General features: G+C 59.9%; 46 protein-coding genes, 3 tRNA genes and 8 pseudogenes (2 of these 57 cut by a window edge). 50 read left to right on the forward strand and 7 right to left on the reverse strand.

All coding sequences use genetic code 11. The features are described 5' to 3' along the window. The 3 genes from JN403_RS12285 to JN403_RS12295 form a co-directional block, all read left to right on the forward strand. A protein-coding gene (locus tag JN403_RS12285; RefSeq protein ID WP_205487128.1) for a hypothetical protein crosses the window boundary here: on the forward strand, positions 1-153 show its 3' end. Its footprint begins 462 nt before the window's first position; the window shows 153 of its 615 coding nt (coding positions 463-615); the start codon falls outside the window, past its left edge; it ends in the stop codon at positions 151-153. A 101-nt stretch (positions 154-254) separates the two neighbouring features. Continuing rightward, entirely contained in the window at positions 255-1,319 is a 1,065-nt protein-coding gene (locus JN403_RS12290; RefSeq protein WP_205487129.1) for a hypothetical protein, read from the forward strand. 680 nt (positions 1,320-1,999) lie between these two features. After that, a complete protein-coding gene (locus JN403_RS12295; RefSeq protein WP_205487130.1) occupies positions 2,000-2,602 on the forward strand; it encodes a hypothetical protein in 603 nt (200 codons plus the stop codon). A gap of 469 nt (positions 2,603-3,071) precedes the next feature. On the opposite strand, the gene JN403_RS12300 is transcribed toward JN403_RS12295, so the two are convergent. Continuing rightward, complete coding sequence (locus JN403_RS12300) at positions 3,072-3,830, reverse strand: hypothetical protein (protein WP_205487131.1); 759 nt, start codon at positions 3,828-3,830, stop codon at positions 3,072-3,074. 335 nt (positions 3,831-4,165) lie between these two features. Beyond that, positions 4,166-4,684, reverse strand: a complete 519-nt coding sequence (locus tag JN403_RS12305) for a cysteine hydrolase family protein (protein ID WP_205487132.1) — start codon at positions 4,682-4,684, stop codon at positions 4,166-4,168. 712 nt (positions 4,685-5,396) lie between these two features. On the opposite strand from JN403_RS12305, the gene JN403_RS12310 reads away from it, so the two are divergent. From JN403_RS12310 to JN403_RS12325, 4 genes are all read left to right on the forward strand, one after another. Then, a complete protein-coding gene (locus JN403_RS12310; RefSeq protein WP_205487133.1) occupies positions 5,397-6,440 on the forward strand; it encodes an MsnO8 family LLM class oxidoreductase in 1,044 nt (347 codons plus the stop codon). A 2-nt stretch (positions 6,441-6,442) separates the two neighbouring features. Then, on the forward strand, positions 6,443-7,564 hold the full coding sequence (locus JN403_RS12315) for an alkene reductase (protein ID WP_205487134.1): 1,122 nt from the start codon (positions 6,443-6,445) through the stop codon (positions 7,562-7,564). Positions 7,565-7,931: 367 nt separating this feature from the next. Then, positions 7,932-8,795: an alpha/beta hydrolase gene (locus JN403_RS12320; protein WP_240356912.1), complete on the forward strand. Its 864-nt coding sequence runs from the start codon at positions 7,932-7,934 to the stop codon at positions 8,793-8,795. Between the two features lie 272 nt (positions 8,796-9,067). Next, positions 9,068-9,886, forward strand: a complete 819-nt coding sequence (locus tag JN403_RS12325) for a class II aldolase/adducin family protein (RefSeq protein WP_205487135.1) — start codon at positions 9,068-9,070, stop codon at positions 9,884-9,886. 438 nt (positions 9,887-10,324) lie between these two features. On the opposite strand, the gene JN403_RS12330 is transcribed toward JN403_RS12325, so the two are convergent. Together JN403_RS12330 and JN403_RS12335 are read right to left on the reverse strand one after the other, a co-directional pair. Further along, positions 10,325-10,735 carry a PA2817 family protein gene (locus JN403_RS12330; RefSeq protein WP_205487299.1) on the reverse strand — a complete coding sequence of 137 codons (411 nt, stop codon included), beginning with the start codon at positions 10,733-10,735 and terminating at the stop codon, positions 10,325-10,327. 465 nt (positions 10,736-11,200) lie between these two features. After that, the gene (locus JN403_RS12335) at positions 11,201-13,645 is read right to left on the reverse strand and encodes an acyl-CoA dehydrogenase (protein ID WP_205487136.1); all 2,445 of its coding nucleotides are present in this window, start codon (positions 13,643-13,645) and stop codon (positions 11,201-11,203) included. 213 nt (positions 13,646-13,858) lie between these two features. Here JN403_RS12335 and JN403_RS12340 point away from each other — a divergent pair, with 213 nt between their 5' ends. The 3 genes from JN403_RS12340 to JN403_RS12350 all read left to right on the forward strand — a co-directional run bounded on the left by JN403_RS12340 (position 13,859) and on the right by JN403_RS12350 (position 16,410). After that, the gene (locus JN403_RS12340) at positions 13,859-14,482 is read left to right on the forward strand and encodes a glutathione S-transferase (protein WP_122535757.1); all 624 of its coding nucleotides are present in this window, start codon (positions 13,859-13,861) and stop codon (positions 14,480-14,482) included. 219 nt (positions 14,483-14,701) lie between these two features. After that, positions 14,702-15,634: an ABC transporter ATP-binding protein gene (locus JN403_RS12345; RefSeq protein ID WP_122535564.1), complete on the forward strand. Its 933-nt coding sequence runs from the start codon at positions 14,702-14,704 to the stop codon at positions 15,632-15,634. Next, positions 15,631-16,410, forward strand: a complete 780-nt coding sequence (locus tag JN403_RS12350) for an ABC transporter permease (protein WP_065993104.1) — start codon at positions 15,631-15,633, stop codon at positions 16,408-16,410. The genes JN403_RS12345 and JN403_RS12350 overlap by 4 nt, the downstream gene beginning before the upstream one ends. Before the next feature lie 196 nt (positions 16,411-16,606). Here the strand turns inward: JN403_RS12350 and JN403_RS12355 are convergent, their stop codons facing one another. Continuing rightward, the gene (locus JN403_RS12355) at positions 16,607-17,122 is read right to left on the reverse strand and encodes a DUF2062 domain-containing protein (RefSeq protein WP_122535563.1); all 516 of its coding nucleotides are present in this window, start codon (positions 17,120-17,122) and stop codon (positions 16,607-16,609) included. A 153-nt stretch (positions 17,123-17,275) separates the two neighbouring features. On the opposite strand from JN403_RS12355, the pseudogene JN403_RS12360 reads away from it, so the two are divergent. From JN403_RS12360 to JN403_RS12395, 8 genes and pseudogenes are all read left to right on the forward strand, one after another. Further along, a pseudogene (locus JN403_RS12360) lies at positions 17,276-19,491 on the forward strand (DNA internalization-related competence protein ComEC/Rec2). Positions 19,492-19,574: 83 nt separating this feature from the next. Next, complete coding sequence (locus tag JN403_RS12365) at positions 19,575-20,249, forward strand: MotA/TolQ/ExbB proton channel family protein (protein WP_172609193.1); 675 nt, start codon at positions 19,575-19,577, stop codon at positions 20,247-20,249. Continuing rightward, positions 20,246-20,676 (forward strand): annotated as a pseudogene (locus JN403_RS12370) (biopolymer transporter ExbD). The gene JN403_RS12365 and the pseudogene JN403_RS12370 overlap by 4 nt, the downstream one beginning before the upstream one ends. Then, positions 20,676-21,669: pseudogene (lpxK, locus tag JN403_RS12375) on the forward strand (tetraacyldisaccharide 4'-kinase). The pseudogenes JN403_RS12370 and lpxK overlap by 1 nt, the downstream one beginning before the upstream one ends. A gap of 17 nt (positions 21,670-21,686) precedes the next feature. Then, on the forward strand, positions 21,687-21,872 hold the full coding sequence (locus JN403_RS12380) for a Trm112 family protein (RefSeq protein WP_003174668.1): 186 nt from the start codon (positions 21,687-21,689) through the stop codon (positions 21,870-21,872). Further along, entirely contained in the window at positions 21,869-22,633 is a 765-nt protein-coding gene (kdsB, locus tag JN403_RS12385) for a 3-deoxy-manno-octulosonate cytidylyltransferase (RefSeq protein ID WP_205487137.1), read from the forward strand. Before JN403_RS12380 ends, kdsB begins: the two co-directional genes overlap by 4 nt. 46 nt (positions 22,634-22,679) lie before the next feature. After that, complete coding sequence (gene murB, locus JN403_RS12390; RefSeq protein ID WP_205487138.1) at positions 22,680-23,699, forward strand: UDP-N-acetylmuramate dehydrogenase; 1,020 nt, start codon at positions 22,680-22,682, stop codon at positions 23,697-23,699. Between the two features lie 59 nt (positions 23,700-23,758). Next, positions 23,759-24,354 (forward strand): annotated as a pseudogene (locus JN403_RS12395) (nucleotidyltransferase family protein). Between the two features lie 92 nt (positions 24,355-24,446). Here JN403_RS12395 and rne read toward each other — a convergent pair. Then, on the reverse strand, positions 24,447-27,767 hold the full coding sequence (gene rne, locus JN403_RS12400; RefSeq protein WP_205487139.1) for a ribonuclease E: 3,321 nt from the start codon (positions 27,765-27,767) through the stop codon (positions 24,447-24,449). Positions 27,768-28,482: 715 nt separating this feature from the next. Between rne and rluC the strand changes: the two genes are divergently transcribed. Genes rluC through JN403_RS12415 form a run of 3 tightly spaced genes read left to right on the forward strand, consistent with a single transcriptional unit; the run spans position 28,483 to position 31,118 of the window. Next, on the forward strand, positions 28,483-29,448 hold the full coding sequence (gene rluC, locus JN403_RS12405; protein ID WP_205487140.1) for a 23S rRNA pseudouridine(955/2504/2580) synthase RluC: 966 nt from the start codon (positions 28,483-28,485) through the stop codon (positions 29,446-29,448). Next, complete coding sequence (locus JN403_RS12410; protein WP_205487141.1) at positions 29,438-30,118, forward strand: HAD-IA family hydrolase; 681 nt, start codon at positions 29,438-29,440, stop codon at positions 30,116-30,118. The genes rluC and JN403_RS12410 overlap by 11 nt, the downstream gene beginning before the upstream one ends. A gap of 7 nt (positions 30,119-30,125) precedes the next feature. Further along, the gene (locus JN403_RS12415; RefSeq protein ID WP_205487142.1) at positions 30,126-31,118 is read left to right on the forward strand and encodes a S49 family peptidase; all 993 of its coding nucleotides are present in this window, start codon (positions 30,126-30,128) and stop codon (positions 31,116-31,118) included. Positions 31,119-31,189: 71 nt separating this feature from the next. Here the strand turns inward: JN403_RS12415 and JN403_RS12420 are convergent, their stop codons facing one another. After that, positions 31,190-31,768 carry a nucleoside triphosphate pyrophosphatase gene (locus JN403_RS12420; protein WP_205487143.1) on the reverse strand — a complete coding sequence of 193 codons (579 nt, stop codon included), beginning with the start codon at positions 31,766-31,768 and terminating at the stop codon, positions 31,190-31,192. Between the two features lie 106 nt (positions 31,769-31,874). Between JN403_RS12420 and JN403_RS12425 the strand changes: the two genes are divergently transcribed. From JN403_RS12425 to JN403_RS12565, 29 genes and pseudogenes are all read left to right on the forward strand, one after another. Next, a complete protein-coding gene (locus JN403_RS12425) occupies positions 31,875-32,402 on the forward strand; it encodes a YceD family protein (RefSeq protein ID WP_065993122.1) in 528 nt (175 codons plus the stop codon). A gap of 13 nt (positions 32,403-32,415) precedes the next feature. Next, positions 32,416-32,598, forward strand: a complete 183-nt coding sequence (gene rpmF / locus JN403_RS12430) for a 50S ribosomal protein L32 (protein ID WP_003179396.1) — start codon at positions 32,416-32,418, stop codon at positions 32,596-32,598. Between the two features lie 4 nt (positions 32,599-32,602). Next, on the forward strand, positions 32,603-33,610 hold the full coding sequence (gene plsX, locus JN403_RS12435; protein WP_205487144.1) for a phosphate acyltransferase PlsX: 1,008 nt from the start codon (positions 32,603-32,605) through the stop codon (positions 33,608-33,610). Between the two features lie 138 nt (positions 33,611-33,748). Then, positions 33,749-34,686: pseudogene (gene fabD / locus JN403_RS12440) on the forward strand (ACP S-malonyltransferase). Positions 34,687-34,701: 15 nt separating this feature from the next. Further along, entirely contained in the window at positions 34,702-35,439 is a 738-nt protein-coding gene (fabG, locus tag JN403_RS12445; protein WP_037011760.1) for a 3-oxoacyl-ACP reductase FabG, read from the forward strand. A 186-nt stretch (positions 35,440-35,625) separates the two neighbouring features. Beyond that, on the forward strand, positions 35,626-35,862 hold the full coding sequence (acpP, locus tag JN403_RS12450; RefSeq protein ID WP_016973676.1) for an acyl carrier protein: 237 nt from the start codon (positions 35,626-35,628) through the stop codon (positions 35,860-35,862). Between the two features lie 107 nt (positions 35,863-35,969). Beyond that, positions 35,970-37,214, forward strand: coding sequence for a beta-ketoacyl-ACP synthase II (gene fabF / locus JN403_RS12455; protein ID WP_205487145.1), 1,245 nt, complete (start codon positions 35,970-35,972; stop codon positions 37,212-37,214). Continuing rightward, positions 37,214-38,029: an aminodeoxychorismate lyase gene (gene pabC, locus JN403_RS12460; RefSeq protein WP_205487300.1), complete on the forward strand. Its 816-nt coding sequence runs from the start codon at positions 37,214-37,216 to the stop codon at positions 38,027-38,029. Before fabF ends, pabC begins: the two co-directional genes overlap by 1 nt. 3 nt (positions 38,030-38,032) lie before the next feature. Next, positions 38,033-39,286 carry an endolytic transglycosylase MltG gene (gene mltG / locus JN403_RS12465; protein ID WP_205487146.1) on the forward strand — a complete coding sequence of 418 codons (1,254 nt, stop codon included), beginning with the start codon at positions 38,033-38,035 and terminating at the stop codon, positions 39,284-39,286. Positions 39,287-39,329: 43 nt separating this feature from the next. Beyond that, entirely contained in the window at positions 39,330-39,974 is a 645-nt protein-coding gene (tmk, locus tag JN403_RS12470) for a dTMP kinase (protein WP_205487147.1), read from the forward strand. Beyond that, the gene (locus JN403_RS12475) at positions 39,967-40,953 is read left to right on the forward strand and encodes a DNA polymerase III subunit delta' (protein ID WP_205487148.1); all 987 of its coding nucleotides are present in this window, start codon (positions 39,967-39,969) and stop codon (positions 40,951-40,953) included. Before tmk ends, JN403_RS12475 begins: the two co-directional genes overlap by 8 nt. Positions 40,954-40,996: 43 nt before the next feature. After that, positions 40,997-41,353, forward strand: a complete 357-nt coding sequence (locus JN403_RS12480; protein ID WP_037011754.1) for a PilZ domain-containing protein — start codon at positions 40,997-40,999, stop codon at positions 41,351-41,353. A 15-nt stretch (positions 41,354-41,368) separates the two neighbouring features. Further along, entirely contained in the window at positions 41,369-42,154 is a 786-nt protein-coding gene (locus JN403_RS12485) for a TatD family hydrolase (RefSeq protein WP_205487149.1), read from the forward strand. 480 nt (positions 42,155-42,634) lie between these two features. Further along, the gene (locus JN403_RS12490; protein WP_122623755.1) at positions 42,635-43,321 is read left to right on the forward strand and encodes a TetR/AcrR family transcriptional regulator; all 687 of its coding nucleotides are present in this window, start codon (positions 42,635-42,637) and stop codon (positions 43,319-43,321) included. A gap of 117 nt (positions 43,322-43,438) precedes the next feature. Then, positions 43,439-44,044, forward strand: coding sequence for a DUF4823 domain-containing protein (locus tag JN403_RS12495; protein WP_122535542.1), 606 nt, complete (start codon positions 43,439-43,441; stop codon positions 44,042-44,044). 10 nt (positions 44,045-44,054) lie between these two features. Then, a pseudogene (locus tag JN403_RS12500) lies at positions 44,055-44,617 on the forward strand (DUF1285 domain-containing protein). A 98-nt stretch (positions 44,618-44,715) separates the two neighbouring features. Then, positions 44,716-45,726 carry an aspartate-semialdehyde dehydrogenase gene (locus JN403_RS12505; protein WP_205487150.1) on the forward strand — a complete coding sequence of 337 codons (1,011 nt, stop codon included), beginning with the start codon at positions 44,716-44,718 and terminating at the stop codon, positions 45,724-45,726. A gap of 116 nt (positions 45,727-45,842) precedes the next feature. Then, positions 45,843-48,658, forward strand: a pseudogene (locus JN403_RS12510) (FimV/HubP family polar landmark protein). A 210-nt stretch (positions 48,659-48,868) separates the two neighbouring features. Continuing rightward, entirely contained in the window at positions 48,869-49,693 is an 825-nt protein-coding gene (gene truA / locus JN403_RS12515) for a tRNA pseudouridine(38-40) synthase TruA (RefSeq protein WP_172612940.1), read from the forward strand. A gap of 59 nt (positions 49,694-49,752) precedes the next feature. After that, on the forward strand, positions 49,753-50,373 hold the full coding sequence (locus tag JN403_RS12520) for a phosphoribosylanthranilate isomerase (RefSeq protein WP_205487151.1): 621 nt from the start codon (positions 49,753-49,755) through the stop codon (positions 50,371-50,373). A gap of 283 nt (positions 50,374-50,656) precedes the next feature. Beyond that, positions 50,657-51,577, forward strand: a complete 921-nt coding sequence (accD, locus tag JN403_RS12525; protein WP_122535753.1) for an acetyl-CoA carboxylase, carboxyltransferase subunit beta — start codon at positions 50,657-50,659, stop codon at positions 51,575-51,577. Then, a pseudogene (gene folC, locus JN403_RS12530) lies at positions 51,574-52,880 on the forward strand (bifunctional tetrahydrofolate synthase/dihydrofolate synthase). The gene accD and the pseudogene folC overlap by 4 nt, the downstream one beginning before the upstream one ends. Further along, positions 52,864-53,568 carry an SPOR domain-containing protein gene (locus JN403_RS12535; RefSeq protein WP_205487153.1) on the forward strand — a complete coding sequence of 235 codons (705 nt, stop codon included), beginning with the start codon at positions 52,864-52,866 and terminating at the stop codon, positions 53,566-53,568. The pseudogene folC and the gene JN403_RS12535 overlap by 17 nt, the downstream one beginning before the upstream one ends. 202 nt (positions 53,569-53,770) lie before the next feature. Continuing rightward, positions 53,771-54,358, forward strand: a complete 588-nt coding sequence (locus JN403_RS12540) for a CvpA family protein (RefSeq protein ID WP_037011737.1) — start codon at positions 53,771-53,773, stop codon at positions 54,356-54,358. Positions 54,359-54,370: 12 nt separating this feature from the next. Beyond that, positions 54,371-55,879, forward strand: a complete 1,509-nt coding sequence (gene purF, locus JN403_RS12545; RefSeq protein ID WP_172609169.1) for an amidophosphoribosyltransferase — start codon at positions 54,371-54,373, stop codon at positions 55,877-55,879. A 21-nt stretch (positions 55,880-55,900) separates the two neighbouring features. Next, complete coding sequence (locus JN403_RS12550) at positions 55,901-57,112, forward strand: O-succinylhomoserine sulfhydrylase (protein ID WP_205487154.1); 1,212 nt, start codon at positions 55,901-55,903, stop codon at positions 57,110-57,112. Positions 57,113-57,274: 162 nt separating this feature from the next. Further along, positions 57,275-57,350 (forward strand) — tRNA-Val (locus tag JN403_RS12555). Between the two features lie 83 nt (positions 57,351-57,433). Beyond that, a tRNA-Asp gene (locus JN403_RS12560) sits at positions 57,434-57,510 on the forward strand. 121 nt (positions 57,511-57,631) lie between these two features. Next, positions 57,632-57,671 (forward strand) — tRNA-Asp (locus tag JN403_RS12565); it runs 37 nt beyond the window's last position.

The following is a 57,671-nucleotide window of genomic DNA, read 5'->3' on the forward strand; positions in this document are numbered from 1 at the left end:
TTCACCGCCCAAATTCAAGAGGTAAATTACGAAATAGTTGAGATTGGAATCTCCGGGGCCACCCCCATGCGCGAAAAAAACATTCGACAGAGGAGGTTTATCCTAATCATGCTGGCTGCCAAAAAAAACATGGAAAAAAGATCCAGCTGGTAGAAAAAGAATCCGTTTTTAGCAACCTTCTCTCGCAGCATTTGGAGGGTGCGGAATATGACGTCGTTTTTTACCATCCTTACACTTGGATTGGGTCTGAGAAGGTGTTTGATGGAAATTTCATACCTCTTCTAACAAATAAAAATGGCGAGATAGTCGGTTATGCCACAATTGTAAATAAAGGCTGGTTTTTTGTTCTACCTCAGATAAAGGACAAGCCGAACTTTCTTGACGGGATGTTTGAGGTCTTGGCGGAAATATTTCCTGCGCTATTTCCTGAGCATGGCCGATTTGCTTGGCTTGATGATGGCAGCTACCCGCTCCCAGGTGAGGAAGATCTTAACCAAGATAGAGTTCGTATTGAAAAACAATATGCTTCGGATATTTCAGCCAACGAGGCGGGAGTCGCTCGGCTCAAGGATGAGTATCAATTCTTGAGAACGATGCTGACTGCCACCGGGGACGACCTGGTAAGGGCAGTATGTCATTTTCTAAACTGGTTAGAGTTTTCTGGTGTCACTAGCATGGATGACCATGTAACAGATCTTTTTGAGGAGGATATTCAAGTTGAACTGGGCAGTGGTCTCTTGGTGGTGGAAGTCAAGGGCATTGGAGGTACATCGAAGGATAAGGAATGCGCCCAGATTTCCAAGATTAAGCACCGGAGACAGGAGGAGCGGCAAGCATTCGATGTTTATGCGCTATATGTAGTTAATCATCAGCGTCATATGCCGCCAAGAAGCAGAGCTAATCCTCCTTTCACCGCTCATCAAATGAATGATGCCCAGCTTGATAAGCGGGGTCTAGTAACAACTTGGCAGCTGTATAATGTATACTTTGATGTCGAGGGTGGCCTCTTGGATAAGTCGGATGTTCGTCAAAGTTTGCTAATGTATGGTGTTGTGGAATTTTCTCCGCCCAGCCTTAGCGAGATTGGCACAGTAAGCGAAGTCTTTAAGAAGGGCCGTGTCATAATACTTCAGCTAAGCGACAAGAGTTTGAAAAAAGGAATGGAGTTATTTTCTGTCAAGGGAGGGGTCTATTCTAGAATTACTGTGTTAGGGCTTCAGGTCGATGGTCAGGATGTTGACCAGGCTGAAGCGTGTGAGGTTGGTATCTCAATTGATACGGAGGTCAAACGGGGCGCAAAGATATTTATGTCGGTATGATTTAGTTGAGCTTGCGTCATATTCTAATAATGTGGTGTCCCAAGCCTGCATGTGCTACCGGGTTATGCGCCGGTAGCTAGCTCCATCTCTTTCGAAGCCTGCGAGATCTATCGCCTGAAGCAAAGTGAGTCAAAAAGTGCTAGCCAGCGACGAAAGGCTCAGGTTTTTATTGTTCGAACCGTAGGCTTTGGCCGACTCCCGTTGGCTGCAAAATATGATGCTAGAAGAGCTCCCCCTATACTTGGCTGTTTCCTTCGAGCGGTCCATACCGTCGAACCTGCTACGCAGACTTTACCCTCATCAGGTATCGACCCAAAGCTGCCCGATCCTGATTACAACAAACGGAGCAAAAACCAAAGCTAGGAAAAGAAGCTTACTCATTGGTCGAATCAGCTAGCGTGGGCGACCATGCGCTAGGGCGGAGCTCATTTTGTCCGTCGTGCTATCCTGCCCTTACCATCGGAGGGCGCGGATAGGCTCGAGCGCTGACTTTTACCAGCGCGGCCCATACTCGCAGCGCAGCAGAGTGCCGAAATCGTCACAGCCCTTCCAACGCAGCATCGGAGTCCGCAGACTGGCTAGCCATTTTGTATCTGTGGTCCAATACAGCCACGCTCAAATTGCATTTGCGCCAACGCGTCGCTAACTAATAAAATATTAGCTATACGAGTCCATTGAGCATGTTTTCAACAGATACTGAAAGAGCAATATTACTTTCCCTGATAACCGCTATTGGCGGGGCATACCTAGCCGGGTTGAAGCAAACGGAGTGGATAATTGAACGCAGTGATTCCAAGATACTGCCAAAAGGAAGTTATGTAGCTAACGAAGAGCTAAAAGAACGATACCTCAGTAAGGAGGTTGTGGGTGATCAGTACACATCTAAGCAAGAAATTGATAGGCTATATGTGCCCATTGCGAAGTTTCAGGAGCTTCAGGCTGACAATGCTAAGTTAAAAGTGAAAACAGACCTTGTGGACTCCGCCCTGAACCATATCACAAAAGAGCTCATACCCGGTCAGCTATGGCATCCGAATAATCCAGAGTTCTATCTCAGGTTCGAAAATTACGTGGAGGGTGAATTTGGCCCTAGCGCTCGACTTCAGGTGAGTTTCGCAGACTCTTCACCGTATTCTTTTTCGTTGAACAAATTTAACACTCCCAAGACGTCAACTTTTGTGTATAACGGGCGCCCGTACGAATTAACGACTACTCTCAAGAATAAAAAGGACGACATTTATGTCGAGGCAAATCTGCGCCTTGCTACTCAGGGCAGAAATTAGGCCTCCATCGTCGTGTGGCCAAGCAGGAGTATGAAATCCGCAGGTTGTAATCCGGCGGTAATTTAGCGGAGCTTGATCAAGTTAGCTTTGCCCCACGCTACGATGAAGCAGAGAATGAGAAGCGTAGGTAAAGTTGGTGAATCGATCCTCACTGAAGTTTCCTCATGCCTGTTACAACGGCATTCTCGGCTAGAAGCTTTATAATCAGCTATCGTTAGATTGATAATTCTTTAACGGTAGCTAGGCCAAGCACTTCACCCTCCAGCAAAAAAAGAGGATCCTCGCTTCATATTTTGCTTGGCAGGCGATTATCCGCCCCCTAAACACCAGACCGGGCACGGCCGCCATCCCTCGGCCAGAGCCAGCTAGTCGCATCGAGCGACCGGATTTCGGAGTTAAGAAAGTTGAGTCGTTATACTCAGTTCATCTGGTACTCGGCGATGGGAGTGGCACTGGCTCCTGGTAGTGCTTAGTTCACAGCTGTTAGGCGACTCCGCATTTCGTCTGGAGATGGGAGCCCGCAGGTCGAGTCTGAGGGGGATCTCATGTAAGTTGGAAGATCTGTAAAATAGGGATAGAAATGTTGTATTTCTGACGCTGAGCAATTCGTTGTTTTAGGCGTATGACCTTGAGTGAATGCCCAATCGGCAAGGAGTTTTATTTTTTCTGCATCCTCAAGATTCAGTTCGAAACCTTCGATATCGTCCTTGAGAACTGGTAAGTCACTGGGTACAGCTTTGCCGTCACTATCTCTCGACGCATGGAAGCCCAATAGCAGGCGATCATCCATCAGGAATCGGTGCCTTCCTCCAAGAATCACCCAAGTGCATGACGACTGACAATAGCCAGAAATCTGGGTCGCATGCTCATCATCTAGCTGGTAATTAAGCGCAAGACAAGTATCCATTCTTAAAACACTAATGAGCCAAGCTATGTTTAGTGCATCTGCAAATACACCTCCAGATGACTGCATGCATACCATGTTTATTTTCATAATTTTCGCCCAGGCCAAGGTCAAGCTAGCCCTAACTGTCGAGTTTCTAGGAATGTCGCCTCGAAGGAGCAACACTCTCTCCTGGCATTCATATCTTTTATTGCAGGCGTATGCCACCTCACTATTGACAGCATTGCGAGCATAAAGAGAATAGAGCAAAAACACCAACACCAATACTACGACCGGAATGCAAGCCACAACCAAGGTCGCTCGTGAAAACGTCTTATATTTCAACTATTCAACCTGCTTTCAAATTTATAGAAACTTAAATCAATATCAATATCAACAACAACGTGGAATTAACATGCTAACACATGCCCTCGTCACTCCGGCACACCACAAGCTCGCCTTCAGACGTTACGGGCCCTGACGAACACCAAAATCCTTGGCATGCAAATGGGATTAGCCAACCGTGACTGGCAGCTATGGGTCGAAAGCTGCCGGTAACGGCTGTCTGCTTTCGATCCTAAGCGGACAGCTCTGAGGGACGGCTCCTTGCCGCTAATGATTTTTGGCAAGGAAAGCGCCAAGGGCTGATCGACCCGGGCCGGGTCGATCAGGTGAGTTCACTAGAAAGTCCATTCCTCGGCCTGGATGACTCGGCAGAATGGCCCAGCTAACGTTGCGTTGTGGTGGGCAACGATGGCCTCTGCTTTGAGTTCTTGAGTATCGGAGCAAGTATGTACGTTTGCGATGAGCACAGCATCAAATCCACAATCGCGGGCGGCGCGGCAAGTACTGTCCACGCAGTATTGGGTTTTCATGCCTGTAACGACGACGCCTTCACAGCCGCGCTCGCTTAGCAGAGTTGCCAAGTCAGTCTGAGCGAAAGCATTGGGCCGTTTTTTATCGAAAATCACTTCGTTACCCAGTAGCTCTAACTCCTGGACAAGCTCGGTGAGCGGGCTACCCGGCTCAATCGGAGACCCTGCCGGACCTATATGGCGGGCAAGAAAGATGGGAGCCCCTTTTTCCCGCGCACTCCCCATGAGCCCATTCAAGGTATCGATAAGCGCTGGACCTCTCCAAGGTTTGTCCGGCCCGTGAACAAGCCCTACCTGCATGTCGAGAATCAGAAGTGCGTACATGTGCGTTTCCTTACGTGGGTGCCAGCAGAACCGGGGCAAAAAAGACCCGGTCCATTACTGGCGGGTCTTTAGGGATTGTGTGCTGGTTTAACTCACATGACCTCCCACGACCCGCGCGTGGCGGTCGTGAAGGTTGTATTCGATTCAAAGCGTGGCGTACTCATGAGACCGACCTTAACTTTGGCGGGACGGTCTTGCAAGTGAACATGCCGAGAAAGAAAGTCATTTGCGAGAGGACGCTTTTGCCCCAAAAGCGGACATTCAAAGTTTTAAGGCAGTCATAATCGCTTGGCACCTCGCCAAAAACGATCATGACCCCATAGCCCTGTACTCATACCTAGCTCCCCACCCGGCGATTCGCTGAGACAACCAGATTAGTGAATATAATTCACATCACTCGGTAACAACGAGCCGAGATCCCGCTCCATTTCTCCAATAGGCTGTCTCGAAACCTTCAAGGAATCGACATCATGCCATCCTCTTCAGCCGGCATAGCGGCAACTGGCTTCGCCGCAGGATTCCGAACGACTGTTGAGAGGCGATGCGGTCGTGCTCTCCGTCGCTTTCGGGGCCTGACACGAACCCGGTCTCATCGAGACACCCATCACCGCGCAAGCGCTTGTCATTCGCCCACTGACGCAGTGCAGGAAATAATCGCTCCTGAAACGATTGGCGAGGCAGTGACCTGCTTCAACGCTTACGGGAGCGCGCCATGAGATTGAGCATTCTTGACCATTCCCCCGTGGACAGTGGCTGCACAGCCGCTGATGCGCTTTGGGCGACCACGCGACTGGCGCAAACCGCTGAATCTTTGGGTTTCGAACGGTACTGGGTGGCGGAACACCACCAATCCAACGTTCAGGCAGGGAGCAGCCCTGAGCTGCTGATGATGCAGATTGCCGCCCATACGCAGGCGATCAGGGTGGGTTCGGGTGGCATCATGCTGCCCCATTACAGCGCGTACAAAGTTGCCGAGACAGCGCGTGTGCTGGAGGCGTTGTACCCGGGGCGGATAGACCTGGGAGTAGGGCGGGCGCCCGGAGCGGATCAACGCGTCACCCGTGCCCTCAATGATGAGAAGACACACCAGATCCCTTTTCCGGCCAAGCTCAAGGACCTCAAGGCGCTGCTGCTTGATGACAAAGAGGGGGCAGGCGATCAGCCGCAGCCGATCTACGCTGCACCTCGGATCACTACTCTCCCTGAATTGCACATACTGGGTGCCAGCGGCAGTACCGCTGAACTGGCCGCTCTGGAAGGGATGGGCTTCACGTTTGCGCACTTCATCAATCCCCATCATCAGCAAGGTGTGCTGGCCGCCGAGCATTATCGAGCCAATTTTCGTCCGTCAAAACTGCATGCCGCGCCCAGTGTCATCGTTGCTGTATTCGCAGTAGTGGCCGACACCGTCGAGCAGGCCGAGCGGCTGGCGACCAGCTTTGATGACTGGTTGCTGCGGGCAGAGTCTGTTGCCCCAGCCGAGGCGTTGGCGCTGCCCGACGCGGTCGACCCTACGCAGTACAGCGCTGAAGCGCGCGATCGAGTCGCGCTCAACCGCATGCGGGTGGTTGTTGGCGACGGTCCGTTGGCGATTCAGCAACTGCAGCGCATCGCGTCGCAGTATCAGACCGATCAGATGATGGTCATCCCCATGATCCCCGGCGAAGCAAACCGACAGCGTGCTATCGAGCTGCTCGCTCGCGCCAACCACGAATCCAACCTTCGCGCCCCACAGCGGGCACTTCAGGAGAACTAATCATGACCTTATTTGAAGCATACGAACTCGGCGCCACAACGCTGGACAACCGCATCGTTATGGCACCGATGACCCGCTCGCGCGCCCCTGACGACATTGCGACGGAGCAAATCGCGCTGCACTACACCCAACGCGGCACCGCCGGTTTGATTGTTTCGGAAGGCACGCCGATCTCTCGTGAGGGCCAGGGTTATCTCTTCAATCCGGGCATCTATACCGAAGAGCAGATCAAGGGATGGAAGCTGGTCACCGACTCGGTCCACAGCGTCGGCGGGAAGATGTTCGCCCAGCTGTGGCACGTTGGCCGCGTGTCCCACACTTCCATTCAGATCGACGGCAAAGCGCCGGTCAGCGCTACCAGCAAACAAGCGCAAGGTGCAGTCGCGTTTGCCTACACGGACGACGGGGAGCCGGGTTTCGTGCCCACCTCCACGCCACGCCCGCTGACCACCGAAGAGGTAGCACGCGTGGTTGAAGATTTCGCCCAGGCTGCGGAAAACGCTATCGCTGCCGGATTCGACGGGGTGGAAATTCATGGCGCCAACGGCTATTTGCTTGAGCAGTTCCTGAATCCGCTGGTGAATGACCGAACCGATCGCTACTCAGCCGACACGCTGGAAAATCGTCTGCGGTTCGTATTTGAGGTCGTCGATGCGGCAGCCGCCAGAGTCGGCGCTGATCGAGTGGGTATCCGCATTTCGCCGTACGGCCAGTTGTTCGATATGCCGCTGTATTCGCAGATCGACGAAACCTACTCAGCGCTCTGTGCAGGCATGAGCCAGCGCGGCATCGCTTACGTTCACGTAATGGATCAGACCCACTTCTTCATGGCAGAGGAAGGCTCGGCTGCGCAGGAGCAAGCGCTTCGCGACCTGCTCAAAGACTGCAAAACACAGCTGGGCAAGACCGCATTGATTCTCGCCGGGGACATGACCCGTGAACGCGCTCAAGAGCTGCTGCACGCCGGCCTGATCGACCTTGCAGCATTCGGGCAGCCCTTCATCGCAAATCCTGACCTGGTGGCTCGGCTGAAAAACGGCTGGTCACTGACCGAGCCGGATCGCGACACCTACTACGGCGGCGATGCAAAAGGGTATGTCGACTATCCGCCCTACAGCGGCTGATTCTGCAGCCCACGCCAGCCGGCGTAATGACTGTTCGTTGAGCACGGTGACCGTTGCATCCAGGGCAGAGGGCCCTGGATGCCGGGTTTGCACCGCGGCCGATGATCCAAGGGAACACATCGAGATTCCGAAGGCCTATACCCGTTACGGTGCACTGTGGGCTGATACCAACGTCTGATTCCGATTGGTTGGCGACGCTCAGTCCTTCAGGAATTGCCCCTGCTTCACAGTTACGGCAGGAAGGACTCCGTTTACGCACGATATAGGTCGCGTTTCACTGCACAGTCGGACGTTGGGTTGGTTAAGGACCGTTTGATCGCTGATGGTTGAGTTGAATCACAGCTCCACATCTCTAACAGGTGTTCTTATGTCCACGTTGAAAAGCTATTCGGTTAACGCCAACGGTATCCGTCAACACATCGTTGAGGCCGGCGAAGGTCCGCCGGTGATCCTGCTTCACGGCTTCCCGGAAACCGGCTATGCCTGGCGGTTCCAGATCCCGGTACTCGCCGAGCGCTACCGGGTCATCGTTCCGGACCTGCGCGGCTATGGCGAAACCGAGAAACCGTCTACCGGTTACGACAAACGCAACATGGCTCTGGACATCCGGGAGCTGATGCGCGAGCTCGACGTTCCCAAAATCGCGCTGGTGGGCCACGACCGTGGTGCTCGCGTGGCCACACGGTTCGCCAAGGACTTTCCGGATTTGCTGGACCGTCTGGTGGTGATGGACAACGTGCCAACCCGTATTGTCGCTCGTGAGATGGACGCCAAGATCGCCAAGGCGTACTGGTTTTTCATGTTCCACCTGGTGCCGGATTTGCCAGAGGCGCTGATTGCCGGACGTGAGCACATTTGGCTACGGCATTTCTTCTCTGATTGGTGCCACGACCCACAGGCAATTACCGGAGAAGCCTTCGACACGTATGTCAGGGCTTATCAGGCACCGGGCGCTGTGCGAGGCGCGATGTCTGACTACCGTGCCAACGCCACCGACACTGCCCAGGATCAGGAGGACGCAGACACCAAAATCTCGGTGCCGACAATGTCGTTGTGGGGCGCGAATTTCCCTGCCGTCGCCGAACTGTTCGACATGCCCAAGGTTTGGGCCGAGATGGCCGACGACCTTGAAGCCCATGCCATTAGCCACTGCGGCCACCTCCCTCACGAAGAGCAACCCGATGAGGTCAATAGATTGCTTCTGAAGTTTCTTGAGCCGTGGGAAGGCTGATCGGAGCTTGGGGTTACCTTGAAATCGCGGCCGATGTTTTCAACGAAATCGGGGAGTAGCCGCCGTTCATTACGTGGCAGCTTCCCATGCCTGCCAGGAGACCATAGAGCATCCAAGGAAGATGCACGCACCTGATCAACGAAGAGCCGGACGCCATGGCATGAATAAAAAATAATGATAATGAGCTTAGAAGATAATGTGATTTTCAACTGGCTCCCATAGCGCATAGGCTGCCCTGATTACGTCTGAATCAAATCATCAGGGAGTCATCCATGAGCAACGTCAGCGCTTTGTCCGCTCAGTCCAGTGTCAGCCTTGCAGCCAATGCCAGCAGCGTACGCGATCGGGTCAGCCCCCAAGAGTGGGAAGTACGGGTGAAGCTGGCGGCGGCCTACCGGATCGCCGCCCTGAAACGCTGGACCGATCACATCTACACGCACTTTTCCGCGCGCGTACCGGGTCCGGACGAGCACTTCCTGATCAATGCGTTTGGTCTGCTGTTTGACGAGATCACTGCCTCCAACCTCGTCAAGGTCGACATTGACGGCACGATTGTCGATGACCCCACCGGCTTAGGCATCAACAACGCCGGCTATGTAATTCACAGCGCGATCCATGCAGCGCGCCCTGACTTGCAGGCGGTGCTGCACACCCACACCCGCGATGGCATTGCCGTCTCGGCGCAGAAAAACGGGCTATTGCTCATCTCCCAGCATTCCCTCGGGTTCTCCGGGCGAGTGGCGTATCACGGCTATGAAGGTATCGCGCAGGACCTCGGCGAGCGCGAGCGGTTAGTGGCGGACCTGGGGGACAAGAGCGTGATGATTCTGCGTAACCATGGTCTGCTCACGGCAGGGCTGAGTGTTGAGCACGCCTTTCAACAGCTCCACAACCTCGAATACGCCTGCAACATCCAGATTGCCGCGCAGGCCGCCGGCAATGCCGAATTGATCTTCCCGCCTGAAGAGGTGGTGAAGCGGGTGGAAGAGCAGGCCAAAGTCCTGAAAAGCGGCACCGGGCCTGGCGTGACACGGCATTGGAATGCGCTGATCCGCGAACTGGATCGGCATGGGACGGATTATCAGGATTGATGTCGACGACAAGTACGGGATGACGCAGAGCGTCGCGGGCGGCGTTCCCACGCGGAGCGGGGAACGATCAATTGCGACGTCCGAACCGGCCTCTTCCCGGCTTTAGCCGGGAAGCCGTTGATCTGCTCTACGCTTTTGATCTTCGTACACAAATAGCCCGGACACCGCAGAACGCGACTTTGGTGCAGGCTGAACGCAGGTCTCGCGAAGTGGGCCGAGCCGCATGGATGCGGCGAGAGCGCCGTCAGGACATGGATGTCCGTTCGGCGCGGGCCCACGGAGCGAGGCCGGAGTGAAGGAACCCTGACGAAGGAAGGGCCCAACCAGGAGCACAAGCCCTTGGTTACTTGGGGCTTTATCGAGTAACTCGCCGAAGGCGAAACAGTCCGCCCCCAGGCGGACGCTCTTGATGGTGATCTTGATCCGGATAACCTCAGATCAATGCTTCGACTCAGACTGCGACATCGCCAGCAACTGCTTCTCCTGATTCCAGTCGAACGGCTCATCGTTCTCCATCGCCTCAAAGCGACGCTCCTCCAGCGCCGTATACAAATCAATCTCATCGTCCGGCATGAAATGCAGACAATCGCCCGCGAAAAACCAAAGCAAATCCCGCGGCACCAAATGAGCAATCTGCGGATAACGCTGAATCACCTGACACAACAAATCCTGCCCCAGATACTGACTCTCGATCGGATCCGCCGGCAACAGCGTCAGCAACTCATCGTAACGCTCCAGAAACAGCGCATGACTTTCCTCGGGGACCTGCTCGACCTCTCCCAGCGCGACCAGGATGCCGCGCAAGTGCAACAGCAGATTCATGATGTGGTCGAGATTGGCGTCGGCCATGATGAAGCCCTCAGAGACAAAAACAGGCGCGGGAGTATAGAGGCCCCCGCCGCCTGCGGCTATCTCAATGCCACAACCCCGCCAGATACCGATGGCCTGCTTCAGTGAGGGCGAGGTGCGCATAGGTGCGATCAGGACTGGGCAGTCGGGTGACAAAACCCATCATCAGAAGAGTTTGCAGCGTTTGTGTCGGCTTGCCTCTGTAGAGATCCTCCCCGAGGCGATTTCAGAGAGCAGGCAGCGATGAGTCAGGCGTTGATTAATCATGATGCGTCCCCTTGGGTTTTTCTTGTTGTTACCAGGGAGTGTAGGACAATTCGCTAGAGCGGTGTATGTAGACGTAAGTCGTGGGCAGCAACTGCTGGAGCGATTCCCTTGCTCGCGGATGACGGCGTGTCAGCTAACGTGCATGTTGCTGACCCACCGCAATCGCGAGCAAGCTCAGTCCTACAGGGTACGTCGTTGTTAGCGGGTTTTGCCTTCGGTGGCGACCAGCTCTTCCTTATCAAAATCATCCACGTCGATCACCTTGCGTCGCGCCGCTTCCGCAGCGCGCAAGGTTTGCGCTTCCGCCGCCTGCAGCACGCCTGCATTGAGCGCGGCGTCGATCAGATGCTCGCCACCCGCTGGCTTGACCTGACCGCTTTTCACCCCGTGATGCAGTTTGCTGCGGATAGCCTTGGCGCCGCTGAGCAGGTCGCTGGCGTGCTGCAATGCGCCGACCGGATCCTCTGCGTCGGTCGGGCGATAGCAACCGGCAAGCACCGATTCCAGCGCCGGGTCGCCTTTGGCGCGGCCGAGGATCTCCGCGACCTGCGCATCCAGCCTATCCGAAGGCCCCTTATGACGACGGCCGAACGGGAACACGATCACCCGAAGCATCCCGCCAAGAATGCGGTTCGGGAAATTACTCAGCAATTCGTCCAGCGCGCGCTCCGACTCGCCCAATGCTTCTTCCATGGACCAGCAGAACAGCGGCGCCAGCGCTTCGGGATAATCCAGATCGTGATAGCGCTTGAGTGCGGCAGACGCCAGGTACATGTGGCTCAGCACATCGCCCAGTCGCGCCGACAGGCGCTCCCGGCGTTTCAGCTCGCCGCCCAGCAGCATCATGCTCAGGTCCGCCAGCATCGCGAACGCTGCCGCCTGACGGTTCAGCGCGCGGAAATAACCCTGACTCAGGCGATCACCCGGCACGCTTTCGAAATGCCCCAGACCCAGATTCAGCACCAGCGTGCTGGCCGCGTTGCGAAAGGCAAAACCAATGTGCTGCATCAGCAGGCCGTCGAATTCCACCACCGCCCGGTCATGATCCTGACGACCGGCGAGGGCCATTTCCTTCAGCACGAACGGATGGCAGCGAATGGCACCCTGACCGAAGATCATCAGGTTGCGCGACAGAATGTTTGCGCCTTCAACGGTGATGAAGATCGGCGCGCCTTGCCACGAGCGACCGAGGTAGTTGTTCGGGCCCATGATGATGCCCTTGCCGCCGTGCACATCCATCGCATGGGTGATGCATTCGCGTCCACGCTCGGTCAGGTGGTACTTCAGAATCGCCGACAGCACCGAAGGCTTCTCGCCCAGGTCCACCGCGTTGGCGGTCAGGATGCGCGCGCTGTCCATCAGCCAGGCATTGCCGCCGATACGTGCCAGAGACTCCTGAATGCCCTCAAACGCCGCCAGTGGCACATTGAATTGTTCGCGAACCTGGGTGTACTGCCCGGTAACCAGGCTGGTGAACTTCGCCGCGCCAGTGCCGACCGCCGGCAGGGAAATCGAACGCCCGACCGACAGACAATTCATCAGCATCATCCAGCCTTTGCCGAGCATGTCCTGGCCGCCGATCAGGTATTCCAGTGGAATGAACACGTCCTTGCCAGAGTTCGGACCGTTCATGAACGCCGCGCCCAGTGGCACATGGCGACGACCAATCTCCACACCCGCGGTGTCGGTGGGTATCAGTGCCAGGCTGATGCCCAGGTCTGTCTCCTCACCCAGCAAATGCTCAGGGTCGTAGGCCTTAAAGGCCAGGCCCAGAAGGGTGGCGACCGGGCCAAGGGTGATGTAGCGCTTTTCCCAGTTCAGGCGCAGACCGATGACTTCCTCGCCTTCCCACTGGCCCTTGCAGATGATCCCGGTGTCAGGCATCGCCCCTGCGTCGGAGCCAGCCAGCGGGCCAGTCAATGCAAAGCACGGAATCTCTTCGCCACGGGCCAGGCGCGGCAAATAGTGGTTGCGCTGTTCATCCGTACCGTAATGCAGCAGCAGTTCTGCCGGGCCCAGTGAGTTGGGCACCATGACGGTGGAGGCCAGATCGCCGCTGCGGGTCGCCAGCTTCATCGCCACTTGCGAGTGGGCGTAGGCCGAGAACCCTTTGCCGCCATACTCCTTGGGAATAATCAGAGCAAAAAAGCCGTGCGCTTTTATATGCGCCCAGGCTTCCGGGGGCAGGTCCATGGCCTGACCGATTTCCCAGTCGCTGACCATGGCGCAGAGTTCTTCGGTCGGACCGTCGAGGAACGCCTGCTCTTCGTCGGTCAGTGTGCTTTTCGGATAGCTCAGCAGGGTGTTCCAGTCCGGACGGCCGCTGAACAGCTCGCCATCCCACCACACCGTGCCAGCGTCGATGGCGTCACGCTCGGTGGCGGACATCGGTGGCAGCACTTTCTGAAACCACGAGAACATCGGCGCACTGAAGTGTTTGCGGCGCAGGTCCGGCAGCGCCAGCATCAACGTGACGCCGAGCCACAGCACCCACGGGATAATCATCCATCCGTGGGCATGGCTGAACGCGCCCATCGCCAGCAGGTACACCGCGACGATGCCAAGGGCGGGGAAGGGCGCAACACGCCGATGGGCCAGCCAGGCCACGCCGACCACCAACACTACGATCCACAACAACAGCATAAACAGCCCTCCATGATGACGGTGCGATAAGCGCAACCGGCTGCGCAGTCGACCGCTCTGGCCCGCGCTTCGATAGTGACCCCGCGCTACCAAGGGAGTTCGGGGGCTGGCCGATGCACAGGAAGTTGTGGCTCGAACACCCGCATCCCGGAGTAGACTGTGGCCCGCCGCAAACGCCACTCATCGATCGTTGAGCACACGGAGAATGACAACATGTTGAAGATCTGGGGCCGCAAGAACTCGTCCAATGTGCGCAAGGCATTGTGGATCGCCGAGGAACTGGGACTGGAATACGAGTCGCTGAATGCCGGCGGCGCTTTCGGGGTCAACGATCAGCCCGAGTATCTGGCGAAGAACCCCAACGGCGTGGTGCCGATGATTGAAGACGGCGAATTTGTGCTGTGGGAATCCAACACCATCGTTCGCTATCTGGCGGCTCAATACGCGCCTGATTCTTCGCTCTATCCCGCCAGCCCCAAGGTGCGTGCTCAGGCTGAAAAGTGGATGGACTGGACCACGTCGACGCTGGCCGCTCCCTTTCGGCCGGTGTTCTGGGGCGTAGTACGCACGCCAGCCGACAAACAGGACTGGACGCAAATCAACGCTGCGAAAGCCGAAGTCGAACGCCTGCTGGTCATCGTCGACGCAGCACTGGCGCATCAGCCGTACCTCTCGGGCGATGAATTCGGCGTGGGCGACATTCCCCTCGGCTGCTTCGCTTACCCCTGGTTCGAAATGCCGATTGAACGTCGCGAGCTGCCCCACCTCAAAGCCTGGTACGAACGTTTGCAACAGCGTCCGGCGTATCGCAAGGCGGTCATGACCGCGCTGACCTGAGTTCAGCCCGTGTCGAGTTAATACTGACTATCAACCGATGTCGTTGTACTTGGGCGGCATCGGCACGCAACATTGCGACCACTGCGCTTGCAACCTTGTGTTGCGCCTGATTTTCCCGCTGCGCGGCACGGTAAATGTCAGCGGCCGTGTCAGTCCGGCGACTGTACTTTCGTATTCGTTTATCTTCCCTTTTTCATTTTTATTGGTGTGTGTTCAGTCATGAGTTCAGCTCTGTCCATCCGGCAGCTAACCAAGACCTACGGCAACGGTTTCCAGGCCCTCAAGGGCATTGATCTGGACGTCGCCGAGGGTGATTTCTTCGCATTGCTCGGCCCCAACGGCGCCGGCAAATCCACCACCATCGGGATCATCTCGACCCTGGTCAACAAGACCAGCGGCACGGTGAACATCTTCGGCCACGATCTCGATACCAATCCTGCGCAGCTCAAACGCTCAATCGGCGTGGTGCCGCAGGAATTCAATTTCAACCAGTTCGAGAAGACCTTCGACATCGTCGTGACCCAGGCGGGTTATTACGGCATCCCGCCGAAGATCGCCAAAGAGCGCGCCGAGCAATACCTGACCCAGCTGGGTTTGTGGGACAAGCGCGACTCGCCGTCACGTTCGTTGTCCGGCGGCATGAAGCGCCGTCTGATGATCGCCCGCGCGCTGATTCACGAGCCGCGCCTGTTGATCCTCGACGAGCCGACCGCGGGTGTAGATATCGAGTTGCGCCGTTCGATGTGGACCTTCCTCACCGAGCTGAACGAGAAGGGCATCACGATCATCCTCACCACCCATTACCTGGAGGAGGCTGAGCAGCTGTGCCGCAATATCGGCATCATCGACCACGGCACGATCATCGAAAACACCAGCATGAAGACGCTGCTTAACAAACTGCACGTCGAGACCTTCCTGCTGGATTTGCGGGATCCGCTGCAGGCCGCGCCTCAGCTCAACGGCTATCCGGTGCAGTTGGTGGATAGCCAGACCCTTGAGGTGCAGGTCGACAAGACCATCGGCATCACGTCGCTGTTCAGTCAGTTGTCGCTGCAGAACATTCAGGTGTTGAGCCTGCGCAATAAAACCAATCGCCTTGAGGAGTTGTTCGTGGGTCTGGTCGAGAAGAATCTGGCGAAGGTGGCGATATGAGCTCGGAGCTACGGCCCAACCTGATCGCCCTGAACACCATCGTTTACCGTGAGGTCCGGCGTTTCATGCGGATCTGGCCGCAGACCCTGCTGCCGCCGGCGATCACCATGGTTCTGTACTTCGTCATCTTCGGCAACCTGATCGGCCGGCAGATCGGCGACATGGGTGGCTTCACTTACATGCAGTACATCGTGCCCGGCCTGATCATGATGTCAGTGATCACCAACTCCTATGGCAACGTGGTATCGAGCTTCTTCGGCGCCAAGTTTCAGCGTTCGGTTGAAGAGTTGATGGTTTCGCCGGTGTCGCCCCACACCATCCTGATCGGCTACACCATCGGCGGCGTGCTGCGCGGGCTGGCGGTGGGGGTGATCGTGACGATGCTGTCGATGTTCTTCACCGATCTGCAGGTGCATCACTTGGGTATCACGATCATCGTGGTGCTGCTGACCGCGACGATCTTCTCGCTGCTGGGCTTCATTAATGCCGTGTTTGCCCGCAATTTCGATGATATTTCCATCATCCCGACCTTCGTGCTGACGCCGTTGACCTACCTGGGCGGGGTGTTCTACTCGATCAACCTGCTGCCGCCGTTCTGGCAAACCGTGTCGCTGGCCAACCCGGTGCTGCACATGGTCAACGCCTTCCGCTTCGGCATCCTTGGCGTGTCGGACATCAAGATCAGCATCGCTCTGGCGTTCATGGTCGTTGCGACCATCGTGCTGTACCTCGGCTGTGCGCGATTGCTGGTGAGCGGACGCGGGATGCGTCAGTAACTCGCTGCGTAATGTGGGAGCGAGCTTGCTCGCGAAGTTGATACATCTGCCAGATTGATCGTTCCCACGCTCTGCGTGGTAACGGCGCCCCAAACGCTCCGCGTTTACAGCGACGCAGAGCGTCAAAGGGGCATCACCACGCGGAGCGTGGGAACGATCATGCAAGCTCACTCCCACATGTTCTGCTGTGTTCGTACTATCGGCGCTTTGCCTTGCGCTGCTTCCACTGCCGCCCCACCCACCAGCGCCAGTACGCCATCGTCCCGAAATACCCGGCCACGCCCAGCACAATCCCCGCCACCACCGACCCCAGCAAAAACGGCTGCCACAAGGTGGACAGCTGTCCACTGATCCAGTCCCAACTCAGCTCGTCCGGGAAATGCCGCGGCGGCAAGCCCATCAGCAGCGCGCCGATTTTATAGGTGCAATAAAACACTGGCGGCATCGTCAGCGGATTGGTCAGCCAGCACAGACTGACAGCGATCGGCATGTTTGCCCGCACCCAGATCGCCAGCACGGCAGCCAGCAGCATTTGCAACGGCATCGGCATCAAGGCGGCAAACAGCCCGATCCCCATCGCGCGCGCCACGGAATGTCGATTGAGGTGCCAGAGGTTGGGGTCGTGCAGAAGAGAGCCAAGAAAGCGTAAGGATTTGTGTTCCCGGATGCTGTTCGGATCGGGCATGTACCGCTTGATCAGGTGGCGTGGCATACGGGAATCCGGCGAGGTGGGCGGGAAATTCGGGGAAGTATGCACGGATAGTCGCAAACGCAAATTCAGACTTTGTGACAATTAATAAGCGCGCGTGCCGGCGCATCGGCTAAGCCATGGAGGTCGATTTCACTCGCAGACAAGGAAAGCCTCATGCGCACAGGGATGCTCGCCCTCGCACTCGGACTGCTGACGCTACGTTTTCTGCCAGCATTACCGCCGGTCTGGTTGCTGCTGGCGATGCCCGTGGTGGCGCTGATGCTGCTGCCGTTTCGCACCTACCCCCTGGCGTTTTATCTGTTCGGGCTGACCTGGGCCTGCGTCTCGGCGTCGTCGGCGCTGGATGACCGACTGGCCGAGCGCCTCGATGGGCAAACGCTCTGGCTGGAGGGACGCGTCCTCGGGCTGCCGCAGACAATCGACGGCGTCGTGCGGTTTCAGCTGGATGATCCCGTTTCACGACGCGCGCGGCTTCCCGAACAGATCCGCATTGGCTGGTACGGCGGGCCGCCGGTCAATAGCGGGGAGCGTTGGCGTCTGGCGGTCAAACTCAAGCGCCCGGGTGGGCTGGTCAATCCCGGCGCGTTCGATTACGAGGCATGGCTGCTGGCGCAGCGCATTGGGGCCACCGGCACCGTGGTGGACGGCCAGTTGCTCGAACCGGCCCAGGACAATTGGCGCGACAGCATTCGCCAGCGCCTGCTGAGTGTGGATGCCCAGGGCCGGGAGGGCGGTCTGGCGGCCTTGGTGCTGGGGGACGATTCCGGATTGAGCGCCGCCGATTGGCAAGTCCTGCAGGACACCGGCACCGTTCACTTGCTGGTCATTTCCGGAACGCACATCGGCTTGCTCGCCGGTTTGCTCTACGGCCTGGTGGCTGGCTTGGCCCGATGGGGCGCGTGGCCGCCATTTCTGCCCTGGCTGCCCTCGGCGTGCATGGCGGCCTTCGCGGGCGCGCTGGCATATGGCGTGCTGGCGGGCTTTGAAGTGCCGGTGCAGCGGGCTGTCACCATGCTGGGTCTGGTGCTGCTGTGGCGTCTTCGTTTCCGCCATCTGGGCGCCACCTGGCCGCTGTTGCTGGCGCTGAATCTGGTGCTGCTCGCCGAGCCACTGATCACGTTGCGCCCGGGTTTCTGGCTGTCGTTTCTTGCGGTCGCGATCCTGATGCTGATCTTCAGCGGGCGGCTCGGGCCGTGGAGCTGGCTGCAGAGCTGGACCCGCGCACAGTGGCTGATCGCGGTGGGGCTGCTGCCGGTGCTGCTGATGTTGAGCTTGCCGGTGAGCGTGAGCGGTCCCGCCGTCAATCTGCTCGCCGTGCCGTGGTTGAGCCTGCTGATCTTGCCCCTGGCGTTGCTCGGCACGGCGCTGCTTGCTATCCCTCCGCTGGGCGAAAGTCTGTTGTGGCTGGCAGGCGGCGCGATGGACGGGCTGTTTCGCTGGCTGACGTTCATGGCCGATCTCGCTCCCGCCTGGACCGGCCCCAACGTGCCACTGTGGGTCTGGCCACTGAGCCTGTTCGGCGCGTTTCTGCTGTTGCTGCCCAAAGGCCTGCCGATGCGTCCGTTGGGCTGGCCGTTACTGTTGCTTTGCATCTTCCCGCCGCAGAAAACCGTGCCTGTCGGGCAGGTCGAAGTGCTGCAGCTGGATGTGGGGCAGGGGCTCGCCATCCTGCTGCGCACCCGCGACCACGCCCTGCTGTACGACGCAGGGCCGCGTTTCGGTGATTTCGATATCGGTGAGCGCGTCGTATTGCCGGCCATTCGGCGCGCCGGGCTCAAGCAACTGGACACCCTGCTGCTCAGTCATGCCGATGCTGATCATGCCGGTGGTGCCGCTGCCGTTCACAAGGGCGTGCCGGTCGCGCGGGTGCTGACGGGTGACGTAGGGCGCATGCCGACCGAATTGTCAGCCGAGTCCTGCCGTAACGGGGAAACATGGACGTGGGATGAAGTCGTTTTTCCACTTGGATATGGGAGCAGGCCGCCGAGGGCAATCAGGCTTCCTGTGTGCTCAGCGTCGAGGCCAATGGCGAGCGGCTGTTGCTGACCGGTGATATCGACGTCGCTGCCGAACGCGCGATGCTCGACGACGGCTTCAACGTCAGCGCCCACTGGCTGCAATCTCCCCACCACGGCAGCCGCAGCTCGTCGTCCCGGGGGTTTCTGCGCGCGGTCGGTGCGCGGGGCGTGCTGATTTCCCGAGGCCGCAATAATGCGTTCGGCCATCCCCATCCGCTGGTGATGTCCCGATACGCATGGTCGGGCATGGAGATTCACGACAGCGCTGTGCTGGGTGCTATTACCGTGCAATTGGGCGCTTACGAAAGGGCGCTGGCCGAACGTAGGACGCGACGCTTCTGGCGTGACTGAAAGGTCTGGTTATTCATCGACACGTTCGGCGAGGCGCCGACGCTATGTTAGAGTGGCGCCACTTTTTTTGAGGGGTGGTCGCTGTGTGGGAGCTGGTCAAATCAGGTGGCTGGATGATGCTACCGATCATTTTGAGTTCCATCGCCGCCGTCGGAATCATCATTGAACGCCTCTGGACCCTGCGCGCCAGTCGCATCACGCCGCCGCATTTGCTCGGCCAGGTGTGGCGCTGGATTCAGGACAAGCAACTGAGCGCCGAAAAGCTCAAAGAGCTGCGCGCCGACTCGCCGCTGGGTGAAATCCTCGCCGCCGGTCTGGCCAATTCCCGCCATGGTCGCGAGATCATGAAAGAGTGCATCGAGGAGGCCGCAGCCCGGGTCATTCACGAGCTCGAACGCTATCTGGCGACACTCGGGACCATCGCTGCCATGGCCCCGCTGCTGGGTCTGCTCGGCACCGTGCTCGGCATGATCGACATCTTCAGCTCGTTCACCAGCAGTGGCATGACGGGCAACGCCGGCATGCTTGCCGGCGGTATTGGCAAGGCACTGATCTGCACCGCGTCCGGCCTGACCGTTGCGATTCCCGCGATCTTCTTCCATCGCTACCTGCAAACGCGCGTCGATGAGCTAGTGGTCGGCATGGAACAGGAAGCCATCAAACTGGTGGAAGTCGTGCAGGGCGACCGTGACGTCGACCTCACCGACGCCAAGCCGGACATCAAGGCTGCCGCACGTGGCGAGGGCAAGAAGAAGTGAAATTCCGCCGTCGCAAACCCAGGGAGACCATCGACATCAATCTGGTGTCGCTGATCGACGTGGTGTTCATTCTGCTGCTGTTCTTTGTTGTGACCACCACGTTCACCCGGGAAACCCAACTGCGCGTTGACCTGCCCCAGGCCGTGACCGGCGCTTCGGCCGATGACGTCGACAAAAACACGTCGACATCACCATCAATGCCGACGGCGTGTATTCGGTGAACAACACCCTGCTGGGCGACAGCAAGCTGGAAACCCTCATCGACGCCCTGCAGAAGGAATCCGAGGGCGACACCAGTCTGCCGCTGTCGATCAGCGCTGACGGCAAGACCCCGCACCAGGCGGTGATCACCGCCATGGACGCCGCCGGCAAACTCGGTTTCGCCCATTTGCGCATGACCACCGTCGAGGCCGCATCGGCTAACTGATGGCATTCACTGACCGACTGCTCGACGCCTGGTACAACGGCCATCCGGCGCTGGTGCTGTTGCGCCCGCTCGAATGCCTGTACCGGCGCGTGGTGAACCGCAAGCGCGCGCTTCCTCGCAGGGCAGGGCGACATTTATAAAGCGCCCGTCCCGGTGGTGGTCGTCGGCAATATCACTGTCGGTGGCACCGGAAAGACGCCGCTGATCCTCTGGATGATTGATCATTGCCGGGCGCGCGGGCTGCGCGTCGGTGTGGTCAGCCGGGGCTACGGCGCAAAACCGCCGAGCCTGCCCTGGCGCGTACGGCCGCACCAAGCTGCCGAGCATGCGGGCGATGAACCGCTGCTGATCGTCAATCGCACCGGCGTGCCATTGATGATCGACCCGGACCGCTCGCAGGCCGTGCGCGCCCTGCTCGCTGAAGAGCCCCTTGATCTCATTCTCTCGGACGACGGCCTGCAGCACTATCGCCTGAATCGTGACCTCGAACTGGTGCTGATCGATGCCGTGCGCGGGCTTGGCAATCGCCGCTGCCTGCCGGCAGGCCCGTTGCGCGAACCGGTCGAGCGGCTGCGGCGCGTGGATGCGCTGCTGTACAACGGCGCGGGCGCGGATCGCGAAGACGGCTTCGGGTTTCAGCTCAAGCCCTCGGCGCTGGTCAACCTGGTAACCGGTGAGCGCCGGCCGGTCGATCATTTTTCGCGCGGTCAGCAGGTCCACGCAGTGGCCGGCATCGGTAACCCACAACGTTTCTTCAACACCCTCGAAGGACTACACTGGCGGCCTGTTCCACATGCGTTCGCCGACCACGCCGTGTTCAGTGCCCAGGCGCTGTCGTTCACCCCGGCATTGCCCTTGGTCATGACCGAGAAGGACGCCGTAAAATGCGCGTCTTTTGCCGCGCTGGACTGGTGGTACCTGACCGTGGAAGCCGTGCCTTCGCCGGCGTTCGTCAGTTGGTTCGATTCGCAGTTAACCCGTCTTTTGCCATGACTCGCTCAGGATCTCTTATGGACACCAAATTGCTCGACATTCTTGCCTGCCCGATCTGCAAGGGTCCGCTCAAGCTCAGCGCCGACAAAACCGAGCTGATCAGCAAAGGCGCCGGCCTGGCCTACCCGATCCGCGACGGCATCCCGGTGATGCTGGAGAGCGAAGCGCGCACCCTTACCACTGACGAGCGTCTGGACAAATGACCGCAGCGTTCACCGTTGTCATTCCGGCGCGCTACGGCTCCAGTCGCTTTCCCGGCAAGCCACTGAAAACCATCGCTGGCAAGCCGATGATCCAGCACGTCTGGGAACAGGCGCGTAAAAGCAGCGCAGAGCGCGTGGTGGTTGCCACTGACGATCAGCGCATCGTCGACGCCTGCCAGGCGTTCGGCGCCGAAGTGCTGATGACCCGCGACGATCACAATTCCGGCACCGACCGCCTGGCTGAAGTCGCCGCCCAGCTGGGTCTGGCCGATGACGCCATCGTGGTCAACGTCCAGGGCGACGAGCCAATGATCCCGCCCGCCGTGATCGATCAGGTCGCCGACAATCTTGCGGCTCATCCCGAGGCGCGCATGTCGACCCTTGCCGAGCCAATCGAGGACGTGACCTCACTGTTCAATCCCAACGTGGTCAAGGTCTGCTCTGATCTCAACGGCCTGGCGCTGACTTTCAGCCGCGCGCCGCTGCCCTGGGCTCGCGATGCCTTGGCGAAGTCCCGCGATACGCTGCCAGAAGGCGTGCCGTATCGCCGCCACATCGGCATCTATGCCTACCGCGCCGGGTTCCTCCACGACTTTGTCAGCTGGGGCCCATGCTGGCTGGAAAACACAGAAAACCTCGAGCAGTTGCGTGCGCTTTGGCACGGTGTGCGCATTCACGTGGCCGACGCCCTCGAGGCGCCACCGGCCGGCGTCGATACCGCGGAAGACCTGGAACGCGTTCGTCGTCTGCTGGAGGCTTGATGAGCGTGGGTTTGGTACTTCTTCCACTGTTTTCGCGGACGCATCCATGACGCTGAATGTGCAACACGACGTGTCTCTCAAGCCCTACAACACGTTCGGCGTAAATGTCCGCGCCCGGCGCTTTGCCGAGGCGTTCAGCGACGACGACGTACGCGAGGCCTTGGCGTATTCGACCCGCCACGACGTGCCGTTGATGGTCATCGGCGGCGGCAGCAACTTGCTGCTGATCCGTGACGTCGATGCCCTTGTATTGCGCATGGCCTGCCGTGGCATCCGCATCGTTCACGAGGATTGCGACGGCGCCATTGTCGAAGCGGAGGCGGGCGAGCCCTGGCATCCGTTCGTGCTGGACACACTCGCCCAGGGGTTGGCGGGGCTGGAAAACCTCAGCCTGATCCCCGGCACCGTCGGCGCTGCACCGATGCAAAACATCGGCGCTTACGGCGTTGAGCTCAAGGATGTTTTTCACAGCCTGACCGCGATTGATCGGCACAGCGGCGAGCTGCGGGAATTTGTCCTGGCCGACTGCGAGTTCGGCTACCGCGACAGCTTATTCAAGCGTCAGCCAAACCGTTGGCTGATCCTGCGTGTTCGCTTCAAGCTCAGCTACTCGGCGACCCTTCACCTCGATTACGGGCCGGTGCGTCAGCGCCTGGAAGAGCAGGGCATCAAAGAGCCTTCGCCGATGCACGTGAGCCGGGCGATCTGCGCCATTCGCAGCGAAAAACTGCCGGACCCCGCCACGCTGGGCAACGCAGGGAGCTTCTTCAAGAACCCGCTGGTGTCCGCCGAGCGTGTGGCTGCCATCAAACTTACGCACCCTGGCGTCGTCGGCTACCCTCAGGCCGATGGCCAGGTAAAGCTGGCGGCCGGCTGGTTGATCGAGCAGGCGGGCTGGAAGGGCTTCCGTGACGGCGACGCAGGGGTTCATGCGCTGCAGTCGCTGGTGCTGGTCAATTATGGCCAGGCATCGGGCGAGCAATTGCTCGCTCTGGCGCAGCGGATTCAGGCGGACATCCTCGAGCGCTTCGGTGTTGCGCTGGAAATGGAACCCAACCTCTATTGATCGGGGCGTGTCCTCCGGTTTGAGCGTCACTTAGTCGCTATTCAGTGAGAGGGTTAACCATGAGTGAAACCCTATGCGCGATCGTGCTGGCGGCGGGCCACGGCAGCCGATACCGCGCAGTTGCCGGTGACCACCGTAACAAGCTTCTGGCGCAATGCCTCGGGCGTGACGGCACGGAGCGATCTGTGCTGGAGCAGGTGCTTGTCACCGTCAGCCCCCTGGCCGATAAGACCGTCCTGCTGACCCGAGCCGATTACTGCAGCGTTGCCGAGTTGGGCCTGCGCCATGGCTATGAAGTGGTGGTACTGGATTCCCCCGGCATGGGCGACAGCATCGCCGCAGCCGTTTCGGCCGAGCCCGCCCATCGCGGCTGGTTGATTGCGTTGGGCGACATGCCTTTCATTGATCCTCACACCCTCGAACGTGTGGCCCGTTCGGTGGAGGACAACGCCATCAGCGTACCGCTCCATGGCGGAAAGTATGGGCACCCAGTCGCTTTTGGTCGTGCGTTCGGGCCGGCGCTCATGGCGCTGGCGGGGAGAAGGGCGCCAAAAGGTTATTCCAGGGCGCGCGGATCAAGGAGATCGAGGTCGACGACCCGGGCGTGTTGTGGGACGTGGACGTCCCCGCTGCGCTGACCTTTCAACCGCGCTGATCTCACACTCCGCATAACCTCAGGTCCCCTAGACGGCAGGCATAAAAAAGCCCCACCTGTTCACACAGGTGGGGCTTTTTGGTTACAGCCGATTAAACGAGCGGTTTAGGCTCATCCGAGGCTTGCGCCTCCTTCTGCTGACGCTCGGCTTCCAGACGACGGCGACGCACTTCACGAGGATCGTTCGGTGCACGGCCATTGCTGGCAACCGGCAGCGCAGGTGTTTCTTCTTTGGCCGGTTCTGCAACCGGCGCCTGAGGAGGTTCGACCGCCACTGGCGCGGCGACGATTTCCGGTGCTGCGGTCTGAGCGGCTGCTTCGACGGCCGGGGCGATGACCGGTTCAGCGGCCCCAGGCTGCTGAGCAACGGGTTCGACGACTTTCGGTGCCTCGATTTCCGGCGCCTTGGCTTGCTCTGGCTCTGCAGCCTGAGCCGGTTCAGTGATCTGAACGAGCTCAGGTGCTTTGGCAGGCTCGGCAGCCTGAACAGGCTCGGCTTTAACAGGCTCAACGACGTGAACCGGCTCAGCGACGGCTACTTCAACCGCCTCATGCACCAGTGCAGGAGTCGGCATAAACGCCGGGGCTTCCACAACCGCTGGCGCTTCAACAGCGACCGAAGACTCGGCACTGGCTGGCGTGTCGGTCGATTCGGCTTCAGCGGCTGCTTTCACCTGACGTTCGAACGGGCTCAGCGAGGCGTCGAATGTGGCCACTTCAACTTCCGGCATCACCGAACGCTTGGCTTCAGGTGCAGGGGCCTCGACGACCGGGGCTTCTGGCGCTGCTTCGAAAGCCTGAGCGGCCGGTGCAGCGTCAGTCGCGCTTGCGTCAACGGATGCGGTGGCGCGTTCAGCCTGGCGGTGGGCATCGGCTTCGGCAGTGGCGCTGATAACGCGCTCCGCTACCGCCGCGACGCTTGCACTGGCGGCGACGTTGCCACGGTCAGCGTTCGCGTGCACTTCGTCATGGGACTCATGACCACGCTCGCTGCCTTCGCCGTCGTTGGCTTCAGAACCTTCCGAACCCTCTACGCCTTCGCTGCCTTCGATTTCATTGCCATTGGCATCACGCTGACGCTCGCGACGGTTGCTGCGACGACGCTGACCGCGTGAACGACGACGAGGGCGATCGCCTTCGGCGTGCTCCTGGTTGTCATCCTGTTGCTCTTCGGTGGTCAGCAGGGTTTCGTCTTCGGCAGCCACTGCAGCCTGTTCAGCGCGCGGTTGACGCTCTTCACGCGGTGCACGTGGCTGACGCTCTTCACGCGGAGCTCGCTCAGGGCGTTCTTCGCGGGGCAGGTTGACCGCCGGTGCGGCGTCGATCGGCTCACGCAGTTCACGCACACGCTCTTCACGCGGCTTGCGGTCTTCACGTCCAGCACGTGGCTGACGCTCTTCCCGTGGTGCACGGGCCGGACGCTCTTCGCGCGGTGCCGTGGTTTCTTCACGCGGTTCGCGCGGTGCACGCTCTTCACGAGGCGCGCGCTCTTCGCGTGGGGCACGTTCTTCACGGGGTGCGCGTTCTTCGCGATCGGCACGCGGCGCGCGTTCTTCACGCGGCTTGCGCTCTTCGTCACGACGGCCGTTACGGCTGCGGCTCTGCTGACGGCCATTACGGCGCTCGTCATTGCGCGCAGGACGCTCGGTAGCCGGTTTTTCAACCACGGCGGCAGGCGCGACAGCAGCAGGCTCTTCCTTGGAAGCGAACAGGCTGACCAGCGATTTCACCAGGCCCTTGAACAGGCTTGGCTCATGGGCGACCGGTGCAGGCGCAACAGCGACCGGCGCAGCGGCTTCAACCGGAACCGGTGCATTGGCACGGACCGGGGCGGTCTTGACTGCCGCTTCCTGACGAACCAGGGTGCGGGTGGCGGCGGCAGGCGGCGCCACTTCTTCCACTTCAGCAGCAGCGGCAGCGATTTCATAGCTGGTCTGCAGGCTGTGGGCTTCCGGACTGTCATCACGCAGACGCTGCACTTCGAAGTGCGGGGTCTCGAGATGGTCGTTCGGCAGAATGATGATGCGAGCGCGGGTGCGCAGTTCGATTTTGGTGATCGAGTTGCGTTTTTCGTTGAGCAGGAACGCAGCGACCGGGATCGGCACCTGAGCGCGCACTTCGGCCGTACGGTCTTTCAGGGCTTCTTCTTCGATCAGGCGCAGGATCGCCAGCGACAGCGATTCAACGTCACGGATGATGCCGGTGCCGTTGCAACGCGGGCAAACGATACCGCTGCTCTCGCCCAGGGAGGGACGCAGACGCTGACGGGACATTTCCAGCAAGCCGAAGCGCGAGATGCGACCGACCTGAACACGGGCACGGTCCGCCTCAAGGCTTTCACGGACCTTTTCTTCCACGGCGCGCTGGTTCTTGGCCGGGGTCATGTCAATGAAGTCGATGACGATCAGGCCGCCGATGTCGCGCAGACGCAGTTGACGGGCGATTTCCTCAGCCGCTTCAAGGTTGGTCTGCAGGGCGGTCTCTTCGATGTCGCTGCCCTTGGTGGCGCGCGCCGAGTTGATGTCGATGGACACCAGTGCTTCGGTCGGATCGATGACGATGGAGCCACCGGAAGGCAGTTCGACGACGCGCTGGAAGGCGGTTTCGATCTGGCTTTCGATCTGGAAGCGGTTGAACAGCGGAACGCTGTCTTCGTAGAGCTTGATCTTGCTGGCGTACTGCGGCATCACCTGACGGATGAAGGTCAGCGCTTCTTCCTGGGCTTCGACGCTGTCGATCAGCACTTCGCCGATGTCCTGGCGCAGATAGTCGCGGATGGCGCGGATGATGACGTTGCTTTCCTGATAGATCAGGAACGGCGCGGAGCGGTCGAGGGAAGCCTCTTTGATCGCGGTCCACAGTTGCAGCAGGTAATCGAGGTCCCACTGCATTTCTTCGCTGCTGCGGCCAAGGCCAGCAGTGCGAACGATCAGACCCATGTCGGCAGGGGCGATCAGGCCGTTCAGCGCTTCACGCAGTTCGTTGCGCTCTTCGCCTTCGATACGACGCGAGATGCCGCCGGCGCGAGGGTTGTTCGGCATCAGGACCAGATAACGGCCTGCGAGGCTGATGAATGTGGTCAGGGCAGCGCCCTTGTTGCCACGCTCTTCTTTCTCGACCTGAACGATGACTTCCTGGCCTTCGCTCAGGACGTCCTTGATGTTGACGCGGCCTTCGGGCGACTTCTTGAAGTATTCGCGGGAGATTTCTTTCAGCGGCAGAAAGCCGTGACGCTCGGAGCCGAAGTCGACAAACGCGGCTTCAAGGCTGGGTTCGATACGCGTGATCCGGCCTTTATAGATGTTGGCCTTCTTCTGTTCGCGGGCCCCGGATTCGATGTCCAGGTCGTAGAGGCGCTGGCCGTCTACCAGCGCAACACGCAACTCTTCGGGTTGAGTTGCGTTAATCAGCATTCTTTTCATGTAGTACCGTCGGTTTCCGGGCTGCCGGAAACGGCGTTCGGCACACACGACTTCTCACGGTCGGTGTCAGGGCACGTCAGGAGTGCTTGAACACTCCAGTGTCTAACGAGGTTCGGCCAGCGGGGCCGAGTCGCGACGACGTTCCTGCTTGCTGTGGTGACAAATGACACCCTGTCAGCAAAAGCTTTGTCAGGAGGAGGAATCAACCATCGGTAGCGGACGATATGAAGCGTCTTGAATAAAGCCTTGTGCTACACAGTCCGACGGTTGTGCGTCTCCACCCCACACGTATCCCTGATAATTCGGGTGCTGCCGCGCGCTGAATCCGCAGCGGGTTGCATTTATCGCGATCTTCCAGGGGAAGTTCGCGCGTCATGGCTCAAATAAGGCATGGTTTCCGAAGCATTCGCCCGGTGCGACTGCCAGCGACTGCACTTTGTGAACTGGCCTTGAACGTGGGCCTCGATGGCGAGTGACTCACTCTGCGATCGGGCTTGTTTCAGGCCTCATGTCACCTGCGCTCGTTACGCTCGCATGTCTTCCGTTGTCACCGAAAGCCCCGTAGGACGGCCTCGCGCCCTCGTGAATTGCGTTGAACAGGGCCGGCTGTCATACCGTTTGTCCGCTGTCCAGGCCGCTTTTGGCGGCGTTCGCGACTATAGCAGCAATCATTAAGTGCTTCAAATCCATAAAAAATTGTTATGATTTGCGCCATGACAAATCTCACCCCCCAACCCCCGGCGTCCGGCTGGTAGAGGTTGCGCCGGAATTTGCCGGTCAGCGCATCGATAACTTTCTGATCACGTACCTCAAGGGCGTTCCCAAGACCTTGATTTACCGCATTTTGCGCAAGGGCGAAGTGCGTGTGAACAAGGGCCGGATCAAGCCCGAGTACAAGCTTCAGGCGGGCGATGTCGTGCGCGTCCCACCCGTTCGAGTGCCTGAGCGCGACGAACCTGTGCCGGTTGCCCAGGGTTTGCTGCAGCGTCTTGAGGCCGCCATTGTCCATGAAGACAAAGGCCTGATCGTCCTCAACAAACCCGCAGGCATCGCGGTTCACGGTGGCAGCGGCTTGAGCTTTGGCGTCATCGAAGCCTTTCGTCAGCTGCGTCCCGACGCCAAGGAGCTGGAACTGGTCCACCGTCTGGACCGTGACACCTCCGGGCTGCTGATGATCGCCAAAAAGCGCAGCATGTTGCGACACCTGCACGAACAGTTGCGCGGCGACGGCGTGGACAAGCGTTATATGGCGCTGGTCCGCGGAAACTGGCCGACCGCGCAGAAGCAGGTCCGGGCACCGTTGCTCAAGAGCAATCTTCGCTCCGGCGAGCGCATGGTCGAGGTCAATGAGGAGGGCAAGGAGGCGCTGACTCTGTTCAAGGTCCTGCGCCGCTTCGGCGACTTCGCCACCATGGTCGAAGCCCGGCCCATTACCGGCCGTACCCACCAGATTCGTGTCCACGCCTTACATGCCGGCCACTGCATCGCCGGTGACCCCAAGTACGGCGATGAAGATTTCAGCCGCGAAATTCGTGATCTCGGCGGCAAGCGTCTGTTCCTGCATGCCTATGCCCTGACCGTGCCTCTGCCGGACGGTGGCGAGTTGAAACTCGAAGCGCCCGTCGACGAGATGTGGGCCAAGACCGTGGAGCGACTGCTGCTTGCGCCCTGATTACGAACTGCTGATCTTCGATTGGGACGGCACGCTGTCCGACTCTATCGGTCGTATTGTCGACGCGATGCAAGCCGCCGCGCACCTTGCCCATCGTCCGGTACGTGATGATGCAGCCATCAAGGGCATTATTGGTCTGGGTTTGCCGGAAGCGATTCGCACCTTGTACCCGGACATCACGGCCAATGACCTGATCGAGTTCCGGCAGCACTACGCCGACCGTTACATGGCCATGGACGTTGAGCCTTCTAAACTGTTTGCCGGTGTGCATGAGTCGCTGGAGGCGTTTCGTGCCGAAGGCTATCGCCTGGCGGTCGCCACCGGCAAGGCCCGGCGTGGTCTGGATCGAGTGTTAAAGGCCCACGGCTGGACCGACTTCTTCGACGCCACCCGCGCAGCGGACGAAACGGCGAGCAAGCCGGATCCGCTGATGCTGAATGAAATCCTGCGGCATTGCGGCGTCAGGCCTGAAAAGGCGCTGATGATTGGCGATGCTTCGTTCGATCTGCTCATGGCTCGCAACGCCGGAATGGATTCAGTGGCTGTCGGGTACGGCGCGCAAGCGCTAGGCTCTCTGCTTCAATATCAGCCGCGTCTGGCGATCGAGCACTTTTCCGAATTGCGCACCTGGTTGGGTGCGCGGACTGCTGAAACTTCGTTGTTGGGGTAACTGATCTATGTCGGACGAATGGAAATCTCCGTCTTCGCCAGAGCGCGACGACGCAGGGGATGCAAAAAGCTGGAAACTGCTGGAAAAGACCCTGCTCGCCAGTGTGCAGGAGCAGCGCAGGTCGCGACGCTGGGGAATCTTTTTCAAGTCCCTGACCTTTCTTTATCTGTTCGGCGCGCTGGCGTTGTTTTCGCCGCTCATGGATTTCGGCAAGGGCGCCTCGCGCAGCACTAGTCACACGGCGCTGATCGAAGTGAAGGGCATGATCGCCGACACCGAGGCCGCCAGTGCCGACAATATCGTTGGCAGCCTGCGGGCAGCGTTCGAGGACGAAAAAACCAAGGGCGTGATTCTGCGTATCAATAGCCCGGGCGGTAGTCCGGTGCAGTCCGGCTACATCTACGATGAAATCCGACGATTGCGTGCGCAAAAGCCGAACATCAAGGTGTATGCGGTGATCACTGATCTCGGGGCGTCTGGTGCGTATTACATTGCCAGCGCCGCCGACCAGATCTATGCCGACAAGGCCAGTCTGGTGGGTTCGATCGGTGTCACGGCGGCCGGTTTCGGTTTCGTCGGCACGATGGAGAAGCTGGGTGTTGACCGTCGTACCTATACCTCGGGCGAGCACAAGGCCTTCCTTGACCCGTTCCAGCCGCCAAAGCCTGACGAGACTGCGTTCTGGCAGGGTGTTCTGGACACCACTCACAACCAGTTCATCGCCAGCGTCAAAGCGGGTCGCGGTGATCGCCTGAAGGACAAGGACCATCCGGAGTTGTTCTCGGGGCTGGTCTGGACGGGCGAGCAGGCGGTGGGCTTGGGGCTGATCGATGGGCTTGGCAGTGCCAGCTATGTGGCGCGCGATATCATCGGCGAGAAAGACCTGGTCGATTACACGGTTAAAGAGTCGCCGTTTGATCGTTTCTCCAAAAAGATGGGCGCCAGCGTCGCTGAGCAGATCGCGATGTGGGCAGGCTTCACTGGGCCGTCTCTGCGCTGATCGCGACAGTCTTGATGTGTGATGAAAAGCCCGGCCGATGGTCGGGCTTTTCGTATCGGTTTTTAGCGAGGTCAGGGCAGTTCGACGCCCTCGTTTATCAGCATGTCCACCAAGCGTATTAAAGGAAGGCCGATCAGGCTGGTCGCATCCGGGCCTTCGGTGCGGCGGAACAGGCTGACGCCCAGTCCTTCGGCCTTGAAGCTGCCGGCGCAGTCATAAGGTTGTTCGGCGTGCAGGTAGCGGCTGATGCGAGCGTCGTCCAACTGGCGCATGTGGACGGTGAAGGGCACGCAATCAACCTGGGCCTGACCCGTGCGGCTATTGAAGAGCACAAGCCCGGTGAGGAAGCTGACGCTGTTGCCGCTGCTCGCCTTCAGCTGTTCCAGCGCGCGCTCGAACGTGTGGGGCTTGCCGAGAACCTGTTCGCCAAGCACGGCCACCTGGTCTGACCCGATAATTAAGTGGTCGGGGAATTGGTCAGCCAGTGCCATGGCTTTTTCGCGCGCCAGGCGGGTCACAAGATCGACGGCCGGTTCGTCTGGGCGACGACTTTCATCGATGTCGGGTGAGGCACAGACGAACGGCAATCGCAGGCGATCGAGCAATTCGCGGCGGTAGGGCGAGCTGGAAGCAAGGAGTAGAGGCAGCATGGGGTGCTCCGTAACATGAAAGTCGAGTGTAATCAGCGGCTCAGGTTGCGAACAGGCCTGAATTTCCTTTGACAGTCGCAAGGGTCGTCCCTAGAATGCTGCGCCTATGTTGAATGACCCGATTCCACCTCACGTTGACCCGCGCAAATTAGCTGATCGTGGCACTACTCTTCAGGGAGAGATGCTGCTGGCTGATTTGGAGAGACTCTGCGACCCGCTTGCTGACAATCTCGGTACGGTGCAGGCGAAATTCGTTTTTGAGCGAGACGAGCAGCGCGCTGTGGTTATCCACAGTGCAATTGACGTCGAAGTCAAAATGGTTTGCCAGCGTTGTCTTGAGCTGGTCACCTTTCCGATCCACAGCGAATGCAGTTATGCGGTGGTGAAGGAGGGTGCAAACACCCAGTCGTTGCCGAAAGGCTATGACGTGCTGGAACTCGGCGAAGATCCCATGGATCTGCTGGCTTTGATCGAGGATGAGCTTCTGCTCGCCTTGCCCATTGTTCCAACTCATGATCCGAAAGAATGCCAGCCGCCGGCGGACCTCAACGAGTCCGAACCGAGCGAGGACGAGGTAACGCGGTCCAACCCGTTCAGTGTATTGGCGCAGTTAAAGCGTGACCCAAACGTTTAGGAGTTAATCAATTATGGCTGTTCAGCAGAACAAAAAATCCCGCTCTGCCCGTGACATGCGTCGTTCCCACGACGCTCTCGAGGCTAGCACCCTGTCTGTAGAAAAAACCACCGGTGAAGTTCACCTGCGTCACCACGTATCGCCAGAAGGCGTATACCGTGGCCGTAAAGTGATCGACAAGGGCGCTGACGAGTAATTTCTTGTCTGCTCCGGTCATCGCGATCGACGCAATGGGCGGGGACTTCGGTCCCCGCAACATTGTTCAGGCCAGCATTGCCTGCCTGCTTGCTACACCCTCGCTACACCTGACCCTCGTCGGTCAATCCTCCCTTCTTGAAGAACTCATCGCACGCCACTCCGGTGTCGATCGCTCACACCTGCGCGTTGTGCACGCCAGCGAAGTCATCACCATGGATGAGCGCCCGTCCCAGGCCTTGCGCGGCAAGCCTGATTCGTCGATGCGCGTCGCGCTGGGACTTCTCGCCGAAGGCAAGGCCCACGCCTGTGTCAGTGCAGGCAACACCGGCGCCTTGATGGCGCTGTCCCGGTTTGTGTTGAAAACCCTGCCGGGCATCGACCGCCCGGCCATGGTGGCCGCGATGCCGACACGCAGTGGTTATTGCCAGTTGCTGGATCTGGGCGCGAACGTCGATTGCACCGCCGAGCATCTTTACCAGTTCGCCGTGATGGGTTCGGTGGCGGCAGAGGCGCTGGGCGTGGTGCGACCCAGAGTCGCACTGCTGAACGTCGGCACCGAAGACATCAAGGGTAATCAGCAGGTCAAGCTGGCTGCCGGTTTGTTGCAGGCTGCGCCGGGGCTGAATTACATCGGCTTTGTCGAAGGCGATGGCCTCTATCGGGGTGAGGCGGATGTGGTGGTTTGCGACGGCTTCGTCGGCAATGTGCTGCTGAAATCCAGCGAAGGCCTGGCGTTGATGATTGGCGAGCGGATCGAGCGGTTGTTTCGCCGCAACCTGCTGTCGCGGCTGGTGGGTTTGATGGCAAGGCCTGTGCTCGGCAGACTCAAGGCCGATCTGGCGCCCGCGCGGCACAACGGCGCCAGTTTTCTGGGTCTGCAGGGCATTGTGGTGAAGAGCCACGGCTCGGCCGATGCCCAGGGTTTCCAGAGCGCGATACAGCGGGCGCTCATCGAGATTCAGGAAAACCTGCCACAGCGCTTGCGCGGTCGTCTTGAGGATCTGCTTTAGGGCTTCGATCCGAGTCTTGGGCTAGAATGTGACGCCTGTGACCGAGTGGTCATCCAACTGTCCATCGCAACACATTGAATTACTTCGCGTTCGGCCCGCCGGACGCTCATTTTGACGACAATAATCAGGGGCTTGTTAATGTCTGCTTCCGTCGCATTTGTCTTTCCGGGCCAAGGCTCGCAGTCCCTCGGCATGCTGGCCGAGCTGGGCGCGCAGCATCCGCTGGTGCTGGAAACGTTCAAAGAAGCTTCCGATGCTCTGGGCTATGACCTCTGGGCGCTGACCCAGCAGGGCCCGGAAGAAAGCCTCAATCAGACCGATAAAACCCAGCCTGCCATTCTTACCGCGTCGATCGCCTTGTGGCGTCTGTGGCTGGCGGAAGGCGGCGTGCGCCCGGCGTATGTCGCCGGCCACAGTCTGGGTGAGTACAGCGCGCTGGTTGCGGCTGGCAGCCTGACCCTTGCCGATGCGGTGAAGCTGGTCGAGCGTCGTGGTCAGTTGATGCAGGAAGCTGTGCCTGCGGGGCAGGGGGCATGGCGGCCATTCTGGGCCTGGACGATGCGGTGGTCATTGCCGCCTGTGCCGAAGCGGCTCAGGGCGAGGTGGTCAGTGCAGTGAATTTCAATTCACCCGGACAAGTCGTGATCGCCGGTGCCAAGGCCGCCGTTGAGCGCGCCATCGATGTTTGCAAGGCCAAGGGCGCCAAGCGTGCCTTGCCGTTGCCGGTGAGCGTGCCCTCGCACTGCGAGCTGATGCGCCCGGCGGCGGAACGCTTCGCCGAGTCGATCGCTGCCATTGACTGGCAGGTGCCGCAGATTCCGCTGGTGCAGAACGTCACCGCAGGTGTCGTGTCCGACCTCGATACCCTTAAAGCCGATCTGCTGCAGCAGCTCTACAAGCCAGTGCGCTGGGTTGAATCGATCCAGACGCTGGCAGCCCAGGGCGCCCTGCAACTGGTCGAATGCGGCCCGGGCAAGGTGCTTGCCGGATTGAACAAGCGTTGCGCCGATGGCGTGGCCACCTACAACCTCAATACCCCAGACGCCTTCGCCGCCGCTCGTGCGGCGCTGGCCTGATTAGGAGACGCCTGCATGAGTCAGGGTAAAGTTGCACTTGTCACCGGCGCGAGCCGAGGCATTGGCCGGGCGATCGCCCTTGAACTGGGTCGTAACGGCGCTACCGTTGTGGGCACAGCGACGTCCGAATCCGGCGCCGAGAAGATCACCGCTTATTTCAAGGAAAACGGCATCGAAGGCTTCGGCCTGGCGCTGGACGTGGGCAGTGACGAATCCGTTGCCGCTGCGCTCGCCCAGATCACCGAGCGCGTGGGTGCGCCGTTGATCCTGGTCAACAATGCCGGTATCACCCGTGACAACCTGATGATGCGCATGAAGGATGACGAGTGGCATGACGTCATCAACACCAACCTGAGCAGTCTGTTTCGCCTGTCCAAGGGCGTTCTGCGCGGGATGACCAAGGCGCGCTGGGGTCGGATCATCAGCATTGGTTCGGTGGTGGGTGCCATGGGCAACGCAGGTCAAGTAAACTACGCAGCCGCCAAGGCGGGTCTGGAAGGCTTCAGCCGTGCTCTGGCACGTGAAGTCGGGTCGCGCGCAGTGACGGTCAACTCGGTGACGCCGGGTTTCATCGACACCGACATGACTCGCGAGCTGCCAGAAGCGCAACGTGATTCCCTGACGGCACAGATTCCTCTGGGCCGACTGGGGCAGGCAGAAGAGATCGCGCATGTTGTCGCTTTTCTTGCCTCAGAAGGTGCAGGCTACGTGACCGGGGCTACAATCCCCGTTAACGGCGGCATGTACATGTGACCGGTCGTATCGAAAAAATGTCATACGGGCTGTCTAAAATCCGTTATAAAGCTGAAATCTTTTAAGGGGTAGAGGGCTGTTGGGCGTAGCGGGAATTGCGTTTAGCTTGAAATGCGCAAAACCTCTTCTATACACTTACCCATCGGCCAGCTGCCTGAATTTGTCCACTAGGAGTTAAAACACGGTATGAGCACCATCGAAGAGCGCGTCAAGAAAATCGTTGCCGAACAACTTGGCGTCAAGGAAGAGGAAGTCACCAACAGTGCTTCTTTCGTTGAAGACCTGGGTGCCGACTCCCTTGATACCGTAGAGCTGGTAATGGCTCTGGAAGAGGAATTCGAGACCGAAATCCCTGACGAAGAAGCCGAGAAGATCACCACCGTACAAGCCGCTATCGATTACGTTACTGCCCACCAGGCGTAAGATTTTGTAATCGTAGTTTGCTGTCCTGGAGAAACCGCACTGCCCCTGGCGTGCGGTTTTTTCTTTGAATAGGGCAGCGTTTCATCAATAGAAGAAAGGAGAGTCCTGTGTCGCGTAGACGCGTCGTGGTCACCGGTATGGGTATGCTGACGCCTTTGGGCACGGATGTGCCGAGCACCTGGCAAGGCATTCTGGCTGGCCAGAGTGGCATTGGGCCTATCGAACACACGGACCTGTCCCAGTACACCACCCGCTTCGGCGGTTCGGTGAAGGGATTCAACGTCGAGGAATACCTGTCGGCCAAAGAGGCCCGCAGACTCGACCTGTTCATCCAGTACGGGCTGGCTGCCAGCTTTCAGGCCGTGCGCAACTCCGGTATCGAGATCAACGACACCAATCGCGAGCGCGTCGGCGTGGCGATGGGATCGGGCATCGGGGGCCTCACCAACATTGAAAACACCAGCCGGCTGATGCATGAGCAGGGTCCTGGCAAGATTTCCCCGTTCTTCGTGCCGGGGTCGATCATCAACATGATTTCCGGGTTCCTGTCGATCCACCTCGGCGCACAGGGTCCCAACTACGCCATCGCCACTGCCTGCACCACGAGCACCCATTGCATCGGCATGGCCGCGCGCAACATCGCGTACGACGAAGCCGACGTGATGATTGCCGGCGGCGCTGAAATGGCGGCCTGCGGCCTGGGTATGGGCGGCTTCGGCGCTTCGCGCGCGCTGTCCACCCGCAACGATGAGCCCGCGCGCGCCAGCCGTCCGTGGGACAAAGGCCGTGACGGCTTTGTGCTGTCCAACGGTGCCGGCGCCATGGTCCTCGAAGAACTCGAGCACGCCAAAGCGCGGGGCGCGACCATTTACGCCGAGCTGATCGGCTTCGGCATGAGTGGCGATGCGTTTCACATGACTTCACCGCCGGATGACGGCGCCGGTGCCGCGCGCTGCATCACCAATGCTCTGCGTGACGCCAAGGTTCATCCGGATGAGGTGCAGTACATCAATGCCCACGGCACCTCGACGCCTGCGGGCGATCTGGCCGAAGTCAGCGCCATCAAGAAGGTGTTTGGCGAACACGCCTACAAACTGGCCGTCAGTTCGACCAAGTCGATGACAGGCCACCTGTTGGGCGCCGCCGGTGCGATCGAAGCGATTTTCAGCGTCCTGGCAATCAGGGATCAGGTTGCACCACCGACAATCAATCTCGATGAGCCGGACGAAGGCTGTGACCTGGACTTCGTTCCCCACGAGCCGCGCAAGATGCCGATCGACGTGGTGATCTCCAACTCCTTCGGTTTTGGTGGCACCAACGGTTCCTTGGTCTTCCGCCGGTACACCGAATGATTGCGAGCTGGATCGATGGCCTTGCTGCTGACTCCGTTGCCGTCAAGGATCGGGGTCTGGCGTACGGCGATGGTCTCTTCGAGACCGTCCTCGTCAAGGCCGGGCAACCAGTGCTCTTCCCCCGTCATCTGCAGCGTCTGACGCTGGGAGCGCAGCGCCTGGCACTTAACGTGGATCTGGCGCTGGTTGAGCAGGAATGCCGCCGATTCGCCGCCCATCTGGGTGAAGGCGTGATGAAGCTCATCGTCACCCGGGGCGATGGTGTGCGTGGTTATGCCCCCGCTTCGGACGCGCTGCCGCGACGCATCCTCCAAGGGGGCCCGCTGCCGGCTTACCCTGAAAGCCATGCAGAGCAGGGCATCAAACTGTTCGCTTGTCAGACCCGCCTCGCCGAGCAGCCGCTGCTGGCCGGGCTCAAGCACCTCAGTCGCCTTGAGCAAGTCCTGGCTCGTGGCGAATGGCAAAGTGCCGAGTACGCCGAAGGGCTGATGCGGGACGTGTCAGGGCGCATCGTCGAAGCGGTGTACAGCAATCTGTTTATGGTCAAGGCCGGGGTGTTGCTGACGCCGCACCTGCGCCGCTGCGGCGTGGCCGGTGTGATGCGGGCCGAGATCCTGGCGCTGGCGGAGCGCGAGAACATGCCGGCCCGTGAGCTTGACCTGCAGATGTCCGACCTGCAAAAGGCCGACGAGGTGTTCGTCTGCAACAGCCTGTACGGCATCTGGCCGGTACGCGGCGTCGAGCATCTGAACTGGCCGGTTGGGCCGCTGACCCGTAAACTCCAACACCTTGTTCGCGGGCTTCTGGATATCTGATTCGTGATCCGAAAATTACTCGTCTTGCTGGAAACAGGTGTGGTTCTGGCGGGGCTGTTGCTGGGTGTGGCTTATTGGCAGCAGAGCAGCGCGCTGCAACAGTCCCTCAATCTCACCCAGGAAAAACTGCTGGATGTGCCGGCGGGCTCTTCGCCAACCGGCGTGCTGAATCGGTTGCAGGCCGACGGTGTCATCAAGGATGCGTTCTGGCTGCGTTTGTACTGGCGCTTCAATCTGCAGGGCCAGTCGCTGCACAGCGGCGAATACCGCATGGTGCCGGGCATGAACGCCGAGTCGCTGCTCGATCTCTGGCAAAAAGGTGAAGTGGTGCAGTACAGCGTCACCCTTGTGGAGGGCTGGACATTCCGTCAGGTGCGCGCGGCGCTGGCCAGGCAGGTCAAGCTGGAGCAAACAGCGAGCGAGCTCAGTGACACCGAGTTGATGGCGAAGCTGGGCCATCCGGACGTCTTCCCCGAAGGCCGGTTTTTCCCGGACACTTATCGCTACGTGCGCGGCATGACCGACGTCGAGCTGCTCAAACAAGCCTACAACCGCCTCGATGAAGTGCTCCAGGAAGAGTGGGAGAAACGCGCTGCCGATGTGCCGTATACCGATGCCTACCAGGCGCTGATCATGGCGTCGCTGGTGGAAAAGGAAACCGGCGTGCCTCAGGAGCGCGGCCAGATTGCCGGCGTGTTCGTGCGTCGCTTGCAACAGGGCATGTTGCTGCAGACCGATCCGACCGTCATTTACGGCCTCGGCGACCGGTACAACGGCAAAATCACCCGGGCGTTGCTGAAAGAGGCTACGCCGTACAACACCTATGTCATCTCCGGCTTGCCGCCAACGCCGATTTCCATGGTCGGGCGCGAGGCGATCCATGCGGCGATGCACCCGGTGGCCGGCAACAGCCTGTACTTCGTGGCAAGAGGAGACGGCAGTCACGTTTTCTCCGCCGATCTGGATGCGCACAACGCGGCGGTGAAGGAGTTTCAGCTCAAGCGTCGCGCGGATTATCGTTCCAGCCCGGCGCCGGTCGTCGCACCGGCGGCGCCGGCTGATTCCCTCGATAAGCCCGCATCCGAACAGGAGCCCCTGGATTCACAACGTACTGATGCGCAGCCGACAGAGTCCAACGCTGCAGAGACTAAGTCAGTTGTGTCCAAGTCTGTAGAGCCGAGCGCGAGCGAGCACTCGCCGAAACCGCAGACAGACGCTGAAACGCCTTCGGCTCCAGCCAATGACCCCGGCAAATGACAACCGCGAGCACTCTCGCCATGAATCTGACCAAGGACTGCCCGTGACCGGCTTGTTTATTACCCTGGAAGGCCCCGAAGGCGCGGGCAAGAGCACCAACCGCGAGTACCTTGCCGAACGGCTGCGCAATGAGGGCATTGATGTCGTCCTGACCCGTGAGCCCGGTGGTACGCCGTTAGCCGAGCGCATCCGCGAGCTGCTGTTGACGCCCGGTGACGAGCCGATGTTCGTGGATACCGAACTGCTGCTGATGTTCGCCGCCCGCGCGCAGCACCTCGCCGCGCTGATTCGCCCGGCGCTGGCGCGAGGGGCCGTGGTGCTTTGCGATAGGTTTACCGATGCCACGTACGCGTATCAAGGAGGCGGCCGAGGCCTGCCCATCGAGCGTATCGCCGTGCTGGAGGATTTCGTCCAGGGTGCGCTGCGTCCGGATCTGACCCTGGTATTCGATCTGCCCATCGAAATCGGCCTGGCGCGCGCGTCCGCTCGGGGTCAGCTGGACCGTTTCGAGCAAGAAGGCCGGGCGTTCTTCGACGCTGTCCGCAGCACGTACCTGTCCCGTGCGGCCGCCGCCCCCGAGCGTTATCGCCTGGTGGACGCGTCGCTGCCGCTGACTGACGTTCAGGCGTCCCTCGATGTTCTGGTCCCCGACCTGATCGCTCTGCTGGCGGCTCGCCGGCATGGCTGAAGCCTATCCCTGGCAGCACGGCCTGTGGCAGCAACTGGCAGGCCGCAAGCAGCATGCTCACGCCTATTTGCTGCACGGCCCGGCCGGTATCGGCAAGCGGGCGCTGGCCGAGCGTTTGATGTACCTGCTGCTGTGCCAGCGCCCGGCAGGCTTGGAGGCCTGCGGCCAATGCAAATCCTGCTCGCTGCTGGCGGCCGGCAGTCACCCTGACCATTACGTGCTGGAGCCTGAAGAAGCCGACAAGGCGATCAAGGTCGATCAAGTGCGCGACCTGGTCAGCTTTGTGGTGCAGACCGCGCAGATGGGCGGGCGCAAAGTGGTGCTGATAGAACCGGTCGAGGCGATGAACATCAACGCCGCTAACGCCCTGCTGAAAAGCCTGGAAGAGCCTTCGGGCAACACCGTCCTGTTGCTGGTCAGCCATCAGCCGAGTCGGCTGCTGCCCACGGTCAAGAGCCGTTGCGTGCAACAGGCGTGTCCTTTGCCCAGCGATGCCATGAGCATCGCCTGGCTGGCCGATGCACTGCCCGATTGCACCGAACAGGAACGCGCCGATCTGCTGACCCTCGCGGCCGGTTCGCCGCTGGTGGCGGTCAAGCTGCAGGCCCAGGGCGTTCATGAGCAACGGGCGTTGGTGGTCGACGGTGTTAAAAAGCTGCTCAAGGGCCAGCAATCGCCGACCCAGCTGGCCGAAGGCTGGAAAGACATCCCGTTGTTGCTGCTGTTCGACTGGTTCTGCGACTGGTCAAGCCTGATCCTGCGCTATCAATTGACCCAGGATGAAGATGGCTTGGGCTTGGCCGACATGCGCAAGGTAGTGCAGTACCTGGCGCAGAAATCTTCCCGGCGCAATGTGCTGGCGATACAGGACTGGGTCCTGCTGCAGCGCCAGAAGGTCATGTCAAAAGCGAACCTCAACCGGGTTTTGTTGCTCGAAGCGTTATTGGTGCAGTGGGCAGGCCTGACCGGACAGGGTTAGACTGGCCATCTGCATGACATCATGCATTGCCTGAGGAAACGAGATGAGCGTGCCACTGAGTCCAGGTCCACGAAACGGCATTCTGTCCCTGACCATCAAGGACAAGTCCGTCCTGTACGCCGCGTACATGCCGTTCATCAAAAACGGCGGCCTGTTCATTCCCACCAGCAAAAGCTACAAGCTGGGCGATGAAGTGTTCATGCTGCTCAACCTGATGGACGAGCCTGAAAAGATTCCGGTCGCGGGCAAGGTCACCTGGATCACCCCGAAGGGTGCTCAGGGAAACCGCGCCGCTGGCGTTGGGGTGCAGTTCAACGATGGCGACAACACCGCGCGCAATATGATTGAAAACTACCTGGCCGGAGCGCTTAAGTCCGACCGTCCTACCCACACGATGTAAGTTGCCCCCGCCGCCATGCTTGTAGATTCCCATTGCCACCTTGACCGCCTCGACCTCAGCGCCCACGACGGCTCCCTCGACAACGCCCTTCAAGCGGCGAGAGAGCGGGGCGTCGGGCACTTCCTGTGCATCGGCGTCAGCGCTGACAACGCCAGCGCCGTAAAAGCGTTGGCCGACCGTTACGACGACGTTGATTGCTCGGTCGGCATTCACCCCCTTGACCTCAAGCCCGGCGAGGCGCCTGCACTGGAGTGGCTGCTCGGCGAGCTGAATCATCCGCGCGTGGTGGCCATCGGCGAAACCGGTCTGGATTATCACTACGAACCTGAGGCTGCCGAGTTGCAACAGGCCTCGTTCCGGCTTCATCTGCAAGCGGCCAAAGTGACCGGCAAGCCGGTGATCGTTCATACCCGCGGAGCGCGGGCCGACACCTTGGCGCTGTTGCGCGAGGCCGCTTTGCCACAAGCGGGTGTGTTGCATTGCTTCACCGAAGACTGGGACATGGCCAAGGCTGCGCTGGATCTGGGGTTTTATATTTCGCTGTCCGGCATCGTCACCTTCCGCAATGCTGACGCGTTGCGGGACGTCGCCAGTAAAGTGCCCGCCGACCGGCTGCTGGTCGAGACCGACTCGCCGTACCTGGCGCCTATCCCTTATCGGGGCAAGCCGAACCTGCCGCAATACGTGCGTGAAGTGGCCGAGTTTCTGGCGATGTTGCGCGGCGAGACCTACGAGCGTTTTGCCGAGCAGACCAGCGAGAACTTCAAGCGGCTGTTCCCGCTGGCGCGCGTCAAAGGCTGACTCCCCGGTGCATGCGTTGCTTTCCAGCGCTTGCGCCGCGGCAAGCCCGGGCGCTCGTCAAATCGCAGGCAAAAAAACCCGGGTTCTGGGGGTGAATCCGGGTTAAGACCATTAGGAGTAAAACAAAGACACGCTGTCCATTGGTGTCCTTACCAACGCTGCACTTGGGGGAGATGCGGCGGTGGCGAATATAAGTATTGGCTATAATCCGCAGGCGTCCAGCCGCCGACTGTACGATTTTTAAACAGTTTTGGAATACCTGAAGGGCTGCTGATACCGCAATTCCGCCGACCCTTCCGGATTCTCGACCATCCAGCCGATCCTGCCAAAAAACGAGACTGCCTCGGCCTCGATCGTTTCCCTTTTGCCTGCCGACAGCGAAATCCGTCAGAAAACGGATATAGGTCGGATGATCCGTGCATTCTGCTACGGGATAGGCATAATGTGCCGCTTCCGATTCCGAACCCACAGTCTCCTCCTATGCAGAAAGAACCTCGTAAAGTCCGTGAGTTTCGCCGCCGTGAGCAGGAGATTCTCGACACCGCACTCAAGCTCTTCCTCGAGCAGGGCGAAGACAGCGTCACCGTCGAGATGATTGCGGATGCCGTGGGTATCGGCAAAGGCACCATCTACAAACACTTCAAATCCAAGGCCGAGATTTATCTGCGCCTGATGCTCGACTACGAGCGTGATTTGAACGAGCTGCTGCATTCGGCGGATGTCGACAAGGATAAGGAAGCGCTGTCCCGGGCGTACTTTGAATTCCGCATGCGCGACCCCCAGCGCTATCGCCTGTTCGACCGGCTTGAAGAGAAGGTGGTCAAGGGCAATCAGGTGCCGGAGCTGGTGGAGGAGCTGCACAAGATCCGCGCTTCGAACTTCGAACACCTGACCTTGCTGATCAAGGGCCGGATTTCCGAAGGCAAGCTGGAAGACGTTCCGCCGTATTTCCATTACTGCGCCGCCTGGGCGCTGGTCCACGGCGCGGTGGCGCTGTACCACTCGCCGTTCTGGAGCAATGTCCTTGAAGATCAGGAAGGGTTCTTCCAGTTCCTGATGGACATCGGCGTGCGCATGGGTAACAAGCGCAAGCGGGATGTCGATCACGGGCTCGAGGCTAAACCAGAGCTTCGATCCGACTCACAGGCCGACTCGGCTGTTGAATAAAGCGCAGCCGCGTTAAGCCCATTCAGCGAGCCAAGCCTTCTCCAAGTCCGACATGGCGCAAAAGCTGCATTAACTGGCCATTCGCCGGTTTTCCGTCGCCGGATTTTGGAGATAACAATGCGTAGCCTGGTTTTACTGCTGGCTCTACTGGCGTTGAGTGGCTGCATGCACGTCAGCGATCTGGCACAAGGCGCTCACGATGAGCTCAGCGACGCCGGGCTGCTGGATCACAGCTCGACCCGTCGGTTGAACAACTTTCGCGTGCAACCTGATTCGTTCATCTATATCGCCCAGGGCGCCTTCGCACCGCCGGGCGGTGCCTACCCGCGTCGCAACGTCGTGGCCGAAGAGGCCTTCAACGGGTTTATCGAATACTTCCCGATGGTCCGCCGTGCTCGCGCCCCGGAAGGTCTGGATGACGCGATGAACGAGGCCCGGGCTGCCGGCGCGCACTACCTGCTGTACGCCCGTTTCGCCAAGGCCGATGACCGCATCGGCACATTCGACGAGTGGTCGGACCAGGAAGCGGTGGACCGTCTGGGCATCGACAACGGCGTTATTCAGCTGATGCTGATCGAAACCAACACCCGCTATCTCATAGATTCGGCACGCATTCACCTGCGTGGTGGTCTGCTGACGTTGTACGACACCAAGCCCGAGGATTTGCTAGGACCCCCGATGGAGGCTTACGCTCGCGGTTTGCTGGGCGTCTCAGCCCGCTGAGGAGTGGCGTATGAGTGGGCAGGACAAAGCCAATGACCTGTTGGCCCAGATTGCGAAAAGCGGCAAGGGCTTGCCGCCCGTGCACCTGTGGAACCCGGATTTCTGCGGTGACATCGACATGCGCATCGCCCGCGATGGCACCTGGTTCTATCTGGGCACCCCCATTGGTCGCAAGCCGATGGTGCGGCTGTTTTCCACCATCATTCGCCGGGACGGCGACGATTACTTTCTGATCACACCGGTTGAGAAGGTCGGCATCAAGGTCGACGACGCGCCTTTTGTGGCGGTGCTGCTGGACGTCGAAGGCAGCGGTGAGTCGCAGTTGCTGCGGTTCACCACCAACGTCGAAGACAGAGTGGAGGCGGGGCTGAACACCCGCTGCGCATCGACCTTGATCCGCAGACCCAGGAACCGGCGCCCTACGTGCTTGTGCGCAACAACCTCGAAGCCCTGATTCACCGCAACGTCTTCTATCAATTGGTGGACCTTGCTGTCGTGCGTGAAATCGACGAGCAGCGCTGGCTGGGCGTGTGGAGCGGTGGCGAGTTTTTTCCCATCGGCCTTGAGCCCTGATAAGTCTCAGTCCGTTCGGCTATCCGCTTGCGGCCAATTGCCTGACCACCACCGTGCAGTTACAGTGCCGCCCCCTGATTTTTCCCTGAGGTTTTTCCATGAGCCAGTCCTTTGATATCGCCGTGATCGGCGCCACCGGTACTGTCGGCGAAACCATCGTCCAGATTCTTGAGGAGCGCGACTTCCCGGTCGGCGATTTGCACCTGCTCGCCAGTGCCGAATCAGCCGGCAGCTCGGTGCCGTACCGTGGCAAGAATGTCCGGGTGCGCGAAGTCGATGCTTTTGATTTCAACAAGGCCAAAATTGCCTTTTTCGCAGCAGGCGCCGCCGTAACGCGCAGTTATGCCGAGCGCGCCACGGCCGCCGGTTGTGTAGTGATCGACCTGTCCGCTGGGTTGTCCGTCGAGCAGGCGCCGAATGTGGTGCCCGAGGTCAATGGCGTTCGCCTGGCTGACGTGGCCAAACCGCAGCAGGTGGCCTGCCCGAGCTCCAGCGCTGCTGCACTCGCGCTGGTGCTGGCGCCGTTGCGCGCACTGCTGGACATCGAGCGGATCACCGTGACAGCGTGCCTGGCGGTGTCGAGCATGGGCCGCGAAGGGGTCACCGAACTCGCCCGACAAACCGCCGAGCTGCTCAACGTTCGCCCGCTGGAGCCCAAGGTGTTTGACCGGCAGATGGCCTTCAACGTGCTCGCTCAGGTTGGCAAGCCTGACGCCGAGGGTCATGTGCCACTGGAAAAACGTTTGGTCAGCGAGTTGCGCGAGTTGCTCTCGCTGCCTTTAATCAAGGTCGGCGTGAGTTGCATTCAAGTGCCGGTGTTCTTCGGCGACAGCCTGAGCGTGTCAGTGCAGACGAGCGGTGCGGTCGACATCAAGGCGATCAATGCTGCACTTGAAACCGCAGAAGGCATTGAGCTGGTCGAGGCCGGCGATTACCCGACGCCGGTGGGCGACGCCGTAGGACAGGACGCTGTCTATGTAGGACGTCTGCGCAGGGGTGTCGACGACGGTTGTGAACTTAATTTCTGGGTCACGCTGGACAATGTGCGCAAGGGCGCAGCCCTGAACGCTGTGCAGGTGGCTGAGTTGTTGATAAAAGATGTTGCGTAAAAGATACTTGCCGACAATTCGAAGAATCATTCTAGCTGCGGCGTGCTGATACGCCCTACACCCGAGCAGGCATTATCTTCGCGATTGCCGGGGAAATTTCAAACAAGGGATGGGCTATGGTTCAGGTTCGTAAACTCGTTTTAGCAATCGCTGCGGCGTCGGCGCTGTCATCGGGAGTGGCCCAAGCGCTCGGCCTCGGCGGTCTGACCGTGAAGTCGACCCTGAATCAACCACTGCTGGCCGAAATCGAGCTGACGGAAGTGCAGGACCTCAATGCCTCCCAGGTGGTGCCAAGTCTGGCGACCTCTGCGGAGTTCGCTCAGGCCGGCGTTGGCCGAGTGGCGATTCTGGACGACCTGACCTTTACCCCGGTCGTCAATCCCGGTGGCAAGAGCGTGTTGCGCATCACCTCCACCAAGCCCATTCGCGATCCCTACGTAAAATTCCTCGTTCAAGTGCTCTGGCCCAATGGCCGGGCACTGCGCGAGTACAGCCTGTTGCTGGACCCGCCCAAATTCTCCCCGCAAGCCGCTGCGGCCGCCGCGCAATTGCCTTCAACGGCACCGAGCGCTGCACCGGCTCCGGCGCCCGCCGCCGAGGCCCCGGCACCAGCGTCTCCAACGCCTGCTCCAGCGCCGGCCCCGGAACCCAAGTTCACCCAATACACCACCGCCAATAACGACACGCTCTGGGAAATCGCCGAGCGCGTGAAGAACGGCGGGACTGTGCAGCAGACCATGCTGGCCATTCAGGCGTTGAACCCTGATGCCTTTATTGCCGGCAACATCAACCGCCTGAAGAAAGGTCAGGTGTTGCGTCTGCCGTCGCCGCAGGAATCAACAGCGCTGGCGCAGCCTCGTGCAGTGGCTGAAGTGGCCGAGCAGAATCGTGCCTGGCGCGAAGGCCGACGCATGCCCAGCGGCGCGCGTCAGGTCGATGCGACCCGCCGCGACCGTGCTGGCGCTGCGCCGTCGCAAATCGACGCCAAAGACAATCTCAGCCTCGTTTCTGCCAATAAGGCGGGTGCGAAAGGCAAGGCGGGCGACAATGCCGATATCAGCAACCAGCTGGCGACTACCCAGGAAAGCCTGGACACCACGCGTCGGGACAATGCCGAGCTGAAAAGCCGTATGACCGATCTGCAGAGCCAGGTCGACAAACTGCAGCGGCTGATTCAACTGAAGAATGATCAGCTTGCGAAGATGCAGGCGTCAGGCGCGACGGTTCCACCGCCTGTCGATGCTGCGAATCCCGCCAATCCTGCTGTCAGCCCTAACAGCGTCACCAACCCCAATAATGCCGCCAACCCGGCGATGCAGGCCCAGGTCGTGCCGAACGCTGCGGCGCCTGATGTTGCCGGCAAGGCACCCGACGAAATCGCCCCCGAGGATGCGTTGCCGGTTGACGGCGCGACGGTCACCAGCGCAACGCCTGATCAAGCGCTGATCGTACCCACCGAGCCGGTGGTCGATGAAGACAACCGCAGCGCCCTCGACAAGATCCTCTCCAGCCCGATGCTCATGGGCCTGATTGGTGGCGGCGCGCTGTTGGTGTTGCTGCTGCTCCTGTTGCTACTGGCTCGCCGACGCAATGCGCTGATCGAAGCCGAGCGCCATCGCCAGATGGCCCGCGCTTGTCGGAAGAATCGGACTTCGCGTCCGATTTGGACATGTCTCCCAGCAGCTTCGAAGGCCTGGAGGCGCCGGCGCCCCACGCAAAGACGCCGCCGGCGCCGACCGTCGCCGAGCCGGTCCGCGAACATCCGGCTGACGCGCTCGTTCAGGCTGAAATCCACATCGCATACGGCCGTACCAATCAGGCGGTCGCCGTTCTGGAAGACGCCATCAAGCATGAGCCGCAGCGCAGTGACTTGCGCCTCAAGTTGATGGAAGTCTATGCCGAGCAGGACAACCAATCCGGGTTTGTCGCGCAGGAGCGGCAGCTGATCGCCACGGGAAAGAACCACGCTGAAGTCGAAGAGCTGAAATCCCTCTATCCGTCCATGGCCGCTGCGGCTGCGGCGGCGGCAGGGGTGGCAGCAGCAGCGGCTTTGGCAGCGGAAATGGACGCAAAGTACGTTGAAGAGCTGCTCCATGACGAACCTGAAGTCGCCGCGCAGCCTGCTCCGGCTGCAGAAACGGTCACCGAAGTGCCACTGGACGACGAGTTCGATAACGACTTTGACCTGAGCCTTGATGATCTGGACAGCGAACCGGCTGCCGCTGCGCCGAATCATTCTGCGGCACAGGACAACGCTGCTCTTGACGATCTGGACCTGGATGCGCCGTTTGCCGGATCGGCATCCGATGACCTGGACTTCGACTCGATTCTGCGCGAGCAGCAGGCGACCTCCGTTGCCGCTCAGCCCGCTGAGCTGGACGATTTCGACCTCAATCTGGCGGAAGATCAGCCGGCGTTGAAAGCCGAAGACGACTACTTGCTGGGGATGGAGGACGATCTGCGTGATCTGCCGCCATTCGAACAGCCGGCATCGCTGGGCGCGTCCAAGCCTGCGATGGAAGACGACATCGAATTGCCAGCCGATTTCGACCTCTCTCTGGCTGACGAGATGGAAACCGAGCAGGCCTCTGAAGCCTTTGCGTCCGAGATCGACGACGTCAACGCTGAGCTGGACCGTCTTTCCCAGAGTCTGGAGCAGCCGCCCATCGCCAAGCCGTTCGACACGGCGTTGGACAAGCCGGTGGAAGCGTCACCTCGTTTTACGGAAGACGACGCGCTGCTGGCGGACGATGAACCGGAATTTGACTTCCTGTCCGGTACCGATGAAGCGGCTACCAAGCTGGACCTGGCCCGCGCCTACATCGAGATGGGCGACGCCGACGGCGCTCGCGATATCCTCGATGAGGTGGTGGCTGAAGGTGATGACGGCCAGAAAACCGAAGCGCGGAACATGCTGTCGCGCCTCGTCTGACCCTAATCGACGTTGCAATAAACGACCGCTTCGGCGGTCGTTTGCGTTTCCGGGCCGGGCCTTTCGGTTCACCCTGGCTTCCGGGATAAACCGTTGGCACCTGCCGATGGCGTCTTTTTTCGATCCGTATAATGGCCGCCCTTGCGCACATCGACAGGCTTTAAGCTCTTGGCAACTACAGACACCGAGGCAGAAACAGCGGCAGCCGAGCTGGCCGCCGAAGGTTTTTCCAGAATCGCGCTGGGCGTGGAATACAAAGGCTCGCGTTACAGCGGCTGGCAGCGGCAGTTGACCGGCGTGCTGACCGTCCAGGAAACACTGGAAAACGCCCTGTCGAAAGTGGCTGATTCACCGGTGTCGCTGATGTGCGCCGGGCGCACCGATGCGGGCGTGCACGCGTGCGGTCAGGTGGTGCACTTCGACACCCGGGCCGAGCGCAGCATGAAAGCCTGGACCATGGGCGCCAATATCAATTTGCCCCATGACATCAGCGTGACCTGGGCCAAGGTCATGCCCGCCCATTTCCACGCGCGTTTCAAAGCCATCGCCCGTCGCTATCGTTATGTGATCTACAACGATCAGATCCGCCCGGCGCACCTGGGCCAGGAAATCACCTGGAACCACCGCCCGCTCGATGCCGAACGCATGGCGCTGGCCGCCGAGTATCTGGTCGGTACCCACGATTTCAGTGCGTTCCGTGCCGGGCAATGCCAGGCCAAGTCGCCGATCAAGCAGCTTCACCATCTGCGCGTCACCCGCCACGGCAAGATGATCGTCATCGATGTTCGCGCCAATGCCTTCCTGCACCACATGGTGCGCAACATTGCCGGCGTGCTGATGACCATCGGGGCAGGGGAGCGGCCGATCGAGTGGGCGAAGGAAGTGCTCGAAAGCCGAGTACGAAGAACCGGCGGCGTGACGGCTCATCCTTTCGGCCTGTACCTGGTTCAGGTGGAATACCGCGACGAGTTCCCATTACCGGATCGCTACATCGGCCCGCATTTTCTCACTGGCTTCTCGGAACTGGACGGCTGACGCAGGTGACTGCATTTGCTACCATCCGGGACTTTCGCAAGGCTTGAGGTCTCCACTACATGTCAGCCGTTCGCAGCAAGATCTGCGGGATTACCTGCATAGAAGATGCGTTGGCCGCCGTTGACGCGGGTGCCGATGCCATCGGGCTGGTGTTTTATCCCAAGAGCCCGCGCTTCGTCACTGTTGAGCAGGCTCAGGCAATCGTTGCTGCGCTGCCGCCTTTTGTCAGCACCGTCGGCCTGTTTGTGAACGCCGAACGCGCCGACCTGCAGGCGCTGCTCGACGTTGTTCCCCTCGACCTCATTCAGTTTCACGGCGATGAGAGTCCCGAGCAATGCGAAGGCTATAACCGCCCGTACATCAAGGCGCTGCGCGTCCAGGCCGGCGACGACATCGCGGCCAGCTGCGATGCCTACGCCAATGCCTGCGGCATCCTGCTCGACACTTACGTCGCAGGCATTCCGGGCGGTACGGGCGAAACCTTCGACTGGGCGCTGATTCCGAAACATCTGAGCAAGCCGCTGATTCTCGCCGGCGGCCTGACCTCGGCCAACGTCTCCCAGGCGATCGCCCAGGTGCATCCCTACGCGGTTGACGTGAGCGGCGGGGTGGAGAAATCCAAAGGCTTGAAGGATCACGACAAGATCCGCGCGTTCATGAGTGCAGTGCACGGCGCCTAGGGCGTTTGTCCGGCAACATCGGCTGTGATGTGACGGCGGCCCCGCGTTCGCCGTCCACTAGCCTGCCATCCGCTGATGCGTGTGGCCGAATTGGTTGAGCGAAGACGTCTTGCGTCTCGTGATGAAGTTGAGCGTGGTGTTCGTGAGTGTTGTCCCGGTAGGTCAGGCCTCGCGCCGATCGTCGTACGACATTTCGCGGCACCGTACATGACATTGATTTAAGGGCATGCGCATGGCACCAAAGGCCATCGCGTTCGAGCCATCGGTACTGGAGAAAGAAAGCATGAGCAACTGGTTGGTAGACAAACTGATCCCTTCGATCATGCGTTCCGAGGTCAAGAAGAGCTCGGTGCCCGAAGGTCTGTGGCACAAGTGCCCGTCCTGCGAAGCGGTGCTGTATCGCCCTGAGCTGGAAAAGACCCTGGACGTCTGCCCGAAGTGCAACCACCACATGCGCATCGGCGCCCGTGCCCGTCTGAATATCTTCCTGGACGCCGATGGCCGCCAGGAAATCGGCGTTGATCTGGAGCCGGTAGACCGTCTGAAATTCCGCGACGGCAAGAAGTACAAGGACCGCCTGGTCGCTGCTCAGAAGCAGACCGGTGAGAAGGACGCGCTGATTTCCATGAGCGGTACCCTGTTGGGCATGCCGGTGGTGTGCAGCGCATTCGAGTTCTCTTTCATGGGCGGCTCGATGGGCGCAGTGGTGGGTGAGCGCTTCGTCCAAGCCGCCAACTACGCACTGGAAAACCGCTGCCCGATGATCTGCTTCGCGGCATCCGGCGGTGCGCGTATGCAGGAAGCCCTGATCTCCCTGATGCAGATGGCCAAGACCTCGGCCGTCCTGGCGCGTCTTCGTGAAGAAGGCTTGCCGTTCATCTCCGTATTGACCGACCCGGTCTACGGTGGTGTTTCCGCCAGTCTGGCGATGCTGGGCGACATCATTGTTGCCGAGCCTAAAGCACTGATCGGCTTCGCCGGCCCTCGCGTGATCGAGCAAACCGTGCGCGAGAAGCTGCCGGAAGGCTTCCAGCGCAGCGAATTCCTGCTCGACCACGGCGCAATCGACATGATCATCCACCGTCAGGAACTGCGTCAGCGTCTGGGCAACGTGCTGGCACAGATGATGGGGCTGCCGACGCCGAAATTCGTGGCGCCGACACTTGAGCCGATCGTTGTGCCGCCTGCTCCGGCGAACATATGACCGCACGCTCTCTGAGCGACTGGCTCAGCTATCTGGAACAACTGCACCCGTCGGCCATCGACATGGGGCTGGAGCGTTCGCAGCAGGTGGCGACGCAGATGGGCCTGACCCGGCCGGCGCCCAGAGTGATTACGGTCACCGGGACCAACGGCAAAGGCTCGACCTGCGCATTCGTTGCTTCCTTGTTGCAGGCCCAGGGGCTGAAGGTGGGTGTTTACAGCTCGCCGCACCTGCTGCGTTACAACGAGCGTGTCCAGGTGCAGGGCGTTGAAGCCACCGACGCCGAGCTGTGCGCGGCGTTCGAGGTGGTGGAGCGTGGCCGTGGTGACATTTCCCTGACCTATTTTGAAATGGGCACGCTGGCAGCGTTCTGGCTGTTCGCGCAGGCCGGGCTGGACGCAGTGGTGCTGGAAGTGGGCCTGGGCGGGCGGCTCGATACGGTCAATCTGATCGATGCCGACATGGCGCTGGTCACCAGCATTGGCGTTGATCACGCGGAATTCCTCGGCAATACCCGCGAGAGCGTTGCCTTCGAGAAGGCCGGGATATTCCGTGAAGAAAAGCCCGCGCTGTGTGGCGATCTTGATCCCCCGCAGCCGTTGCTCGACAAGGCGCGTGCACTGCATTGCCCGCTGTCGCTGCGCGGCCGCGATTTCGAGCTGCGGATCAACGCCACGGGGTGGGACTGGTCGGGCACCGATGCAAACGGCCGGAAAGTCGAACTGCATTCGCTGCCGTTACTCGACCTGCCCATGCAGAACGCTGCTTTGGCGCTGCAGGCCTACCTGCTGCTGGATCTGCCGTGGAATGAGGCGAGCCTTCGCGTCGCGCTCGTTAATACGCGCGTGACCGGTCGCCTTGATCGCCGCAGCATTGACTGGCAGGGCAAATCGCTGAGCCTTTTGCTGGATGTCGGTCATAACCCCCATGCGGCGACGTTTCTCGCCCAGCGCTTGAATCAGCGACCGGTGGCGGGCAAGCGTCTGGCGGTGTTCGGACTGCTCAGCGACAAGGACCTGCAAGGCGTTCTGGTGGAGCTGGGCGAAACGTTCAGCAGTTGGGCCGTCGCACCGCTGCCAACGCCGCGCAGTCGTCCGGCGCAAGAGATCGAACAGGCGTTGCAGAACCTTGGCGCTCGCGTGACGTCTCACCCGAGTATCGCGCTGGCACTTGAAGCTCAGTGCGCCCACGCGACAGCCGACGACGAGATTGTTCTGTTCGGGTCTTTTTACTGCGTAGCCGAGGCCCTGGAATGGCTTGCTGGCGCGTCACGGAGGAAGTGACACATGGCTTTGCTGGATAAAGCGTACAAGCAGCGCATGGTGGGAGCGTTGGTGCTTATTGCCATCGCGGTGATTTTTCTGCCGATGCTGTTTTCGCGTCAGGATGAAGCCCGCCGTGTGCAGGTCGAGGCGCCTGCCGCGCCGCAAGCGCCGGCCACCTCGCCGATCAAGGTCGAGCCGGTCAGCGTGCCTGAACAGCAGCCATTGCCCCAGGAACCGGTGCCGACCGATGACGAGCTGACGCAACCTGTTCAGCCTGTGCATCCTGCCCAGCCCGTTCAGCAGCGCACCAGTCAACAGCCGCCGTCCATGCCCATTGCCCCCGCGCCTTCCAAGCCTGTGGCTGTGGCGCCCAAACCCGCTCAGACCGCGCCTGTGAAGCCAGCTCCGGCACCAACACCTGCACCCGCTCAAGCGCCAGCGCCAGTTGCGTCAGCCGCTGACACCAGCCGGGTCGATGCCAATGGTCTGTCGGTCACGTGGGCGGTGCAGCTGGCGAGCCTGTCCAATCGCGCCAATGCCGACACACTGCAGAAGACGCTGCGCACTCAGGGCTATAACGCTTACATCCGCACCGCCGATGGCGTGAACCGCGTCTTTGTTGGCCCGGTGATCGAGCGCGCAGAGGCTGATCGTCTGCGTGACACGCTGGAAAAACAGCAGAAGATCAAAGGCATCGTCGTGCGTTTCCAGCCGGAGCGTAAGTAAGCGTCCCCGGCCGACGCCTTCCCTTAGTAGGACCTACTAGGGAAGGGGCCGGATCTGACACCCTCGATTTCGGGTTCAACCCGCCTCGACCTCGAACAAAGTCCAATAGTTCGCCTTAATTGCCCTTCATCCGCAATCGCTGCTTACCGGCAGGCGAGTGCTCTGCTAAAATCCGCCGCCTTATCAGTCTGTAGGCTGCGACGTGTCATTTACTCCGGTTGACTGGGCGATCATTGCAATTGTCGCCATCTCCGCTTTGATCAGTCTCAAGCGCGGCTTCGTCAAAGAAGCATTGTCCTTGCTGACGTGGATCATCGCAGGTGCCGTCGCCTGGATGTTCGGCGGATCGCTGGCCCAGTATCTGGTCAACTACATCGAAGCACCTTCAGCGCGCGTGATTGCGGGCTGCACCATTCTTTTCGTCGCCACACTGCTGGTCGGCGCCATGGTCAACTTTCTGATTGGAGAACTGATACGCGTCACCGGGCTGTCCGGGACCGATCGTTTTCTGGGTATGGTCTTCGGCGCGGCGCGCGGAGCCTTGCTGGTTGTCGTCGCGGTCGGGCTGTTGAGCCTGGGCCCGGTGCAACAGGATCAATGGTGGCAGCAGTCGAGGCTGCTCCCGCAATTTGTCATGGTCGCTGACTGGTCGAAAAACCTGATTCTCGGGATGTCCAGCAAGTGGCTAGCCAGCGGAGTCAGCGTACCTGTTGACATCCCGTTCAAGGATCACCTCCTGCCGCCTACAACGCCGCCGGAAGTGTTCGGTAAATCCAGTTCCACTAAGTAGGGGTTGTGTCGCATGTGTGGCATCGTCGGTATCGTCGGCAAGTCGAACGTCAATCAGGCGCTTTATGACGCGCTCACCGTCCTCCAGCACCGCGGCCAGGACGCTGCCGGTATCGTGACCAGCCATGACGGCAAGTTGTTCCTGCGCAAGGACAACGGTCTGGTTCGTGATGTGTTCCACCAGCGCCATATGCAAAGGCTGGTCGGGCACATGGGCATTGGGCACGTACGTTATCCAACGGCGGGAAGCTCGACGTCAGCCGAGGCCCAGCCGTTCTACGTCAACTCGCCTTACGGCATCACCCTGGCGCACAACGGCAACCTGACCAACGTCGAGCAACTGGCGAAGGAAATCTTCGAGTCGGACCTGCGTCACGTCAACACCAACTCCGACTCCGAAGTGCTGCTCAACGTGTTCGCCCACGAGCTGGCGGTGCGCGGCAAGCTGCAGCCGACCGAAGAAGACATCTTCGCGGCCGTCGCCGACGTGCATAAGCGTTGCCGTGGCGGTTACGCGGTCGTGGCGATGATTACCGGTTACGGCATCGTCGGTTTCCGCGATCCGGACGCCATCCGCCCAATCGTTTTCGGTCAGCGTCACACTGACGAAGGCGTCGAGTACATGATCGCCTCCGAAAGCGTTTCGCTGGACGTGCTCGGCTTCACGTTGATTCGTGACCTGGCACCGGGCGAAGCGGTGTACATCACCGAAGACGGCAAGCTGCACACCCGTCAATGCGCCACCGATCCCAAATACGCCCCGTGCATCTTCGAACACGTCTATCTGGCGCGTCCGGACTCGATCATAGACGGCATCTCGGTCTACAAAGCGCGTCTGCGCATGGGCGAAAAGCTCGCCGACAAGATCCTGCGTGAGCGTCCTGATCATGACATCGACGTGGTCATCCCGATCCCGGACACCAGCCGCACGGCCGCGCTGGAGCTGGCGAACCACCTCGGCGTGAAATTCCGCGAAGGCTTCGTCAAGAACCGCTACATCGGCCGCACCTTCATCATGCCGGGCCAGGCAGCGCGGAAAAAATCCGTGCGCCAGAAGCTCAATGCGATCGAGCTGGAATTCCGTGGCAAGAACGTGATGCTGGTGGACGACTCTATCGTTCGCGGCACCACGTGCAAGCAGATCATCCAGATGGCCCGTGAAGCTGGCGCCAAGAACGTTTATTTCTGTTCTGCGGCCCCGGCCGTGCGCTTCCCCAACGTCTACGGCATCGACATGCCGAGTGCCCATGAGCTGATCGCTCACAACCGTTCCACCCAGGACGTGGCCGACCTCATCGGTGCCGACTGGCTGGTCTATCAGGATCTGAATGACCTGATCGAGGCGGTGAGTGGCAGCAAAAAGATCAAGATCGACAATTTCGACTGTTCGGTCTTCGACGGCAAGTACGTGACCGGTGACATCGACGAGCATTATCTGAACAGGATCGAGCAGGCGCGCAACGACGCCTCCAAGGTCAAGACTCAGGCGGTGAGCGCGATCATCGATCTGTACAACAATTAATCCAGACAAGGAGCAGGCGGCATGACTCAGGAATGGGATGCCGGTCGACTGGACAGCGATCTCGAGGGTGTCGGTTTCGACACCCTCGCGGTTCGTGCCGGTCAGCACCGCACGCCGGAACGCGAACACAGCGATCCACTGTTTTTCACGTCCAGCTACGTGTTCCGCACGGCAGCCGAGGCGGCCGCGACCTTCGCCGGTGAGATCCCCGGCAACGTCTACTCGCGTTATACCAACCCGACCGTGGCTTCGTTCGAAGAACGCATGGCTGCGCTGGAAGGCGGCGAGCAGGCGGTGGCAACCTCCACCGGGATGTCGGCCATCCTCGCCACGGTGATGAGCTTCTGCAGCGCTGGCGACCATGTGCTGGTGTCGAAGAGCGTCTTCGGTTCGACCATCAGCCTGTTCGAAAAGTACTTCAAGCGCTTCGGGGTCGAGGTCGACTACGTTCCCCTCGCAGAGCTGTCTGGCTGGGACGCGGCGATCAAGCCGAATACCAAAATGCTGTTCGTCGAATCACCGTCCAACCCGTTGGCGGAGCTGGTTGACATCAATGCACTGGCGGAAATTGCCCACACCAAGGGCGCGCTGCTGGTGGTCGATAACTGCTTCTGCACACCGGCGCTGCAGCAACCGCTGCGCATGGGCGCGGACGTGGTCGTGCATTCGGCGACCAAGTTCATCGACGGGCAAGGCCGCGCCATGGGCGGGGTGGTGGTCGGTCGCAGCGAACTGATGAAAGAAGTCGTGGGCTTCCTGCGCACTGCAGGGCCAAGTCTGAGCCCATTCAACGCCTGGCTCTTCCTCAAGGGCCTCGAAACCCTGAACATCCGCATGCGTGCCCATTGTCAGAGCGCCCTGGAACTGGCGCAGTGGCTCGAGCAGCAGGAGGGCATCGAGAAGGTGCATTACTCTGGTCTCGAGAGTCACCCGCAGCACGCGTTGGCCAAACGTCAGCAGAAGGCGTTTGGCGCGGTGGTGAGCTTTGAGGTGAAGGGCGGCAAGGACGGCGCATGGCGCTTCATCGATGCCACGCGGTTGATCTCGATCACCGCGAACCTGGGTGACACCAAGACCACCATCACCCACCCGAGCACCACCTCCCACGGTCGGCTGTCGCCGCAAGAACGTGAGGCGGCCGGCATTCGTGACAGCCTGATCCGCGTCGCGGTAGGGCTGGAAGACGTCGCTGACCTGCAGGCGGATCTCGCGCGCGGTCTGGCTGCGTTGTAAGCAGGGTGTCTGAACATGAAAGCGAGCCTCAGGGCTCGCTTTTTTGTTCCTGATGTGCAGCTTCGTGCCTCTCGGGAAAAATGGTTCTTTTGAAAAAAACTTCAAGCGGGCTATTGACTTAGGTTCGTCATCTGCGTAAATTTCGCGGCCTCAGCGAAGCAAGGGTGATTAGCTCAGCCGGGAGAGCATCTGCCTTACAAGCAGAGGGTCGGCGGTTCGATCCCGTCATCACCCACCATCGTTGAGTGTTTCAAAGCTGCAACAGACGCTGTACGTGTTGAATGTTACTGAGATTCAGCAGGACGAAAGTCCACGCAATGCGCAGCGGTAGTTCAGTCGGTTAGAATACCGGCCTGTCACGCCGGGGGTCGCGGGTTCGAGTCCCGTCCGCTGCGCCATATTTTACAAATCGGGTTTTCCGGTTTGAGATTGAAAGCCAAGGTTTTCGGTCAGTGTTTTACGAAGCAGGCCCAAGGGTCGGTTTCAACAGCGTTAAGCAGATGAAAATCTGTGCGACAAGCAGCGGTAGTTCAGTCGGTTAGAATACCGGCCTGTCACG

It is taken from the genome of Pseudomonas sp. 15A4 (assembly GCF_016925575.1).
Classification (GTDB): Bacteria; Pseudomonadota; Gammaproteobacteria; order Pseudomonadales; family Pseudomonadaceae; genus Aquipseudomonas.

Bases quoted from the DNA above. Each gene is read 5' to 3' on its own strand.
- JN403_RS12310 (WP_205487133.1), top strand. From the start codon at position 5,397: ATGAGATTGAGCATTCTTGACCATTCCCCCGTGGACAGTGGCTGCACA.
- JN403_RS12335 (WP_205487136.1), bottom strand. From the start codon at position 13,645: ATGCTGTTGTTGTGGATCGTAGTGTTGGTGGTCGGCGTGGCCTGGCTG.
- rpmF (WP_003179396.1), top strand. From the start codon at position 32,416: ATGGCTGTTCAGCAGAACAAAAAATCCCGCTCTGCCCGTGACATGCGT.
- JN403_RS12345 (WP_122535564.1), top strand. From the start codon at position 14,702: ATGAGTTCAGCTCTGTCCATCCGGCAGCTAACCAAGACCTACGGCAAC.
- JN403_RS12490 (WP_122623755.1), top strand. From the start codon at position 42,635: ATGCAGAAAGAACCTCGTAAAGTCCGTGAGTTTCGCCGCCGTGAGCAG.
- JN403_RS12380 (WP_003174668.1), top strand. From the start codon at position 21,687: ATGGACACCAAATTGCTCGACATTCTTGCCTGCCCGATCTGCAAGGGT.
- JN403_RS12420 (WP_205487143.1), bottom strand. From the start codon at position 31,768: ATGCTGCCTCTACTCCTTGCTTCCAGCTCGCCCTACCGCCGCGAATTG.
- JN403_RS12305 (WP_205487132.1), bottom strand. From the start codon at position 4,684: ATGTACGCACTTCTGATTCTCGACATGCAGGTAGGGCTTGTTCACGGG.
- accD (WP_122535753.1), top strand. From the start codon at position 50,657: ATGAGCAACTGGTTGGTAGACAAACTGATCCCTTCGATCATGCGTTCC.
- JN403_RS12505 (WP_205487150.1), top strand. From the start codon at position 44,716: ATGAGCCAGTCCTTTGATATCGCCGTGATCGGCGCCACCGGTACTGTC.
- JN403_RS12325 (WP_205487135.1), top strand. From the start codon at position 9,068: ATGAGCAACGTCAGCGCTTTGTCCGCTCAGTCCAGTGTCAGCCTTGCA.
- JN403_RS12425 (WP_065993122.1), top strand. From the start codon at position 31,875: ATGTTGAATGACCCGATTCCACCTCACGTTGACCCGCGCAAATTAGCT.
- JN403_RS12550 (WP_205487154.1), top strand. From the start codon at position 55,901: ATGACTCAGGAATGGGATGCCGGTCGACTGGACAGCGATCTCGAGGGT.
- kdsB (WP_205487137.1), top strand. From the start codon at position 21,869: ATGACCGCAGCGTTCACCGTTGTCATTCCGGCGCGCTACGGCTCCAGT.
- JN403_RS12295 (WP_205487130.1), top strand. From the start codon at position 2,000: ATGTTTTCAACAGATACTGAAAGAGCAATATTACTTTCCCTGATAACC.
- JN403_RS12475 (WP_205487148.1), top strand. From the start codon at position 39,967: ATGGCTGAAGCCTATCCCTGGCAGCACGGCCTGTGGCAGCAACTGGCA.
- JN403_RS12480 (WP_037011754.1), top strand. From the start codon at position 40,997: ATGAGCGTGCCACTGAGTCCAGGTCCACGAAACGGCATTCTGTCCCTG.
- JN403_RS12350 (WP_065993104.1), top strand. From the start codon at position 15,631: ATGAGCTCGGAGCTACGGCCCAACCTGATCGCCCTGAACACCATCGTT.
- JN403_RS12330 (WP_205487299.1), bottom strand. From the start codon at position 10,735: ATGGCCGACGCCAATCTCGACCACATCATGAATCTGCTGTTGCACTTG.
- acpP (WP_016973676.1), top strand. From the start codon at position 35,626: ATGAGCACCATCGAAGAGCGCGTCAAGAAAATCGTTGCCGAACAACTT.
- JN403_RS12495 (WP_122535542.1), top strand. From the start codon at position 43,439: ATGCGTAGCCTGGTTTTACTGCTGGCTCTACTGGCGTTGAGTGGCTGC.
- purF (WP_172609169.1), top strand. From the start codon at position 54,371: ATGTGTGGCATCGTCGGTATCGTCGGCAAGTCGAACGTCAATCAGGCG.
- JN403_RS12520 (WP_205487151.1), top strand. From the start codon at position 49,753: ATGTCAGCCGTTCGCAGCAAGATCTGCGGGATTACCTGCATAGAAGAT.
- JN403_RS12320 (WP_240356912.1), top strand. From the start codon at position 7,932: ATGTCCACGTTGAAAAGCTATTCGGTTAACGCCAACGGTATCCGTCAA.
- JN403_RS12355 (WP_122535563.1), bottom strand. From the start codon at position 17,122: ATGCCACGCCACCTGATCAAGCGGTACATGCCCGATCCGAACAGCATC.
- murB (WP_205487138.1), top strand. From the start codon at position 22,680: ATGACGCTGAATGTGCAACACGACGTGTCTCTCAAGCCCTACAACACG.
- JN403_RS12535 (WP_205487153.1), top strand. From the start codon at position 52,864: ATGGCTTTGCTGGATAAAGCGTACAAGCAGCGCATGGTGGGAGCGTTG.
- rne (WP_205487139.1), bottom strand. From the start codon at position 27,767: ATGCTGATTAACGCAACTCAACCCGAAGAGTTGCGTGTTGCGCTGGTA.
- JN403_RS12315 (WP_205487134.1), top strand. From the start codon at position 6,443: ATGACCTTATTTGAAGCATACGAACTCGGCGCCACAACGCTGGACAAC.
- JN403_RS12415 (WP_205487142.1), top strand. From the start codon at position 30,126: ATGTCGGACGAATGGAAATCTCCGTCTTCGCCAGAGCGCGACGACGCA.
- fabG (WP_037011760.1), top strand. From the start codon at position 34,702: ATGAGTCAGGGTAAAGTTGCACTTGTCACCGGCGCGAGCCGAGGCATT.
- JN403_RS12485 (WP_205487149.1), top strand. From the start codon at position 41,369: ATGCTTGTAGATTCCCATTGCCACCTTGACCGCCTCGACCTCAGCGCC.
- JN403_RS12340 (WP_122535757.1), top strand. From the start codon at position 13,859: ATGTTGAAGATCTGGGGCCGCAAGAACTCGTCCAATGTGCGCAAGGCA.